This window comes from Streptomyces sp. NPDC107559 (genome assembly GCF_055657365.1).
In genome coordinates, this window is record NZ_JBVKBD010000007.1 from 405405 (window position 1) to 462535 (window position 57131).

The following is a 57131-nucleotide window of genomic DNA, read 5'->3' on the forward strand; positions in this document are numbered from 1 at the left end:
TGTGCATCCGGCTCACCCGGGCCAGGCCGGACGCGATCCTGCTCATCGACGACCGCGCGGTGATCCACCACCGGGTGCCCGAGGCGCGCGAGCACTTCGGGTACTTCCGCACGCGCGCCTACGCGGAGGGCCTGTCCAAGGCCCTGGTGTCCCGCAGCGTCGGCGCCGGCAAGGGCCTGGAGTCCGAACGCCGGTACGCCACACGGGTGTTGCCGGCCGGGGTGGCGCGCGGGCTGCGGGACGCGCTGCTGGCCCGGCCGGGCGGCGCGGGCCGGGCCGGCGCGATCGTCGCCGGCGTGCTCACGGCGGCCGGCGGGTATGTCGTGGGCCGGCTCCGGACCCGTGGGAGCGGTGCCGCCGTCTTCTCGGTACCGCGGACCGGGACGGCCGCGCGGGAGAACGGGTCGGTCCAGGAGGACGGGACCACCGCACGGGAGAACGGGTCGGTCCAGGAGGACGGGACCACCGCACGGCAGAACGGGTCGGTCCAGGAGGACGGGACCACCGCACGGCAGAACGGGTCGGTCCAGGAGGACGGGACCGCCGCGCGGCAGAGCGGGTCGGTCCAGGAGAGCGCGGAGGAAGCACATGGCTGAGCCGTCCGTGCCCATCCTGATGTACCACGCGGTCGCGGCCGACCCCAACGACGCCACCCGCACCCTGTCGGTCGCCCCGGAGGCGTTCGCCGAGCAGATGGCGCTCGTCGGCGATCTGGGCCTGACCCCGCTCGGCACGGCCGAGCTGGCCGCCCGCTGGCGCGACGGCCGGCCGCTGCCCGCGCGGCCGGTGCTGATCACCTTCGACGACGGCTACGAGGGCGTGCACCGGCACGCCCTGCCCGTGCTGGCCGAACACGGCTTCGCGGCCACCTTGTTCGTGTCCACCGGCTGGCTGCGGGGCGCGTACGACACCGGTGGCGGCCTGGACCGGATGCTGGACTGGGACCAGGTGCGCGAGCTGGCCGGCGCGGGCATCGAGATCGGCGGCCACACTCACAGCCATCCGCAGCTAGACCAGCTCGGCGAGGACTCGCTGCGGGACGAACTGACCCGCTGCCGGGACATCGTCGCCGACGAACTGGGCGCCCCGCCGGTGTCGTTCGCCTATCCGTACGGCTACTCCAGCCGCCGGGTGCGGCAGGCGGTGCGCGCCCACGGCTTCGCCCAGGCGCTCGCCGTCGGCAACGGCCTCGCCCGCCGCCGCCAGGGTCCCTACGCCCTGCAACGCGTCACGGTGCGCCGCAACACCGGCATCGAGGAGTTCGGGCGGCTCGTCGAGGGCCGCGCGATCGCCCGCGCCTTCGCCGGGGACCGCGCCCTCACCAAGGGGTACGCGATGGTCCGCAGAGCCCGCCGGATCCGCCGGAAGGCCGGCCGTTCCCGTGTCTGACACGACCACGGCCCAGGAGGCGTCACCCACGACCGAGCCGCCCGGACGGGCGCCCCGCCGACTGCGCCTGCCCGGCCTGGGCAGGTCCCCGGGCGGTGGCAGCCAACTCTTCCGCAACGCCTATGCGCTGATGCTCAACACCGGCATCAGCGCGGTGCTCGGGCTCGGCTTCTGGCTGGCCGCCGCCCGCTACTACTCCGAGTCCGCGGTCGGCCAGGGGTCCGCCGCGATCGCCGCGATGAAACTCCTCGCGGGTCTGACCGCGGTGACCCTGACCGGCGCGCTGGCCCGCTTCATCCCCATCGCCGGTCGGGCCGCCCGCCGTCTCGTCTCCGGCACCTACGCGGCCGGTTCAGCGGTGGTGGCGCTGGCCGCGGGGGGCTTCCTGCTGACCCTGAACGTGTGGGGGCCGTCGTACCGCTTCCTGCACGGGCCGCTCAACGGGCTCGGTTTCGTAGTGGCCGTCGTCGCCTGGAACCTGCTCACCCTCCAGGACGGGGTGCTGACCGGACTGCGCAGCGCCCTGTGGGTGCCGGTCGGCAACACCGTGTTCTCGGCCGTCAAGCTGGGGCTGCTGGTCGCGTTCGCGACGGCGCTGCCGACCACGGGCGTCTTCGTGTCCTGGGTCGCCGCGATCGCCACCTCCGTGGTGCCGCTGGGCTGGCTGGTGTTCCGCCGGCTGGTGCCCCGGCACGTCGGGGCGACCGAACGGCAGGCCGACCCGCCCACCCCGCGGGAGATCGGACGGTTCCTCTCCGGCGACTGCACCGGCTCGCTGTTCTCGCTCGCCGTGGTCTACCTCGTCCCGGTGATCATCGCCTCGCAGGTCAGCTCCGAGGACAACGCGTACTTCTACATCACCACGACCATCGGCGGCACGGTCAACCTGCTCGCCGTCAACATGGGCGCCTCGCTGACCGTCGAGGGCTCGCACGACCCGGCCCGGCTCGCCGCCGACACCCGGGCCGCGCTGAAGCGGATGGCGCGGATCATGCTGCCGGTGTGCGGTGTGCTGTTCGTCGGCGCGCCGTGGATCCTGGGCGTGTTCGGCGCGGGCTACGCGGACGCGGCCACCGGACTGCTGCGCTGGTTCGCCGTCGGCGCGGTGCTGCGGGTGGTCATGGAGACGTACTTCGCGGTGCTGCGCGCCCAGAGCCGCACCGGCGGACTCGCCTGGCTCCAGGGCCTGTTGTGCGTCCTGGTGCTCGGCCTGACACTGGTCCTGCTGCCGCGCATGGGACTGGTCGGCGCGGGTGTCGCCGAGATCTCCAGCCTCGCCGTGATCGTGGCGCTGGCCGCGCCACGGCTGTACCGGACGGTCAGGGCGACGCCCGTCGCGTCGCCCGGGACCGCCGCTCCCGACGGGGACCTCGCCGACCTGGGGGCGTGCGAGGTCCCCGCCGCGGGGGCACCGCACCGGCGCGGGCAGCCCGGGTCGCAGGCCCCGCCCGGACCGGCCGACGCCGTGCCGCGCGACGGTACGACGGCCGACGCACCGTTCGGGCCGCCCGGCAGCGCTGCGGGCGCCGGGCCCGGCGGTGCCGTCACGGACGGGCCGGTACGGGAGGACCCCGCCGTCCCGGGCGGGCAGCCCCCGGACGGACCCGCCGCGCCGCGGAGCCGGCCCGAGCGTCCGCGGCCCACCCGCCCCGGGCTGCTCCTCGGCTGTCTGCTGACCGCCGCGCTGCTGCTCTACTGGGCGCCCGTGCTGCGGCTGTCCGACGCCGACCTGGACGGGATGGGCGGGCTCGGGCTGGTCTCGGTCCTGCCGCCGGCGACGCTGACCGGCGCGGCGCTGCTGGTCGTGGTCTTCGCGGCACTGCTCGGGCGCGGCCGCGAGCACCGGGGGCTGCTGCTGGTCACGCTGCTCGCCACGGTCGTCTCGCTGCACGCGCTGCCCGCCGTGATCGAGACCGAGCCGCGGTTCGCGACCGCCTGGCAGCACCTCGGCTTCCTCGACTACATCGACCGGACCGGCACGGCCGTGCCGGACCTGGACGCCCGCTGGAGCTGGCCGGGCTTCTTCGCGGCGGCCGCGTTCGTGCTGCGGGCGTGCGGGGTCGGCGACCGCACCGAACTGATCCGCTGGTGGCCGACGGCCGTCCAACTCCTCTATCTGGCACCGATGTTCCTGCTGGTGCGCTCGATGCGGGCGAGCTGGCGGGCCAAGTGGACCGGCATCTGGATCTTCGTGCTCGGCGGCTGGGTCGGCCAGGACTACTTCTCCCCGCAGGGCTTCACCTTCCTGCTGTATCTCGCCTTCGTGGCGATCCTGCTGGTCTGGTTCCGTCCCCCGCGAGTGCTGCGCACCGGGTGGTGGCCCGGGGAGGCGGAGGCCGAACCGGCCGGCCGCCGTCAGAAGGCGGTGCTGCTCGCGGTGCTCATCGGTCTGTTCGCGGCGAGCGTGCCGGCCCACCAGCTGACCCCGTTCGTGATGCTGGGCGTGCCGGCGGTCCTCGTCCTGGTCGGGCGCTGCGAACTGCGCGGGCTGCCACTGCTGTTCGCCGTGATCGTGGCGGCCTGGGTGGGCTTCATGGCCGAGCCGTACTGGTCCGGTCACTTCGACGAGCTGTTCGGCGGGGTCGGCGGGGTCGGCAGCAATGTGTCGACGTCCGTCTCCGGCCGTATCCAGGGCGGCAGTTCCACCCACAAACTGGTGCTCTACACACGGGTGCTGCTGGCCGGCGGGGTCATGGCGTTCGCCTGCTGGGGCTGGTGGCGGCGGCGCGCGCACAAGTACCGCGAGCGGTCGCTGCTCGTGCTCACCTTCGTCCCGTTCCTCGGCTTCGGCATGCAGTCGTACGGCGGGGAGATGGCGCTGCGCGTCTTCATGTTCGCCCTGCCGGGCGCGGCCCTGCTGGCCGGGCTCGCGCTGTTCCCGCGCACCGGGACCGCCGTCGGGGAACGCGGCCGGGACCGGGTGGGCCTCGCCACGGGGGCGGCACTGCTGGCGGGTCTGGTCCTCATGGGCGGCTTCCTGGTGGCCCGTTGGGGCAACGAGTCGTTCGAGCGGGTCCGGCCGGGCGAGGTCGCCGCGATGGACTACGTCTACGCCCACGACGATCCGACCGTGCGGCTGCTGTGGCTGAGCAACGACACCGAGGACAACGTGACCCCGGCGATGCCATGGGGCACCAAGGACATGGAGAAGGTCCAGTACGTGCCGACCCTGGCACCCGGCGACCCGGTGCTGGTGTCGGGCCTGGTCGAGGCGCTCGAGGACGCGGGCCCGAACTCGTACCTCGTGGTCAACCGCAGCCAGGTCGTCTACCTCGAACTGGACGTGGGCTACTCGGCGTCCTGGGAGCCGCGCCTGCTGGCGAACCTGGACGGGCGGCGGGAGCTGAAGAAGGTCCTGGCCAACGACGACGTGACCATGTACGCACTGCGCGAGCGGCCCGCGGGCGAGGTGCCCGAGGCCGATCCGGGCCCGATCGGACCGCAGATCACCTGGACGCCCTGGTCGGTGGTCGGGGCGCTGGCGGCCGTCGTGCTGATCCTGCTGCTGACGGCGCGCGAGGTGTTGCGGGTCGCCGGCCGGCCGGGCGTGCGGCGGCTGCGCCGGTTGCGGAGCGGCTTCTGGTTCGCCCTGCCGCTGCTGGCGGTGCTGTCCGCGGCGCTGGTGCAGCGGTTCCTGACGATGAAGTGAGCGCGGCGGCCCACCGGGTGCTCGCCGGGTACTCCCCCGGTGCTCACCTGGTGAGCCACTTCACCTCGTACGCCCGCATCTCGAACCGCCGTCCGTCGACCTGCGCGCTGATCGGCCGGTCGCGGGTGTTCACCACCAGGACGGTCCTGCCGGTGGCCAGGACCCGGACGTTGGGCACGTCGTCCGCGGCGACGGACACGGTGTCGTACCGGGTGCCCGGCGGGAACTCCTGGCCGAACCGGGAGACCAGCCCGTACATGGGCAGCCGCGCGCCGCCGTCCGCGCGGTCGGTCGGCGTCCACAGGCAGCCGGGGCAGCTGGGGCCCTTCTCGTCCTCCGGGTTCCAGTAGAAGCCGGAGGAGGCACCGCCCTTGACCATGGCGATCATCCCGGCGGCCTGGACGGCGACACGGCGGCTCTCCGGCCAGGCCTTGCGGTCGTCGTCGCCGTCGGCGGGTTCGACGTAGTACTCCGCCCACCACAGGGGCAGCCCGGCGGTCTGCCGTCGTACCCAGGTGCCGACGGCGGTGAGCTTGTCGGTAGCGCCGAACTCGTCGGGCAGCAGTGCGTCGTCCTTGGTGTAGCTGGAGCCGTCGACGACGACGAAGTCCGCGCCGGCCTTGTACCGGTTCCAGTAGGCGAAGGCGTCGAGGACCCGCTGGTCCAGCGCGCCCCACGGGCCCGCCAGGGCCGTCGAGGCCGCTTCGGCGCGCGGGTCCACACTGTCCATCACCAGGTACGGGCCACCGACCATGATGTCCTTGTCGACCTTCTTCAGGGCCCGGTAGACGAGGTTGTACAGCCGGGTGTACCCCTCGTAGTCCCAGCGGCCCTCGGCGTCGTTCCAGAAGCCCTTGAACTCGTTCCAGACGATGAAGTGGCGTACGTCGGGGTAGCGCCGGGCGACGGTCGCGGCGAGCGCGGCGAAGTCCGCGTAGTGCTCGGGCCGGGGGGCGGTCTCCAGCGCGGACCGGCTCCAGTCGGTCCTGCCCACGCCCGCCCGGCCGCCCTTCATCCAGTCCGGCGCGCAGCACAGGGTGAGGACGGGGGTGCCGCCGGAGGCGCGCACGAAGTCGATCCGGCGGTCCAGCGCGGCGAAGTCGTAACGCCCCTTCACCGGCTCGGGGTTGTCGGCCCCCCAGCCCATGACGGCCTGGTTCTGCGGCAGGCCCCCGCTCCTCGACAGCAGGCCCTCGACCCGTCGGGGGGCGGCCCCGCTGCCCTCGTCGGCGCTGAACTGGGTGTGGGTGAAGCCCCAGCCGACCTCGGGCTTCGCCGCCCGCGCCGGGGTGGCGGGGGTGCCGTGCACCTCGGCGCCGTCGGACGTGGTGCCCGCGGTGCCGCCGCCCCCCGGCAATGTGTTGATCAAGGTCACGACCAGAGCGAGTGCGGCCACTGCCGCGCCGAGCAGCGCGGTGAGCCGCCACCGCCGTGCCCCCGAATTCCACTCATCACGTCCCATCAAGGACAACACTAACGGCGTGAACGGCTGTACGGGCAGGTGCAGTCGAGGCACGGCCCGGTGGCAGGACACGGGCGACGCGCACCGGGCGCGCGGTGCCGCGGGCGGGGACGCGAGGGGGACATGACGGGACTCGACCGGACGTGACGGGAGGCGGCGGACTCCCCCGGACGTGGGGAACACGCCCGACACTTCACGCGCACCGCGGAAACCGGGTGCACTCGGCGCCCATGTGCCGGATCATGGCGGCATGTCAGCGAACCCGCACGACGCGCTGCCGATCCGGCTCAACGTCGACGACTCCGACTCCCCGTCCGACGTCGTCGACGCACTGTTCCTCGGCCGCTTCGCGACGGGCGAGCAGCCGTTCTCGCACGCGTCGAACATCGAACGGGTGCGGTCCGGAGCGTCACTGCTGCCGCCGGACGCCCGGGTGCTGCGCATCGCCCGCGACGACGACCGCAGCGCGACCCTCGCCGAGGGCGACGGCTGGACGCTGCTCGTCTCCCGCTGGAACCGGGGTGCCGACGTCACGGTCACGGCGACCAGCGCCGAGCTCGCCCAGAAGGTCCTGGACCAGGCGACCGACGGCGCGACGGACGAACCGGAGCCGCAGCCGGAGAACGTCACGATGGGCTTCTGGTACGTGTCCCCGAGACGGGGCCCGCACCGCACCACCCGGCAGATCTCGGCGGGCACCTGGGAGGACGTGCGGGCCAACTACACCGCGCCGGTGGCCGGCGCGATGGACCGCCTGATGGGCACCACCCCCGAGGACATCGCCGGCCGGCTCCTCCTGCTGCACGGGCCGCCCGGCACCGGCAAGACCTCGGCGCTGCGCACGCTGGCCAGGTCCTGGCGGGACTGGTGCCAGGTGGACTGTGTGCTGGACCCGGAGCGGCTGTTCAGCGACGTCGGCTATCTCATGGACATCGCGATCGGCGAGGACGACTCCACGGGCAAGGGCCGCTGGCGGCTGCTGCTCCTGGAGGACTGCGACGAACTGATCCGCGGCGAGGCCAAGCACACGGCCGGGCAGGCGCTGTCCAGGCTGCTGAACCTGACCGACGGCCTGCTCGGCCAGGGCCGCAACGTCCTGGTCGGGGTCACCACCAACGAGGACCTGGAACGCCTGCACCCGGCCGTGGTCCGCCCCGGCCGCTGTCTGGCCCGGATCGAGGTCGGCCGGCTGACCCGCGCGGAGGCGGTGGACTGGCTGGGCACCGACGAGGGCGTCGGCCGGGACGGGGCGACCCTGGCCGAGCTGTACGCACTGCGGCGCGGGACGACACCGGCATCGGTCCCGGAACCACGGGACGGGGTGGACGCGGGGCTCTACCTCTAGGGCCCCGGCCGTCAGCCGCCGTACGCCGCCCGCAGGGCGTCCCGTACGGCGGCCAGCGCGTCCGCCTCGGTGAGCCCGAGCCGTCGGGCCCGCTCCACGTACGCCTGCGCGGCCGAGGCCAGTTCCCGTTCCGCGGCCGCCCCGGCCGCCGCGATATACGTCCCGTGCCGCCCGCGCGTCTCGATCACGCCGTCCGCCTCCAGCGCCCGGTAGGCCTTGGCCACCGTGTTCGCCGCGAGGCCCAGGGACTCGGCCAGCCCGCGCACGGTCGGCAGCCGATACCCCACCGGCAGCACCCCCGACCGCGCCTGCTCGGAGATCTGCGTCCGTACCTGCTCGTACGGCGGGGCGCCGTCATCGATGTCGATCTTCAAGGTCACGGGGTGATTGTCGCGCACCCGTCGGTGCCGCGCCCGAAAATCAGAGGCGTCCCGGTCGGTCCCCCACGTAGCGTGCGCCTCCATGACGATGATCGTGCGTGCTGTCCGAGCCGGGGTCCGGGCCGACGTCGAGGGCTTCGCCCGGGTCCGGCGGCTGGCGCTGCCCTTCATGGTGTCCACCCCGGAGTCACTGGTCCACGACCTCACCCGCACCCACCCCGCCGCGCGTTACCGGCCGTTGGTCGTCGAGGAGGACGGCGAGATCGTCGGCACGGCCCAGGTGGGTCTGGCGCACGAGAGCCCGGAGCCTGGGCAGGGTTACCTCAACGTGTACGTGCACCCCGGGCGGCTGCGGAGCGGTGCCGGTTCGCTGCTGACGCGGGCCGCCGAGAAGCACCTCACGGCCGAGGGCGCGACCAGGCTGTTCAGCTGGGTCCTGGACGGACCGGACAATCGCGCCTTCGCCGAACGGCGCGGCTACCGGGCGAGCCGTTCCGCGCACTTCCTGCGTCTCGACCTCGCCCACGGCACGCTGCCCGAGCTGCCGGACCTGCCGCCGGGCGTCGAGCTGCGCACGGCCGCCGACTTCGCGACCGATCCGCGCCCGCTGTTCGAGCTGGACGCGCAGGGGGCGTCGGACGAGCCGAGCGACATCGCCGTCGAGTTCACCGACTACGCGGCCTGGCTGGACGAGACCTGGAACCACCCGCTGCTCAGCCGTGAACTGACCTCGGTCGTGCTGGTCGACGGCCGCCCGGCCGCCCTCAGTGCGGCCCACACCGACGGCGCGACCCGGTACTCCAGCGCCATGACCAGCACGGCCCGCGCCTTCCGCGGCCGGGGCCTGGCCAAACTCGCCAAGACCGCCGCCCTGCACCGCGCCCGCGCGGCCGGCTGCACGGAGGCGTTCACGGGCAACGACGCCGGAAACGGCCCGATGCTCGCGATCAACACCTGGTTCGGCTACGAGATCTGTGCAACGGAGGTGCGGTATGTCCGCGAACTCGGCTGATACGGCCCGCATGGTGGAGGTCGTCCTGGTCAAGGGCGGCCGGACGAAGATCCGTTACCCGGCGGAGCTGCTCCAGGACGACGGGACCCGGGTCGTCGTCCGCGCGCCGTTCGCGAGCGGAGCCGTCCGCGACTTCGGCTTCGTGCGCTTCGAGCCGGGGGACGTCTTCACGGAGTACTACTGGCGGGACCGCTGGTACTCGGTGAAGGAGCTGCGTGATCCGGTGGGCACACTCAAGGGCTGGTACTGCGACATCGCCCGGCCCGCGGCCTTCGCCGGCGCCGAACTCGTCGTGGAGGACCTCGACCTGGACCTGTGGCGCTCCGCCGACGGCCGCGACGTACGGCGTCTGGACGAGGACGAGTTCGAGGAGAGCGGCCTCACGGAGCGGGACCCGGCGGCCGCGGCCGCCGCCGTGGCCGCTCTCGACCTGCTGGAGCGGCTGGCCCGCGAGGGCGGCTTCGACGAACTGCTCGTCTAGGGTCTGCCTCACCGGAGCGTCGCCACCACCGCGTACCGCTCGTCCGTCACCTGCTTGCCCCAGAGCAGCGCGTCGTCCGACAGGCGCTCCAGGCGTACCTCGTCGGCCCACGGCGTCACCAGGGACACGAGCCGCTCGGCGGGTATGCCGACCGGGTCGAGGGTGCCCCAGACGCCCTCGACCAGCACGAGCCGGCCTCCCCCGGCGCCGTCGGGGCTGCCCGCGGGACGCAGCAGGTCCCGCCAGTGCCGCAGGGCACGGTCCGGGTCGGGCAGGGCCCACAGCAGATGCCGGACGAGGACGGCGTCGAAGCGCCGCTCGCCCACCGGCGGGGCCGCCGCGTCGCCGACGAGGAACGCGGCGTCACGCCCGGTGAGCTTGTGGCGGGCGAGGTCCACCATGGCCGGGGACCGGTCGACGCCGGTGACCCGGTGTCCCTGCTCGGCCGCGAGGAGCGACAGGCTGCCGGTGCCGCAGCCGAGGTCCAGCACGTCCCCGGCCCGTGCGGGCAGCCAGTCGCGCAGCCGCCGCGCCCAGGCGTCCCGCACCATGGGGTCGCGCAGTCCGTGGTCGGGCTCGTCGTCGAAGGTGGCGGCCTGCGCGTCCCAGTCCACATCCGCCGAGGTCACGGCGGTGCGGGCGGTGCTCGGGCCCGTGGTGTCGTCGGTGATCCCATCCGTCATGCGGCAAGCGTGACACCCACCACTGACAATCGAATGGTGACCCCGGCCACTGACAGGCGGCCGCCGATGAGGAACTCTCCCCGAAAGCGTCTGCCCCCGTGAGAACACGGGCCACGGCAGGCACTCGAAGGAGGCAGCCATGCGCCGCATCACCGTGCAGAAGCCCCTGAGAAAGACGGACGGCCGACGAGTCCGCGAGGACGCCGAGGCGCGCCCCGACCGGCGGCCCGAGGTCCGCAAGGACATCGCCCGGACCTGGTGGCCGGACGGCTGACCGGACCGGCCCCGCGGGCCGTCAGCGCCGTCAGCGCCGTCAGCACGGTCCGTGCGGTCAGCACGGTCCGTGCGGTCAGCGCAGTCGCTTGCGGTAGTGGACACGGTCGTAGGGCCCGTCGACACGGCGTTCCACGACCTCGTACCCGTACTTCGGGTAGATCTGCCGGTTCTCCCACATCAGCGCGTTCGTGTAGAGCCTGACCTCGGGCAGGCCCAGCTCACGCGCGCGTGCGTCCACGAACTCCAGCAGCCGCCGCCCCACCCCGCCGCCCTGTGCGTCGGGGTGGACGGCGATGCTGTCGAGGAACAGATGGTCCTCGCTCGTCTCCAGCACGACTAGGCCGGCCACCCCCGCCGTCCCGGGTCCGCCCGTGACGAACACCCGGCCCGCGGCCACGTTCGCCGCGTGGTCCGCCTCCATCGGCTGCGGCACCACACCGATCCGCTCGATGTAGCGGTGGTAGGCCGCGTCGGTCACGGCCCGCACGGCCGGTACGTCGGCGGCCACGGCCTGCCTGATCCCCTCGTGCGTCATGCCGTGCACGGTACCTACCTGATCCCAGCCTGAGCACTCCCTTAAGACGATCCTAAGGATCACCGTCGACCGCCTCCGACCGGCGATTCCACGGTTTCCTGGGGCTAGCTTGCTGATCACCCCACGGGATCCAGCCCGCCCGAAGGACCGTTTCGAGGAGTTCCCCCATGCCTGCTCGCCGCAAGCTCGCCGTCGCCGCCGCGCTGGGCACGGCCCCGCTCGCCCTGACCGCCCTCGCCGCCGTCCCCGCGGCCGCGCACGGCTCGATGGGCGACCCGGTCAGCCGGGTCGCGCAGTGCTACGCGGAGGGCCCCGAGAGCCCGAGGTCGGACGCCTGCAGGGCGGCGGTCGCGGCCGGCGGCACCCAGGCGCTCTACGACTGGAACGGCATCCGGATCGGTGCCGCGAACGGGCAGCACCAGGCGCTCATCCCGGACGGCAGGCTGTGCAGCGCGAACAACGAGGAGTTCAAGGGCCTCGACCTGGCCCGCGCCGACTGGCCGGCGACCGCCGTGCACAGTGGCTCGTACACCTTCAAGTACCGCGTGACCGCCCCGCACAAGGGCACCTTCGAGGTGTACCTCACCAAGGCCGGCTACGACCCCACCGAGCCGCTGGCCTGGTCCGACCTGGACCTGGAGCATCCGGTGGCGACGGCCACGGACCCGGTCGCCACGGGCGGCTTCTACACGTTCTCCGGCACCCTGCCCGAGCGTGCGGGCAAGCAGTTGCTGTACGCGGTCTGGCAGCGCTCGGACAGCCCGGAGGCGTTCTACTCCTGCTCGGACGTCGTCTTCGGCGGCGCGTCCGGAAACGGCGGCTCGGCCGGGAAGAACGGCGGCTCGACGGGCGGCGGCTCGACGGGCGGCGGTTCCGCCGCGGCCCCGGCCGCCTCCGCGCCCTCCGAGCGGCAGATCGAGGCCGGTGCCGACAAGTCGACGGTCGAGCACCACGGCCACGGGGACGACGACGCCCGTACGTCCGCGGAGCCGGCCACCGGGGCGACCACGCAGGCCGCCGCTGCGGCGGCCGCGCAGACGGCCGTCGAGGCGGCGGCACCGGCCGCGTCGACGACGGCCGCCGACGACCCGAAGGCCGCCGTCGTCGGCGAGAACCTGGCCGAGACCGGCGGTGACCCCCGTACCCCGTACCTCGCGGTCGGCGGTGCGGCGGCGCTGGCGCTGGGCGCGGCCGCGCTGTTCGCCTCGGTGCGACGGCGTGCGGTGGGCGGTGGCCGGCCCGGCCGCTGAACAGGGCTCCGGGGCCTGACCGGCGGCTCAGGCCGGACAGGCCCCGGCAGAACGACCGGGCGTCAGCTGAGGATCGACGCGCAGGTGGTGGGGCTGGCGTGGGCCGGGTCGAGGGCGTTCGCCACCTCGTGGAAGGCGATCCGGTCGGTCACGCCGAGCAGCGCGTGTTCCGAGAGGTCGAGCGAACACAGGTCCTGGATCAGCACGTTCTTCACGTCGGACCCGCTCAGGAACTGGCTCTGGTACGGGGTGACGACCTCGTCGTACTTGCTGGCGATGACCGTGTAGTGGACGCCGGGCACGGTGTCGCCGCCCTGGTTGAGCCGGGTCATGAAGTCGGACCCGACGACCTGCTGGGCGAGCGCGGGGGTGGCCAGGTTGAGCACGTCCTCGGCACCGGGGAAGTACGGCAGCAGCTTGGTGAGTCCGCCGAGGGTGGTGCCGTGGCTGTTGGGCGCGATGCCGACGAGGGCGTTCACCTTGGCGGCGCCGCCGAGGAACTTCAGGTAGTAGCGGGGCATCATGCCGCCCTGCGAGTGGCCGACGAGGTCGGCCTTGGCGGTGCCGGTCGCGGAGAGCACCTTGTCGACGAAGGCGGACAGCTGCTCGGCCGACTTGTCGATGGGGCCGAGCCCGTAGATGAGGGGGACGCCGGCCAGCTGGCCGTAGTCGAAGGAGAAGACGCAGTAGTTGCGGCTCTCCAGGTAGGGGGCGAGGGAGAGCCAGTTGTCGACGGAGTTGGCGAAGGTGCCGTGGACCAGGATCACCGGACGGGGGTGGGCGGCGGACGGCTTGCAGGAGTAGTCGTTCCAGCCGTGGCTGGGTGCCGAACTCGCGGCGGCGGACACACGGGAGGTGGCCGCCTGAGGGGCGGACGCATGGGCGGCGGTGGCGGGGACGGCGGCGACCGCGGTGGTCATCAGCAGCGCGGCAAGCGGTCTGAGCACTCGCTTCCAGGGCAGCATCGGGTGATCTCCTTGCGGCTCATGGGGGGTAGACGGCCTTACGCCTTGTGATCCGGATCACGAGGATGCTGTTCATGCGTCAAGTTACGGGCGAGTAGCCCTCATGTGAAGTTACGCGTCAGTAAAAAGTTCCCAGCAGTCACTGGCAGAGTCCGGGCGCATCGGACGAAGCGTCACCAGGAAGGCCTGAGCGGGCCGTAGGGCGCGATCCGCACCAACTGATCGCACAGCACGCCCACTTCACGTTCGCCCAGCACCCCGGCCCACTCCTGCACGATCTCGGCGATCACCTCCTCCGCCGCCCGGGTGCAGGCCCAGCCGCGTTCGGTCAGCACGACGAGCCGGGCCCGCGCGTCCTCGGGATGCGGCCTCCGTTCGGCGTACCCCTTGCGCACGATCTCGTCGACGAGCTGACTGGCGGCCTGCTTCGTCACCCCGAGGTGGACGGCGAGATCGGTGACCGTCGCAGCACCCCGGGAGAGCCGGGTGAAGGCGAAACCGTATGCAGGCCGCCCCTCGAACCCGCGCGCGACGACACCGTCGTTGACGCGTCGGGTCAGGTCACCCGCGGCGGCGAGCAGGGCGGCGGCCAGGGCGAGGGCTTCGGAATTCTGCACGACCGCATTGAAACACCCTCGGCGAACCGGTCAATCCCCTTGACCGATCGGTCAAGCTCCTTGACTATATAGTCAAGCAGCTTGACCATTTGCCGAGGAGGCACCCCATGCCCATCGTCCGCTCGTCCGACGCCGTCACCCACGAACTGCACGGCGCCCGGTTCGTCTCGCACGCCGGCTCCCACACCGGCAGCAGGCAACTGTGCGCCTGGCGGGGCGAGATCCCGCCGGGGACCAGGGCGCCCGCGCACACCGTCGACCGGGAGGAGATCCTCCATCTGCTCGACGGCGAGCTCGTGGTCACACTGGACGGCCGCACCGACCGCGTCACCGCCGGCGACACCCTGATCATCAACCCCGGCGCGACGCTCACCGTCGAGAACCACTCCGACCGGACCGCGGTCTCCTGGGTCACCAGCTCCATCGGACTGGAGGCGGAGCTGGCCGACGGCACCCGGATCGCCCCGCCCTGGGCCCGCTGAGAGCCCGCGCCCAGGTCATCCCGCACTCCCCGGACTCTGGTGCCACAACTTCCTTCCGCCCGCCGGGCCCTCGCCCGCGGGACGCAGGTCGGCCCAGGGGTTCAGCTCGTACCCCGTGGGCATACGGATCGTCCGGCCCGTGCCCGGTTCCGCCGCCGTCCGCGGCTCCGCCGCCCGCCGCTCGTGCGGGGTGGCGGGCTCGGCCAGCCGGGCCGCCACCCGGTCGAGGCCGCCGTCGGCGCGCAGTTCCGCCAGTTCGGCGAGGTTCCAGGCGGCGGCGCCCACCACGCTGAGACTGCGCGGGCCGCGCCGCTGCACCACCCCGCGCACCAGCAGCAGCCAGGAGTGGAAGACCGTATGGGCGCAGGCGTCGTGGGAGTCGTCGAAGAAGGCGAGGTCGACCAGACCCGTGCCGTCGTCCAGGGTGGAGAAGATGACCCGCTTGCCGGACCGGATCGGCGGAGTCTGGGTCGCCGCCTTGGCACCGGCGACCAGGACCGTCTCCCCGTGCCGCGCCTCGCGCAGCCGGCGCGCCGACATCACGCCCAGCTCGGCGAGGAACGCGCGGTGGTCGTCCATCAGATTGCGTGAGACGTCCATGGACAGCACGCCCAGCTCGGCACTGAGCCGCTCGGCGTCGGAGAGGTCCGGCAGCCCGGCCGGAGCCGTCCTGCGCCCTCCGGCCGGGTCCACCTCGCCCATGTCCATGAGCGGGGCAGGGAGTCGGCCACCGCCCGCACCCCGTCCGCCGCGGTGCAGCTCGGTCAGATGCAGTTGCAGATCACGGCGATTGGCGCCGAACGCGTCCAACGCACCCACCTGGGCCAGCCGTTGAGCGGTCGGCCGACTGGGCCGGGCCCGCCCCCAGAAGTCCGGCAGCGAGGCGTACGGCTGCCCGTCCGCGATCCGGGCCGCCTCGGTCTCGCCCATGCCGTGCACGTCCGAGAGGGCCAGCCGGAGCCCCCATCCCCCGCTATCGGACACCAGTTCGATTCGATGAGTGACCGCCGACCTGTTCACGTCCAGCGGCAGGATCGGCACCCCGCGCCGGCGCGCGTCCGCCAGCAGCAGCCGCTTCGGATACATCCCGGGGTCGTGCGCGAGCAGCCCGGCGTAGAAGGCGGCCGGGTGGTGCGCCTTCAGCCACGCCGACTGGTACGTCGGTACGGCGAACGCGACGGCGTGCGCCTTGCAGAAGCCGTAGCTGCCGAAGGCCTCGACGATCTCCCAGGTCCGCCGAATCGTTTCCGCGTCGTATCCGTTCGCCGCCGCGTGCTGCGCGAACCAGAACCGGATCCGCCCCTGCGACTCCGGGTCGGACAGCCCGCGCCGCACCCGGTCCGCCTCACCGCGCCCGCACCCGGTCAGGATGTCCACGATGTCGATGATCTGCTCATGGAAGACGACGACCCCGTACGTCTCCTTCAGCGGCCCCTCCAGGTCCGGGTGCGGATACCGCGCCGGCGCCCGCCCGTGCCGCGCCTCGATGAACGGCCGCACCATGTCGGCGGCGACCGGGCCGGGACGGAAGAGCGAGATGTCGACGACCAGGTCGTGGAAAGTGGCCGGCTGGAGCCGCCCGACCAGGTCCCGCTGGCCCGGCGACTCGATCTGGAAGCAGCCCAGCGTCTCGGCGGAGCGGATGAGCCGGTACGTCGCCGGGTCGCCCGGCGGCACGGAGTCCAGGTCGAGCCGCTCCCCCGTGGCCCGCTCCACCTCCGCCACCGCGTGCGCCATCGCCGACTGCATCCGCACCCCGAGCACATCGAGCTTGAGCAGTCCGAGGTCCTCGACGTCGTCCTTGTCGAACTGGGACATGGGCAGCCCCTCGCCGCTGGTCGGCACGACCGGCGTACGGGCGAGCAGGGAGGCGTCGGACAGGAGCACGCCGCAGGGATGCATGGCGACCCCGCGCGGGAGGGCGTCGAGGGCCTCGACCAGCTCCCACAGCTTTCCGTACCTCTCCCCCTCCCCCGCCAGCTGTCTGAGCTCGGGCAGCTCGGCCAGCGCCGCACGGGCGTCGCGGGCCCGGATGTGCGGGAAGGACTTGGCGATGCGGTCGATCTCGGCGGGGTCCATGGCCAGGGCGGCCCCGACGTCCCGGACGGCGTGCCGCACCCGGTACGTCTCCGGCATGGCGACGGTCGCGACCCGCTCGGCGCCGAAGCGGCCGATGATCGCGCGGTAGACCTCCAGGCGGCGCGCGGACTCCACGTCGATGTCGATGTCGGGCAGCACCGACCTGCGGGTGGACAGGAAGCGTTCCATCAGCAGCCCGTGCTCGACCGGATCGGCGTGCGCGATGCCGAGGAGGTGGTTGACCAGGGAGCCCGCGCCGGAGCCGCGCGCGGCGACCCGGATGCCCATGTCCCGTACGTCGCCCACGACCTGAGCGACGGTCAGGAAGTAGGAGGCGAAGCCGTGGTGGGCGATGATGTCCAGCTCCTGGTGCATCCGCTCCCAGTAGGCCCGCCGGGTGTCGTAGCCGCGCAGCACCATCCCGGCCGCCGCCCGGGAGGCGAGCGCCCGCTGGGCGGTGCGCCGGCCGGCGCCGACGAGGTGCGCCTCGGGGAAGTGGACGGTGCCGATACCGAGGTCGTCCTCGGGGTCGACCAGGCATGCGGCGGCGGTGGCCCGGGTCTGCTCCAGCAGCCGGTGGGCGGTGTCGCGCCGGTAGCCCGCGGCCTCGACGATCCGCTCGGCCACCGCGAGCATGGCGTCGGCGTCCTTGAGCCAGGCCTCGCCCGAGTCCAGTTCCCTGGCGGGGTCGATCGGGACCAGTCTGCGGGCCGCGTCCAGGACGTCGGCGACCGGGCCCTGACCGGGGTCGGCGTACCGGACGGCGTTGCTGAGCACCGGGCGCACCCGCTGCTCGGCGGCGAAGCCGACCGTACGGGCGGCCAGCCGCAAAGAGCCCTCGCCGGTGCCCCGGCGACCGTGCCAGACGGCCTCCAGGCGCAGGTCGTCGCCGTAGATCTCGCGCCAGGGGGCGAGCAGCCGGGCCGCGCGGTCCGGGCGCCCCGCGGCGAGCGCGCGGCCGACGTCGGAGGCGGGGCCCAGCAGCACGGTCACACCGGCGGCGTGGCGGTCGGCCCGAGGCAGCAGCGGCGACCCCTCGCCGGCGTGTGCCGCGGTGACCAGCCGGCACAGGCCCGCCCAGCCGGTCGCGCCGTCCCGGGCCAGAAAAGTGACCCGGGGTGTCGACTCGTCGATGAAGGCACCACCGCGCACGGGGGTACGGCGCCGCTCGGGCCGTACGGACTCGTCCTGCCGCTCCGGCCCGGCCTCCTCGACCGCCAGGTTCACGCCGAACAGCGGGCGGATGCCCGCCTTCGCGCAGGCCTTGGCGAAGCGGACCGTACCGGCGAGGGTGTCACGGTCGGTGAGGGCGAGGGCGTCCATGCCCCGCTCGGAGGCGCGCTCGGCCAGTCGTTCCGGGTGCGCCGCGCCATGGCGCAGGGAGAACCCGGAGGCGGTGCGCAGATGCGTGAAATCCGGCATCCGCGCCTCCCGCACTCGTGAGCCCGACCAGCTCTCGAACATTAGTTCCCAACTGCCTCAGCACCACCATACCCTTATTTTCGAACGCGTGTGCGATGTCATCTGGAACCCCTCTCACCTGCGCAAACACCGCGCCCCGAGCGGCCGGTCAGCCGATCCGGGCACCGAAGGCCGACAGCGCCTCGGTGACCGGCTGGAAGAAGGTCACCCCGCCCGCGGTGCAGTCGCCACTGCCACCGGAGGTGAGGCCGATCGCCGCGTCGCCGTCGAAGAGCGGGCCGCCGCTGTCACCGGCCTCGGCACAGACGTCCGCCTGGATCAGACCGCTCACGATGTCGCCGTTGCCGTAGTTCACGGTGGCGTCCAGGCCGGTGACCCGGCCGGAGTGCACCCCGGTCGTCGCACCGCTGCGGGTCACCCGCTCGCCGACCGTGGCGTCGGCCGCCCGGGTGATGGCCCGCGCGGACCCGTCGTGGAGGTCGACCTCGCTCGGGTGGTCCACGTCCGCGGTGTACTTGACCAGGCCGAAGTCGTTGCCCGGGAAACCGGACCGCTCGCTGCGGCCGATCGTGACCCCACGACCGTCGGTCCAGGTGGAGACCGCCTCGGCGCAGTGCCCCGCGGTGATGAAGTACGGCTGTCCGCCCTTGACCACGTTGAAGCCGAGCGAGCAGCGGCCGCCGGTCCCGGCGATCGCGTCGCCACCGGCGATCAGGGGCTTGAACTCCCCCTTGCTGCGTCTGAGTTCCACGACGGGGCCGAGCCTGTCGACGACCTCGCCGAGCTCGGCCCAGTCGGCGTCGGAGACGCGTCGGTCGGCGGTGACGACGACCCGGCCGGCGCGCGGGTCGGTCACCCAGGAGGTGCCGGGCACGGTCACCTCGTCCGCGAGGACGGCACGGGCGCTCTCCAGCTCGGCGAGGTTCCCGACCAGCGTCGAGGCGAGGCTTCCGGCCGCCGCGGCCGGCGGGATCCCGGGCGTGGGCGCCTCGGCCGACTCGCCGGCGTTCGCATTCTGGAAGGTGAGCCCCGCGACGAGCAGCGCGGCGACACCCGCGCCCGCCACGGCCGCACGGCGTCCGGGTGTGCGTCGATACTCCAACTCATGTCCTCCTGCGGGGAGGCCGGCCCGACGGGCGATGGGGACCCGGCAGGCCGGAAGGCCGGTTGACGAGCGTCAACTCTTCCGAGTCGCCCAGGGAGCACACAAGGTCGACTTCAGGGTGCGCGCATGGCGGCTCTCGCACGCCCCCTCGCGCCGACACGCCTCACCACCCCGGCCGATTCGCCCTGCGAACAATGGACGTGGGTGACACATCGTCAATCGACGGGATCTACTCCTGACTTGAATTCGCCGCTTCGGGATCCGTGGTCAAGTCGGCTTCTGCCGGGTGAGGTTGCTCCAGCGCCGGCTGCGGGACCACCGGAGCCGACGGCGGGATCGGCTGCGGCTGCGGGACCGAGTGCGGCTGCGGGGCCGGCTGCTGGGCCCTCTCCAGGAAGCGCAGCAGCTCCACCGGGAAGGGCAGGACGAGCGTGGAGTTCTTCTCGGCGGCCACCGCCACCACCGTCTCCAACAGCCGCAGTTGCAACGCGGCAGGCGTGTCCGCCATCTGCTGCGCGGCCTCGGCGAGCTTCTTCGACGCCTGGAGCTCGGCATCGGCGTTGATGACCCGGGCCCGCCGCTCCCGGTCGGCCTCGGCCTGGCGGGCCATGGAACGCTTCATGGTCTCGGGCAGGGACACGTCCTTGATCTCGACCCGGTCGATGGAGACGCCCCACTCCACGGCCGGGCTGTCGATCATCAGCTCAAGACCCTGGTTGAGCTTCTCCCGGTTGGACAGCAGGTCGTCCAGCTCGCTCTTGCCGATGATGGACCGCAGCGAGGTCTGCGCCATCTGCGCGACCGCGAACCGGTAGTCCTCGACCCGTACGACGGCCTCGGCCGGGCCGATCACCTTGAAGTAGACGACGGCGTCCACGCGCACGGACACGTTGTCCCGGGTGATGCCCTCCTGGCCCGGCACCGGCATCGTGACGATCTGCATGTTGACCTTGCGGAGCTTGTCCACGAACGGCACGATCATCGTGAATCCGGGTCCGCGCACCTCGGGCAGGAGCCTGCCGAGCCGGAACACCACGCCCCGTTCGTACTGCTTGACGACCCGCGCCGCCGTCATCATGTACACCGCTCCGGCGGACACGAGCACCGCTCCCGCCGCCACCAGCTCCTCGACCATCACGACCCCCCGGGGTCCGACGTGGGTGCCGCCCGGGCCGGTACCGCCCGCGGCATTCGCCACGTCCGACGGTAACGCCGACGCCCGGACAAGGGCGAGCCCCCGCACGCCGGTTGCGTGCGGGGGCTCGCCGGGCCCGCTGTCCGCGGACCGGACGGAACGTCAGCCGACGCTCACGCCGTAGTAGTTCAGCGCCTCGACGACCGGCTGGAAGAAGGTCGTGCCGCCGGAGGTGCAGTTGCCGCTGCCGCCCGAGGTCAGACCGTAGGCCACGGAGCCCGAGTAGAGCGGGCCGCCGCTGTCACCGCCCTCGGCGCAGACCGTGGTCTGGATCATCTGGTACACGACGTCACCACTGCCGTAGTTGACCGTGGCGTTCAGCGCGGTGACGCGGCCGCTGTGCGTACCGGTGGTGGAGCCACGACGGTAGACGGTCGTGCCCACGCTCGGCGTGGCCGCGCTGCTGATGGTCTGGCTGCCGACGGCGCTCGGGTGCGAGGCCGAGCCGGTGTAGCGCACCAGCGCGAAGTCGTTGGTCGGGAAGCTGTAGCTCACGTTCGAGCCCAGCACGGTGCTCTGACCGGAGTTGGAGTACCAGGTGGAGGCGACCTCGCCGCAGTGGCCCGCGGTCAGGAAGTAGTAGGTGCTCCCGCTGTGCACGTTGAAGCCGAGCGAACAACGGTAGCCGCCACCGTAGATGGCGTCGCCACCGGTGATCAGCCGCTTGAACTGGCCCGGGGTGTGCTTGATGGTGAGGGCGCCGGCGTTGCCGCCCGCGTCCGCCTTGATCTGTGCGATCTCGGCGGCGGAGACCGTGTCGTCGACGGTGACGACCACACGGTTCGTCTTGGCGTCGACCGCCCAGGCGGTGCCCGCGATGTCGGACCTGAGCACGGACTGGTTGACGCTGCCGAGCTGGTTCGCGCTGAACGTCTGGACGTCGGTCGCGCTCGCGGTGGGGACAGCGAACGCGGCTGCGGCCACGAGTCCGGTCGCCACGGCGATCAGCCGGGTCCGTCTCGCGATGCCGCTTCCAAGGGTGGTGCGCTTGATCCTCACTTTTCGTTCCCTCCCAGGGGAATTCGGGGGCCCGCGTGGGGTCGAGGCCCGTGAGGCGCAGCCAGGGGCGGCCGCCCGGATTTCGAACGTGCCGTGTCCCTGACAAGCGCTGTGGGGGAGTATTCGGCCGCACGGCCGACGCGCGCAAGGGCGCCTTTCGGCCGTGCAGTCTTCAACTTAAGTACGTCCTGGGACAGTTGCCCACACCGTCAGGCCGAGTTCCGCTCCCCCGCCGCGATCACGACGCGCACCTCCCGCACCGGGCCGCCCGGCCGGCTCAGAGCCCGCAGTCGCAGCACTCACAGCACTCACAGACGTCACAACAGCCGCTGCAGTCGCCGCAGTCACCACAGCTGCCGCAACACCCCTCGCGCCGCTTGCCCGACCAGGGCCCCTCGTAGCTGTCGGCGCAGCACACCTTGCAGGTGCAGCAGAGCCCGATGGCGACCGCGCACCCGGCCCAGAAGCCCCGCTTGCCGGGGTTCGGCGGCAGCCCGCCGAAGGGGTCGCCCCCACCGGGACTCGCATAGGGGTTCCCCGGCCCCGGCGCCGCCTTGCCCTGCCCGGGCCCCTGCCCCGGCCCCTGTGGCGCGAAAGCGCCGTCCGGTGCGTGCCCGCAGGCCTCCGTCCCGAACGCCCGGTCCACCGACCGCCGCAACTCGTGCGCGAGGAGCAGATGGGCCAGCCGGCCGTCCGTGAACTCCACCTCGCGCAGGGCGAGCCGGATGCCGTGCAGCGCGTCGTCGGCGAGCCGCCGGGCCTCGCCGAGCGGGGTGCCGGTCGCAGTGAGCGGGTTCCAGGCCCCCGCCGCGGCGTCGGCCTCCCGGTCCTCGACGGCGTCCAGCAGATGTGCGAGCCGCCCGAACAGCCGTCCGGCCTCGGCGAGCGGGACGGCGTTGCCCGGCCGTCCGGCCAGCACCGCGGTGTGCGCGAAGGCCGCCGCGGTGGCGGTCTCGGTGGGTTCGGTGACCGTCAGGATCGGCGTCCCCGGCCCGGCGAGGGTCTCCAGGCCGGTCTGCCGGTCCACCGCCTCGACGAGCACGGCGGTGTCGAACCCGACGGCACTCCCGCCGCGCGCACCCGCCCGCTCCCAGCTCCGGGCCACCCGGCGGGCGGCCAGCGCCACCGGTCTGCGGGCCAGCAGTCCGTCCCCGTCGGCGACATGGTCGTGCACCTTGGCCGAGGCGAGCACCAGCGAGACGGCGGCGGCGAGCCGGGCGCCCTCGCCGTTCGCGACGGACGCGGTGCGCATACCGCGCAGTGGGCAGGGGCCCGCCGTACGCCGGCCGCCGTCCTCGGCCGCCGGGCGCTGAGCCTCCGTCAAAACCGATATGAGCAGCCCGTCATAATTCGTCACGATCCGCGCGAACTGTCCGTGATCGGCGCGAAGGGCGAGGCAGAGCCCGCACAGATGCGCCATCCACTGGGCGCGCAGCCCCTCACCCAGACGGTGGCTGCACGGCCTTACGATTCCGAACACGACGACCCCCCGTGGTCCGTACGGTGTCGAGCAGCCGCATCGTATCGGCTGCCGTATCGGCCCTCCGTTCACCCGTACGCACCGCTCGTCACCCGTCCGCCGCGAAGAATCATATTTCACTCATAGTCAGCAGCCGCATACAGCAGGACCCTTGGGGAACGCGGGCTCTCGACGGATCGACTGTGCACCAGTACCGTCACAAACCCCCCGTGCGGCGTCTATCCACTTGGCGCGACATCCGCATCATGGACGACCATAGAGGTGCGGATAGCAAGAAGGACCGCTGTGAGAGGAGGCGTCCATGGGATCGGTGCGCAAGGCGAGTGCCTGGCTTGGCCTCGTCGACGACAACGATGACGAGCGTTACTACGACGACGACTACTCCGAGGGGACCGACTCCGGGGACGCCTGGGTCACCGACCCGCGGGTCAAGGTGGCCACGGACACGGCCGAGGAGAAGGGCCGCCGGATCGGCACGGTCACCCCGGACAGCTTCCGGGACGCCCGCGCCATCGGCGAGATGTTCCGGGACGGCGTCCCGGTCATCATGAACCTCACCGCCATGGAGGCCGCCGACGCCAAGCGCGTCGTCGACTTCGCGGCCGGACTGATCTTCGGACTGCGCGGCTCGATCGAGCGTGTGTCCACCCGCGTGTTCCTGTTGACCCCCGCCGACACCGAGATCGTCAGCGGGGAACCGGCCGCACGCCGTTCCGACGGCTTCTTCAACCAGAGCTGAGGCAGGGCCGGTCACCGGCCCTGCCCCGGCGGGGGCCCACCGGCCCTGCCCGGCCGGGTCTCACCGGAAGGCGTCGAGCCCGGTGAGCGCCTTGCCCAGCACGAGCTGGTGCATCTCGACGGTGCCTTCGTACGTCAGCACCGACTCGAGGTTGGTCGCGTGCCGCATCACCGGATACTCCAGGGAGATCCCGTTGGCACCGAGGATCGTCCGCGCCGTACGGCAGATCTCGATGGCCTCCCGTACGTTGTTCAGCTTGCCGAAACTGACCTGCTCGGGACGCAGGCGGCCGGCATCCATACGCCGCCCGAGGTGATGGGCGAGCAGAATCCCCTTGTGCAGCTCGACCGCCATGTCGGCGAGCTTGGCCTGGGTGAGCTGGAACCCCCCGATGGGCCGCCCGAACTGCTCCCGCGTCCGCGCGTAGGAGACGGCGGCCTCGAACGAGGCGCGCGCCGCGCCCATCGCGCCCCAGACGATGCCGTAGCGGGCGTGGGAGAGACAGCTGAGGGGGCCGCGCAGCCCGACGGCCTCCGGGAGGACGGCGTCGGCCGGCAGTCGTACGTCGTCGAGCACGAGCTCGCTGGTGACGGAGGCACGCAGGGACCACTTGTGCTTGATCTCCGGGGCGGAGAACCCCGCGCTGCCGGTGGGCACGGCGAAGCCCCGGATCCCGTCCTCGGTCTGCGCCCACACGACCGCGACCCCGGCCACCGACCCGTTGGTGATCCACATCTTGCGGCCGTTGAGCACCCAGTCGGAGCCGTCGCGCTTGGCGTGGGTACGCATGGCTGCCGGGTCGGAGCCGATGTCGGGCTCGGTGAGCCCGAAGCATCCGATGACCTCGCCCGCGGCCATGGCGGGCAGCCAGCGCTGCCGCTGCTCCTCGCTGCCGAACCGGTGGATCGCGTACATGGCCAGCGACCCCTGTACGGAGACGAGGGAGCGGATGCCGGAGTCGGCGGCCTCCAGCTCCAGGCAGGCGAGCCCGTACTGCACGGCGGTGGCACCCGCGCAGCCGTATCCGTCGAGCGACATGCCGAGTGCGCCGATCCCGCCGAGCTCACGCGCGAGCTCCCGGATGCCGGGCAACTCCCCCCGCTCGTACCAGTCGGCGACGTACGGCAGCACACGGTCGGCGGCCCAGCTGCGCACGGTGTTCCGGACGGCCAGGTCCTCGGGGTCGAGCAGGTCGTCGATGCCGAGCGGGTCGGTCGGGTCGAACGGGGGCAGCTTCGGGGACACGGACACGGAACACCCTCCGGCAACTCAAAACTAGCGCCGCTAGTTACGGCTCGACCGCGGCCGACGTTACGACGCCCTGTGCCCCACGTCCAGCCTGACGCGGTGTGCCCCGCCTCCGGCACGGCGGTCCGCCCCGGCGCCCACCGCCCGGCGGCGGACCCGCGCGGTCGCCGCCCTCCCGGGCGACAGGACGCTCACGCCGAGACGCGTGACTGCGCGGCCTCCTCCGCCGGGACCGGGAGCCGGACCTCCGTGGCCTGCTCCGCGGGGACAGCGGGGACGGCGGGGACACGGGGCTGGGCGACCTCCCGCGGCGCCGGTACCGCGAGCGCCTGCGCGTCCTCCTCGCACTGCATGACCCTGGGCAGCCGCAGCGCCATCACGGCGCCCAGCAGCAGCAGGCCCGCGCTCACCAGCAGCGTCACATGCAGCCCGTGCACGAAACTGTCCCGGGCGGCCCGGCGCAGGGCGGCACCCGCCGGACCCCCGAGCCGTCCGGCCACGTCGTAGGCCTCGCCCAGGGAGTGCCCCGCCGCGGCCGACGCAGCCGCCGGGACACCCGGCACGGACGTGAGGCCGGGCGCGTACGCCGCGTTCATCACCGTGCCCAGCAGGGCGATCCCGATCCCGGCACCGAGCTGGTACGACGTCTCGCCGATCGCCGAGGCCCCGCCGGACTGCGCGGACGGCGCCTCGCTCAGCATGGACTCGTACGCCCCGAACAGCGTGGTCTCCAGCCCGAAGCCGAGCAGCACGAACCCGGCCAGCAGCAGCCCCGGGTTGTCCGAACCGCCCATCGCGGTCAGGGTCACCACCGCGGCCGCGGTGAGGCAGAACCCGGCGCACACCATCCGCCGCGGCCCGAAGCGCCGCAGCAGCCGCGCCCCGGCCAGTCCGGCGGCCATCGCCGCGACGGTCAGCGGCAGCAGCCGCAGCCCCGTGCGCAGCGGCGAGAGTCCCAGCACCAGCTGGAGGTACTGCGCGGCGATCAGCTCCAGGCCGACCAGCGCCAGCATCGCCAGCACGATGCACCCCACCGAGATGCTGAACGCCGGCCGGGCGAACATCCGCAGGTCCACCAGGGGATGCGGGCGGCGCCGCTGACGCCGTACGAACAAGGTGATCAGCACCGCGCCCAGCACGAGCGGCAGCACGGTGAACACGTCCGCCGCCGGTTCGCCGGCGCCGAGCCGCTTGACGCCCAGCACCACGCCGAACAGTCCGGCCGCGGCCATCAGCGCGCCGACGACGTCCCAGGGCCCCTCGCCGTTCCCGGTGGACTCGGGCAGCAGCAGCCGGCCGACCGGCAGGCTCACCAGCATCAGCGGGATGTTGACCAGGAAGACCGAGCCCCACCAGAAGTGCTCCAGCAGGAATCCGCCGAGCAGCGGCCCGACCGCCGCACCGACCGCGGCGACCGCGCTCCAGATGCCGATCGCCATCGCGCGCTCGCGCCGGTCGGGGAAGACCTGCCGCAGGATCGAGAGGGTCGCGGGCATGATCATCGCGCCGCCGACGCCCAGCAGAGCCCGCGCGACGATCAGTGTCTGCGCGTCCTGGGCCAGTGCGGCCAGGCCGGAGGCGACACCGAACAGCGCGTACCCGAGCAGAAGGATCCTCCGGCGGCCCACCCTGTCGCCCAGGGTGCCGAAGAGGATCAGCAGCGAGGCGCAGACGAGCGGGTAGGTGTCGACGATCCACAGCAGCTGCATCGCGTCCGGCCGGAGGTCCTCGGTGACGGCCGGCACCGCGACGTGCAGCACGGTCGCGTCGACGGCGACGAGGAGCAGGCTGACGCACAGGACGACGAGCACGACCCAGCGGTTGGCACCGGCCCCGGCCGCCCGGCGGCGCAGCGCGGCGGCCGTGGTCGTCCCGGCCATGTAGTACCTCCCAGAAGATCCCTCGGTGTGCGGCGGGCTCACAGGGTCGGGGACTTCCCCATGACTCGGCCGGAGAGGAGCGGTGGTCTCCGGCCCGCGCAGTTGGCACGCGAGTGGCTCGTCAGCGTACGCGAGTTCGTTCCCGCGCCCAGTGGCGGACCTCTCACACCCGTCGGGGAACCCGTGTGGCGTAGGCCACTGCCCCCGTCGCCCGCGCGCCCGGTCGGGCCGTGCGGTCGCGGACGCGGTCGATAATCGGACCCGTGACCCATCCAGCGACGCGTACGGCGTCCCCGCCCGCCGCCGCCCTGCGCCGGGCGGCTCCGGCTCTCCTGGGGTACGCGGCCGTGCGCGCCCTGGGCCTGCTCGCGCTGGCCCTGTTCGCCCAGGCGCGGGGCAAGAGCGCGTACACCCTGCTGACCGGGCGCTGGGACTCGCTCTGGTACACGAGGGTCGCGGAGCTGGGATACGGCTACGAGGTGCGCCTGCCGAACGGCGACGTCCACTCCAATCTGGCCTTCTTCCCGTTGCTGCCCTGGCTGGAGCGGCTGCTGCACGCGCTCACCCCGCTGTCGTACGCCGGTGCCGGACTGGCCGTCTCCCTGCTCGCCTCGCTCGCCGCGGCCTGGGGGATCTTCGCGGTGGCGGACCTGGTGTACGGGCGCCGGGCCGGTGTGTGCGCCGTGCTGCTGTGGGCCGTGCTGCCGGTGGGCATCGTGCAGTCGATGGCGTACAGCGAGTCGCTGTTCACCGCGCTCGCCGCCTGGTCCCTGTACGCGGTGCTGAGCGGCCGCTGGCTGACCGCCGGGCTGCTGGCCGCGCTGGCCGGGCTGACCCGGCCGGTCGGGCTCGCCGTGGTCGCCGCGGTGTGGACGGCGGCCATCGCCTCGTTCGGGCGAACAGGGAGCGAAACGCACCCAGGGGGCGCACATACAGAGGAGCGCGCCCCGTCCCGCACGCGTCGCGCCCTCGCCATGCTCATCGCACCCCTCGGTGCCGCCGGGTACGTGCTCTGGGTCGGCCGGCACACCGGCCGGGGCCCGCTCGGCTACCTCGACGTGCAGGCCGGCTGGCGCAACGGCTTCGACGGCGGCTACGCCTTCGCCCGCTTCGTCGCCGACAAGTTCACGTCATTTCCGTCGGCCCTGGCCGGCGCCGGGCTGGCCATCGGGGTCGGCCTGGTGATCTGGCTCTACGTCGTCGGGGTACGGCAGCGCCAGCCGCTGCCGCTGCTGGTGTACACGGGTGTCGTCACCGCGCTCGCGCTGTGCGCGTCGAGCTACTTCGGCTCGAAGCCGCGCCTGCTGCTGCCCGCGTTCCCGCTGCTGCTGCCGCTCGCCCTGGCCCTGGCCCGGCTGCGCACGTCCAGGTCCGCGCTGGTGACAGGCGGTGTCGCGGTGCTGTCGGCCGTGTACGGAGCGTTCTGGCTGAACGGCTCCGGTCCGCCGTGACCGGCCCCGGCCGACCGGTGAGCGTCCGGAGAATTCCACCCCAGGATTCGGTGAACGAATTCATAAGTGACATAAAACAGCGCCTTAGAATGATCAAAGGAATTGCAGGGACCGACATCCCGGCATTGACGATTCAGAGGAAATAAAGTCTCGCCTGAGAGGAATCCCACATCACATCGTCATCACAAACACGCTGAATCGACCGGGAACTGAGCTCACTCGCTGTAACGTCGATTGGGTGCGTACCGAACGAAAGCTCACCCGTCTGGATCGGGTGTTCGCGAGGCTGGACCGTGAGCCGGAACGACCGGCTCACATCGATGTGCCGAAGATGAGCCGGCACAGGATCGTGCTGCTCAGCGCGACCCTTGCCTTCTACCTGGCGATCGTGTGGGCCGTGGTGATCACCTCATGGCTGGTCCGGCTCGACTGGCAGGTCATGTTCTTCCGGCCGTACCAGCAGTGGCCGCAGATCCACGCCTTCCTCGACTACTACGTGGTCCTCGGCCAGCGCGGCCCGACGGCCGTGATGGTCGCGGCCTGGCTGGGCTGGCGCTCCTGGCGGCAGCACACGCTGCGCCCGCTGCTGAGCCTGGGCGCCTCGCTGCTGCTGCTGAACATCACGGTCGGTGCCGCCAAGCTGGGCATGGGCCGGCTCGGCCCGCACTACGCGATCACCATAGGCTCGAACGAGATGGGTCTGGGCGGCGATATATTCCCCAGCGGCCACACCGCCAACGCGGTGGTGACCTGGGGGATTCTGGCGTATCTGGCCTCCACGCCGAGAGCTCGCCGCTGGCTGTCCGCACTCTCCGCGGTGACCTCGCTCGGAGTCGGTCTGACCACCGTCTACCTCGGCACGCACTGGCTGAGCGATGTGGTCCTCGGCTGGGCCGCGGGCCTGCTGATCCTGCTGGCCCTGCCGTGGTTCGAGCCGCTGGTGGCCCGCGCCGAGACCGTGCTGTTCGACCTGCGCGACCGGCTGCGGGACCGTCTGCGCGACCGGCGCTCCGGTACGACGACCGCGCCGGTGCCCGCACCCGCGTCCCCGGTCGGCGCTCCGGTGCTGCTCAAGCCCCGTACCGCGGCTCAGGGCGAGGCCGCGGCGGCCCGCGAGGCGACCGTCCCGGTGCGCCCGCAGCGGACCCCCGTCCATCTGGCCCCGGGACCGCACACCGCCCGCTCGGAGCGCACCCCGGCCGCCCCGGCGGGCAGCCGCCGGCCGCCGTCGCACCCGGACCGCCTGCCCCGGGGCACGGCCGCCTCGACGGCCCGCCCGCTGGCCGGCGGCTGACCTCCGCGCACGGCGGGGCCGCCGGTACGCACCACCCGGCCCCGCGACGGTGAAGGCCCGGCTCCTGGACCACAGGAGCCGGGCCTTCGCCGTCGCCGCGCGCGTCAGCCCTTCCAGACCCGCGTCACCGTGCCGTCCCGCACCTCGAAGTTCAGCCGGCCCACCCGGTACTCCATGGTGATGACCGTGCCCGGCGGCAGCGAACGCACCGCCGTCCAGCCGCGCTCCCGCGCGAGCCGCTCGGCACGCCGGGCCTCCAGGCCCACATACGTCTCCGGACTGTCCTGGGGCTCCGCCGGCGGAGTGGGATTCGCTGACATGCCGCCACGCTAGGCCGTCGGCGGCTTCCCCGGAAGGCGGGACTGCGCCGTGGATCACTCCGGTCACACTTCTGTCACAGGATCACGACATGCGTTTCGATCGAACTGCGTCACACGATCGGGCGGTTGCATAGCCCTTACGCAGGTATTCGAACGTAATTACCGCGTGTCTGTCCTGCCCCAAGAAATGGCCGACGGAAAATACCCGGGGAACCGCTCCGGAGTGACCCTCCCCGGCGATTTCGCACGGGGGCGCGGCAGCTGACGCCACATAGGAAATTCACGGCTTCGCCACACGCCCCCCTTACGGCCCCGGCCGGGAGCAGGGCGGCGCGAGCGTCATGGCGCGGGCCCGTGAGCCCGTGGGCACAGGTGCGGCACGGGCGCCGGGGGACCCGGGACGCGACGAGCGAAGGGGCGAGCGAGCGATGGGGACGGAGACCGTCGGGACCGCGGCGCGACCCGACCACACGCCCCGGCCGGGCCGCGTGGTCGTCGACTGGCTGACCACCACCGACCACAAGAAGATCGGCCATCTCTACCTGATCACGTCGTTCGGGTTCTTCCTGGCCGCCGGGGTCATGGCGCTGCTGATGCGGGCCGAGCTCGCCCGGCCGGGACTCCAGATCGTCGACAACAACCAGTACAACCAGCTGTTCACGATGCACGGCACGATCATGCTGCTGCTCTTCGCGACGCCGAGCTTCGCGGGCTTCGCCAACGAGCTGATGCCGTTGCAGATCGGCGCCCCCGACGTCGCCTTCCCCCGGCTGAACATACTGTCGTACTGGCTGTTCCTGTTCGGCGGTCTGATCGTGCTCGGCTCGCTGACGGTGCACGGCGGTCCGGCCACGTTCGGCTGGTTCGCCTATGCCCCGCTCAACGACGCGCGGCACTCGCCCGGGGCCGGTCCCGACCTGTGGATCATGGGGCTGGCGCTGGCCGGCTTCGGGACGATCCTCGGCGCGGTCAACTTCGTGACCACCATCATCGGGATGCGCGCCCCCGGCATGACGATGTTCCGGATGTCGATCTTCACCTGGAACACGCTGTTCACGTCGATCCTGATCCTCATGGCGTTCCCGGTACTGGCGGCCACGCTGCTGGTGCTGGAGGCGGACCGGCGCCTCGGCGCCCGGGTGTTCGACGCGGCCAACGGCGGCGCGCTGCTGTGGCAGCACCTGTTCTGGTTCTTCGGGCACCCCGAGGTGTACATCATCGCGCTGCCGTTCTTCGGGATCATCACGGAGATCCTCCCGGTCTTCAGCCGCAAGCCGGTCTTCGGCTATCTGACGCTGGTCGGCGCGACGATGGCGATCACCGGTCTGTCGGTGGTGGTGTGGGCGCACCACATGTTCGCGACCGGCGCGGTGCTGCTGCCGTTCTTCTCGTTCATGTCGTTCCTGATCGCGGTGCCGACGGGCGTGAAGTTCTTCAACTGGACCGGGACGATGCTCAACGGCTCGCTGTCCTTCGAGACCCCGATGCTGTGGGCGACGGGCTTCCTGGTGACGTTCCTGCTCGGCGGTCTCACCGGGGTGATCCTGGCGTCGCCGCCGATGGACTTCCAGGTCACCGACTCGTACTTCGTCGTCGCGCACTTCCACTACGTCGTCTTCGGCACGGTCACCTTCGCGATCTTCGCCGGGTTCTACTTCTGGTGGCCCAAGTTCACCGGGAAGATGCTCGACGAGCGGCTCGGGAAGATCCACTTCTGGACGCTGTTCGTGGGCTTCCACACCACGTTCCTGGTCCAGCACTGGCTGGGCGCGGAGGGCATGCCCCGCCGGTACGCCGACTATCTCGCCGCCGACGGCTTCACCGCCCTGAACACCGTCTCCAGCATCGGCGCGTTCCTGCTGGGCCTGTCCACACTGCCGTTCCTGCACAACGTCTGGAAGACCGCCCGGTACGGCGCGAAGGTCGAGGTCGACGACCCCTGGGGGTTCGGCCGCTCACTGGAGTGGGCGACCTCGTGCCCGCCGCCCCGGCACAACTTCACCGCACTGCCCCGGATCCGCTCGGAGTCCCCGGCGTTCGACCTGCACCATCCCGAGTACGCGGGCCGGGACCGCCGGCAAGGGCCAGCGCCGCGTCCAGCCGGTCCCGGGCCGTCCTGATCGCCTCGACGAGTTCGGCCGGCTCCAGCACCTCGAACGGCAGGCCCATCATCATGACGTGGACGACCATCACGTCCAGGCTCGTGGCGCCGGTGCGCAGGACGCAGGCGTCGTCGCCGTCGGCCTCCAGCGTCCCGGCCGAGGGCGAGACCCGCTCGGCCGCCTCGTGCAGCGGCACCAGCAGCCGGACGGCGGCGTGTGCGGCGTACGCGCGCGTGGAGACCCCCCGGGAGACATAGGCGGCGAGGTCCTCGGCGGGCGGCTCCCGGGGCGTGAAGCGCGGTCCGTGCGGCGGCCTGGGCGTCATGCGGTCGACGCGGAAGGTACGCCAGTCCTGCCGGTCGAGGTCCCAGGCGACCAGGTACCAGCGGCGTTCGGTGCACACCAGGCGGTGCGGCTCGACGCTGCGGCGGGTGGCCGAGCGGTCGTGCCCGAGATAGTCGAAGCGCAGCCGTTCGGTGTCCCGGCAGAGGTGGGCGAGTTCGGTGAGCACCCCCGGGTCCACGGCCGACGGCCGCGGCCCGCGCAGCATGGGCACGGTGAAGGCGTTCAGCGCGGCCACCCGGCGGCGCAGCCGGTGCGGCAGCACCTGCTCCAGCTTGGCGAGGGCGCGCACGGAGGTCTCGTCGATGCCCTCGATGCCCTGCCCGGCGGCCGTGCGCAGTCCGACGGCGACGGCCACCGCCTCCTCGTCGTCGAGGAGCAGCGGCGGCAGTTCGGCGCCGACGCCCAGTTGGTAGCCGCCGCCCGTGCCGGGGCTGGCGTTGACCGGGTAGCCGAGTTCACGCAGCCGGTCCACGTCCCGGCGCACGGTGCGCGCGGTGACGCCGAGCCGGTCGGCGAGTTCGGCCCCGGACCACTCGCGGTGGGCCTGCAGGAGCGAGAGCAGGCGCAGCAGTCGTGCGGAGGTCTCCAGCATGGTCGAAGTCTGGCGCACGGAACGACCGGCGGCCGCCCCGTGCACACGGCGCGGGCCGCCCGGCGCGTCCACGCGTCCACGCCTCCGCCCGGTCACCCGTCCACCCGGCCCGCGCGGGACCGGGTGGGGCGGGTGCCGGGCGGGCGGCTCAGAGGGCGAGGCGCTGGCCGGGCAGGATCACGTCGGGATCGTCGCCGATGACGGCCCTGTTGGCGGCGTAGATCCGCTGCCAGTCGGTGCCGTGCCGGGCCGCGATGCCGCTGAGCGTGTCACCGGGACGGACGGTGTAGTCGCCGCGCGAGGCGCCGCGGGCCGGGTGCTCCGTCGGACGGGCCGACGACTTCGACTGCTCCGACGTCTTCGAGGAGCCCGTCGGCTTCGAGGAGTGCGCGGACTTCGAGGAGTGCGCGGACTCGGACGTCGACGACGATGTCGACCTCTGCTTCGACGGGGCCGCCCCGTAGTTGCCCGCGGGGGCGCTGCCGGACGCTCCGGCGCGCGCCGCGCAGGTGGGCCAGGCGCCCCAGCCCTGGGCGCCCTGGACCTTGGTCGCCACGGCGATCTGCTGGGTCCTGGTGGCCCGGTCGGCGGTCGGGGCGTAGGCGCCGCCGCCGTACGCGCGCCAGGTGCCGGCGGAGAACTGGAGCCCTCCGTAGTAGCCGTTGCCGGTGTTGATGTGCCAGTTGCCGCCGCTCTCGCACCGGGCGATGCGGTCCCACACCCCGCCGTCCGCCGCCGCCGCGTTGCCGGCCGTGGCGAGCAGTCCGAGGGGGGCGAGCAGTGCCGCCCCGGCGAGGACCGCCGTCGTACGGGTCTTACGGGTGATGCTGCCGCTGGTATCGGCACATTCGGACATGTGAGTCCCTCTCGAACAACTCGGGGCCCCCCGAGCGGACCGCTCCGACCGCGTACGGACGCGGTCGGCACGCTCCGCCCGTCCGCCGGACGGTGGTGCTGCGCCCTGATGCGGCGCGGCCGGCGGACTTCCCGAGCGGTGCTCTGTGCACACGGCGGAGGAATGTAGGGAGCGGACCGCGGCCACATCAACCAACTCCCTGTCATGCCAGGCCAGTTAATGGTTACCGCGGGTATCGGCGAAATCCAGACACCCACTTAATTCATTGATTTCCGCATTTGTCGACCAGGCGCCGAAGCGATTTGTGACTCACTTCACCGAATGAACTTCCTTGACTTTCTCCGTTCTTGACGGTGAGTGTCCGATTCCGCACCTGACGTGACCCTGTGCGGTGGATGGTTCGATTCCGTTCGCCCGGGAGCGTGACCCCCGCCACAGATCACCCGTTGTCTTCTGCATGAGCCCGGGACCACCCCGGACCACGGGCCGGGAGCCACCCGGTCCCGCCACGCACCGCATCCCGAGGGAGCCACCGTGCCGCGCATGCTCGACGTCAGCGACGAGGTACGCGCCGAGATCGGCGACGAAGAAGCCGACCGGCTGCTCGCCGGAGAGAACGCCCCGGGCAGTTACGACTGCACGTCCTGCCGCACCCCGGGCGACTCCGAGCACGAGCGCACCAGCACCGTCCTGTTCATCGGGGACGAGACCGCCGTACTCGCCTTCGCCCACGCGGGCTGCCTGCCCTCGCAGGTCGTCCAGGTCACCGAGGAGCAGTTGCAGGGCGCCGTCCGTTCCATCGGCGGCACCTCGGGCGGCGCCCCGCAGCAGACCATGCCCGAGCAGGCCGTGCTCGGCGTGACCAGCGGGCTCGTCCTGATCGCCGGGGAGCTGCACCCCGCGCTCGTGGTGGAGCCGACCGCGCCCATCGTGCGGCCCGGCTCCACGGACATCGGCGACGACTTCCTGCCACTGCTGATCGAGCAGGGCTTCATGCCGCTCATCGAACTGGCCGAGGTGCCGCCCGTCCTGCACGGCTGGTCGGTGCTGCTCGCCGCGGGCCAGCTGCACGCCGTGCTCCAGCCGGGCGTGAACGGGGGCCAGCCGGTCGCCTGGTGGCAGGCGCACCAGCCGCTCCAGGTCACCGACAGCTGGCGGGCGGCGGCCAACAAGCACCAGCAGGTGCTCATGTACGCGGCGCCGGTCGGCTCGATCGGGCGCCAGCCCCGTGAGGACCTGCTGCGCGACGCGCTCGACAAGGCGGCGGCCAACGGCAAGCTGGTCGGCTCCGCGCTGCCGCTCGCGGGCATCTGAGCGCCCCGCTCCCCGGGCGGCCGGCCTGCTGACCGCCGTCCGGCCGCATCCCCTGGGCGGCGGGGTCGTTTGGACATACGTGCACGCATACGACGTTCCCCGCCGCCCGGCCTTCCAGCCGGTCCCGCCCGCAGGCTCCCCGCTCCGTCCGGGACGGGAGGTGCCCGCGCCGCGACCGGCTCAGGAACCTCATGGCGCTCCATCGGCCACCCCGATCTACGACGCGCTCTACGCCGAGTACGTCAAGTCCTTCCGCACCCTGCCCGGCGACCGCAGCGGCGAGGACGGCCTGGGCTTCACCGCCTTCGCGAGCATCCCGCACCGCACGGGCTCGCCCGGCGGTCATCGCGCGGGCACCTTCAGCAGCTCGTACAGCGCCTACAGCGCGGGGGCGAGCAGCGCGCGGGGCGGCAGCGGGCAGCCGTCCCCGTGGCAGCGCGTCGGACAGCTCGGGCAGCTCGGTCAGGGCAGGCAGGCGGCCCAGCCGGTCCAGGGCGGCACACAGCACGGCGCGGGCGCCCAGCACGGCACGGGCATGCGGCACGTCCCGGCGGCGCTGCCGCCCACACCGCGCAGCGGCCTCTGAACCCCGGGCCCGAACAGGGCCTCGGGGCCCGACAGGAGCTGCGGGCCCGACAGCGACCTCGGGTCCGGCAAGGCCTTCGGACGCCCCACGTACGCACACGAGGGCGGCCCCGGGTTCAACCCGGGGCCGCCCTCGTGTGCCGGATGCGTCCTACTTCCGCTTCGCGCCGCGCTTCTCACGCACCCGCACGGAGATGTGGATCGGGGTGCCCTCGAACCCGAACTCCTCGCGCAGCCGGCGCTCGATGAAGCGGCGGTAACCCGCCTCGATGAAGCCGGAGGCGAAGAGCACGAACCGCGGCGGCTTGGTGCCCGCCTGGGTGCCGAAGAGGATGCGGGGCTGCTTGCCGCCCCGGATCGGGTGCGGGTGGGCGGCGACCAGCTCGCCGAGGAAAGCGTTCAGCCGGCCGGTGGGGACCCGGGTCTCCCAGCCCGCCAGCGCCGTCTCGATGCCCGGGACCAGCTTCTCCATGTGGCGTCCGGTGCGCGCGGAGACATTGACCCGCGGCGCCCAGGCGACCTGGCCGAGCTCGGTCTCGATCTCCCGCTCCAGGTAGTAGCGGCGCTCCTCGTCGAGCGTGTCCCACTTGTTGAAGGCGAGGACGATCGCCCGGCCGGCTTCGACGGCCATGGTGACGATGCGCTGGTCCTGGATGGAGATGTTCTCGGACGCGTCGATCAGGATGACGGCGACCTCGGCCTTCTCGACGGCCGCGGCCGTACGCAGCGAGGCGTAGTAGTCGGCGCCCTGCTGGAGGTGGACGCGCTTGCGGATGCCCGCCGTGTCGACGAACTTCCAGGTGACACCGCCGAGTTCGATCAGCTCGTCGACCGGGTCGCGGGTGGTGCCCGCGAGTTCGTTGACGACGACGCGCTCCTCGCCCGCCACCTTGTTCAGCAGCGAGGACTTGCCGACGTTCGGGCGGCCGATGAGGGCGATCCGGCGGGGGCCGCCGACAGCGGACCCGAAGGTCTGCGCGGGCGCCTCGGGCAGCGCCTCCAGCACGGCGTCCAGCATGTCGCCGGTGCCACGGCCGTGCAGGGCCGAGACCGGGTGCGGCTCGCCGAGACCCAGCGACCACAGGTACGAGGCGTCGGCCTCGCCGCTCGGGCCGTCGACCTTGTTGGCGCACAGCACGACCGGCTTGCCGGCCTTGCGCAGCAGCCGTACGACCGCCTCGTCGGTGTCGGTCGCGCCGACCTTGGCGTCGACGACGAAGACGACGGCGTCGGCCGCCTCGATCGCGTACTCGGCCTGGGCGGCCACGGAGGCGTCGATCCCGAGGACGTCCTGCTCCCAGCCGCCGGTGTCGACGACCTTGAAGCGGCGGCCCGCCCACTCGGCCTCGTAGGTGACCCGGTCGCGGGTGACGCCGGGCTTGTCCTCGACCACGGCCTCGCGACGGCCGATGATGCGGTTCACCAGTGTCGACTTGCCGACATTGGGGCGGCCGACGACGGCGAGCACGGGCAGCGGACCGTGGCCCGCCTCCTCGATGGCTCCCTCGACCTCTTCCAGGTCGAAGCCCTCCACCGCGGCGAGCTCCATGAACTCCGCGTACTCGGCGTCGCCAAGTGCTCCGTGGTCGTGCTCCTCGCCCGAGCCCTCGGAGTGGATCTGGTCGTTCATGAAGTCCGTACCTCGTTCATCGTGGTGATCGGTGGACCACCCGTATCGGGTGATCCACTACTCAAGTGTCTCTTAGCGCCCGGTCAGGCGCCTGGCGTGGTCCAGGTGCGCCGCCAGGTGCTTCTGGATGCGTTCGGTCGCCTCGTCCAGCGCCTTGCGCGTGCGCCGCCCGCTTCCGTCGCCCGCCTCGAACGGGTCGCCGAAGACGACGTCGACCCGGGAGCGCAACGGAGGCAGCGCCTTCGTCAGCCGGCTGCTGCGCCCGGAGCTTCCCAGGACCGCGACGGGGACGATCGGCGCCCCGCTGCGGACCGCGAAGTAGGCGAGCCCGGCGCGCAGCGACGCGAAGTCGCCCTCGCCCCGCGTGCCCTCCGGGAAGATCCCGAGCACCCCGCCGGCCGCGAGGATGTCGAGGGCCTGGGTGATCGCGGTGCGGTCGGCGCTCTGGCGGTCGACCTTCACCTGCCCGATGCCGAGCAGGAACGGGTCGAGCGGGCCGACGAACGCCTCCTTCTTGATCAGGAAGTGCGTCGGCCGGGGTGCCACGCCCATGACCATCGGGCCGTCGATGTTGTGGGAGTGGTTGACCGCGAGGATCACCGGGCCGGCCGCGGGGACCTTCCAGGCGCCCAGGACACGCGGCTTCCACAGCCCGTACATCAGGCCGACGCCGATGCGTCTGCCGACCTCGGCGCCCTTGACGGAGGGGACGGGGCGGGTGTTCACCGCGCGGCCCGCTTCTCCTCGACGAGGCCGACGACACACGCGATGACCTGCGGGAGCGTGAGGTCGGAGGTGTCCACCTCGACCGCGTCGTCCGCCTTGGCGAGCGGAGAGGTCTTACGGCTGGAGTCGGCCGCGTCCCGCTTCAGCAGGGCCTCACGGGTCGCCTGCACGTCGGCGCCCTTGAGCTCGCCGCTGCGGCGGGCGGCACGCGCCTCCGCGGAGGCGGTGAGGAAGACCTTCAGGTCGGCGTCGGGCAGCACGGTGGTGCCGATGTCACGGCCCTCGACGACGATCCCGCCGGCCGCCGAGGCGGCCAGGGAGCGCTGGAGCTCGGTGATCCGGGCCCGCACCTCGGGCACCGCGCTGACCGCGCTGACCCTGGAGGTGACCTCCTGGGTGCGGATCGGTCCGGACACGTCGGTGCCGTCGACCGTGATCGTCGGGGCGGCCGGGTCGGTGCCGGAGACGATGTCGGGCTTGCCGGCCGCGTCGGCGATCGCGGCCGGGTCGGCGATGTCGATCCCGTTGTTCACCATCCACCAGGTGATCGCCCGGTACTGGGCGCCGGTGTCCAGGTAGCTCAGCCCGAGCTGCGCGGCCACGGCCTTGGACGTGCTCGACTTGCCCGTGCCGGAGGGGCCGTCGATGGCGACAATCACTGCCGGGACGCTTTCCACAGTGGGGACCTTCCTGGAACCGGGGTGGTGGACGGGCGCGAGGGCGCCCCGCACAAGGTTACTGGCTCCCCGGCGGCCGTTTCACTGCCGGATGGCCCAGCCCCGCTCGCGCAGCGCCGCCGTCAGGACGGGCGCCGACTTCGGCTCCACCATCAGCTGCACCAGACCGGCCTGCTGACCGGTCGCGTGCTCGATGCGCACGTCCTCGACGTTGATGCCGACCCGGCCCGCGTCGGCGAAGATACGGGCCAGCTGACCCGGCTGGTCGTCGATGAGGACCGCCACCGTCTCGTACACCCGCGGCGCGGACCCGTGCTTGCCGGGGACGCGGACCTGGCCGGCGTTGCCGCGGCGCAGCACGTCCTCGATGCCGGTGGCGCCCGCACGGCGCTTGTCCTCGTCGGAGGACTGCAGGGCGCGCAGCGCCCGGACCGTCTCGTCCAGGTCGGCGGAGACGTCCGCGAGGAGGTCGGCGACCGGCCCCGGGTTCGCGGAGAGGATGTCGATCCACATCCGCGGGTCGGACGCGGCGATCCTGGTCACATCGCGGATGCCGCCGCCGCACAGTCGTACGGCCGCCTCCTCGGCGTTCTCCAGGCGCGCGGCGACCATGCTGGACACCAGGTGCGGCATGTGGGAGACGAGGGCCACCGCGCGGTCGTGCGCGTCCGCGTCCATCACCACCGGCACCGCACGGCAGTGCGAGACCAGCTCCAGGGCGAGGTTGAGCACCTCGGTGTCGGTGTCCCGGGTCGGGGTGAGCACCCAGGGGCGGCCCTCGAAGAGGTCGCCCGTCGCGGCCAGCGGTCCGGACTTCTCCCGGCCGGACATGGGGTGGGTGCCGATGTACGAGGTCAGGTCGAGGCCGAGCGCCTCCAGCTCGCGGCGCGGGCCGCCCTTGACGCTGGCGACGTCCAGGTAGCCGCGGGCCACGCCCCGGCGCATGGCGTCGGCGAGCACCCCGGCCACGTGGGCCGGCGGGGCGGCGACGATCGCGAGGTCGACGGGGCCCGCGGGCGCCTCGTCCGTGCCGGCCCCGAGCGCGGCCGCCGTACGGGCCTGCTCCGGGTCGTGGTCGGCGAGGTGGACGACGACGCCCCGCTGGACGAGGGCGAGGGCGGCGGAGGTGCCGATGAGCCCGGTGCCGATGACGAGTGCGGTCCTCACTGGGCGATGTCCTTGCGCAGGGCGGCCGCGGCACCGAGGTAGACATGCGCGATGTCTGCCCGGGTCCGGTCGGACTCGACGTGGGCGAGCAGGCGGACCACCCGGGGCATGGCGCCCGCGATGTCCAGTTCCTGGGCGCAGATCAGCGGCACGTCCACGATGCCCAGCTTGCGGGCGGCGGCCGCCGGGAAGTCGCTGTGCAGGTCGGGCGTGGCCGTGAACCAGATGCTGATCAGGTCGTCCGTGCCCAGGCCGTTCCGTTCCAGGACCGCGCTGAGCAGGGCACCGACCTGCTCGCTCATGTGGTCGGCTTCGTCCCGCTCCAGCTGGACGGCCCCCCGGACCGCTCGTACCGCCACGGCGCTGCTCCTCGCTGATGTACTGATATGCCGATGTCGTGATGCATGTGATCTACGTGACGTACGTGACGTACGGATCACTGTCCCGTCCGTCCAGCCTAGTCAGACCGCGCGCGACGGGTGCGCGGCGCCCGTCCGCTGAGACGGCGGACGCGCTGGGCTGTCGGGCGTATGCGCCGTACGTTTTATTGCGTTCCACCCCTGAATGCTTCGTCCTGGGTGTTTTCGGTGCCAAGATGCTGCTGCTCCGTTCGGAGCGACCGACCGGCCCCGCCTTCCGGTTTCTCCCCCATCTTCGGAGTGACGACATGACCCACGGCCCGACGCGGCGCACGGTACTCGCGACGGGCGCGGCCGCCTGTGTCGCGGGGTGCAGCAAGTCCGGCGGGAACGGCAGTTCCGGCTCCGCCTCCGCCACCTCGCCCACGGCCTCGTCCACCGCTTCGGCCGCCAGTCCCGCCGCCAGTCCCGCCGCCACCTCCACCGCCACGTCGGCCGCCGGGTCGGCCGCCGCCGGCAAGGAACTGGCGAAGACCGCGGACATCCCGGTCGGCGGCGGCACGATCTTCGCGGCCGAGGAGGTCGTCGTCACCCAGCCGGAGAAGGGCGAGTTCAAGGCCTTCTCCAACATCTGCACCCACCGGCAGTGCCCGGTCGCCAACGTCTCCGACGGCACGATCAACTGCACCTGCCACGGCAGCAGGTTCCGCATCACGGACGGCTCGGTCGCGCACCCTCCGGCGCCCCAGCCGCTGCCCGAGAAGAAGATCACGGTCGAGGGCGACACCATCCGTCTGGTCTGACCCGGTCAGGCGTCCCAGAGCGCCCCGAGCTCCAGCAGCTCGTCCCGGTACTCGATCCGGTCCGCCCAGGCGGCGGGCCAGGCGTCGGCGCCCAGGTGGGCGCCCGCGAAGGCGCCGGTCAGACAGGCGATCGAGTCGGAGTCGCCGGAGCTGCACGCGGCCCGGCGCAGCGCGGTCACCGGTTCGTCGACGAAGAGCAGGAAGCACAGCAGCCCGGTCGCCAGCGCCTCCTCGGCGATCCAGCCCTCCCCGGTGGCCAGGCACGGATCGGTCTCGCGGGAACCGGCCCGCACCGCGTCCTGGAGCCGGTCCAGGACGCCCAGGCAGTCGTCCCAGCCGCGCGCGATGAAGTGCAGCGCGCTGGGGTCCTGGCCCCGGGTCCACAGGTCGCCGAGCCAGCGCTCGTGGTAGCGGGTGCGGTTGTCGAGGGCGTACGAGCGCAGCAGCCCCACGAGTCCGGTCGGCTCGGCTCCCCGGGCGAGCAGGTGTACCGCGTGCGCGGTGAGGTCGGAGGCGGCCAGCGCCGTCGGATGTCCGTGGGTGAGGGCGGACTGCAACTGGGCCGCACCGGCGCGCTGTTCGTCGTCGAGTCCGGGGGCCAGGCCGATCGGTGCGACGCGCATGTTGGCGCCGCAGCCCTTGGAGCCGATCTGGCTGGCGTCCTGCCAGGGCCGGTCGTCCTGGAGCAGGGCACACGCCGTCAGACACGTACGTCCCGGCGCCCGGTTGTTCTCCGGCGAGCGGTACCACTCCACGAACTCCTCGCGCACCGGCCGCGCCAGCCGCTTCGGCCCGAGCAGTCCCCGGTCCAGCGCGGTGCGCAGCCCCCGGCCGAGGGCGAGGGTCATCTGGGTGTCGTCGCTGACGATCGCCGGCCTGATCAGTTCCATCTCCCGCCAGGGTCCGCACTTGGCGAGGATCGACGGCACATCGTTGAACTCGGTCGGGAAGCCCAGCGCGTCGCCGAGGGCGAGGCCCAGCAGCGCTCCGGTGGCGGCGCGCTTGCGGACAGTGGTCGTGGTGGTCATGCGGGGCGTCCTTCCCGTGCGGTGCGCAGCAGCGGCGGATGGAGGGTGGTGGCGGTGCCGGGCCGGTACAGCGCGGCGGGTTTGCCGCGGCCGCCGGTCAGCCGGGCGCCGCCGGGGACGGGTTCGACGAGGCCGGGGGTGGCGAGCACCTTGCGCCGGAAGTTGGGCCGGTCCAGGACCGCGCCCCAGACGGCCTCGTAGACCTGCTGCAACTCGCCGAGGGTGAACTCGGGCGGGCAGAAGGCGGTGGCGAGGCTCGTGGACTCCAGCAGGGTGCCGACGCGGTCGTGGGCGTCGGCGAGGATCCGGTCGTGGTCGAAGGCGAGCGGCTCGGCACGGTCGTAGGGCAGCCAGCGGGCCTGAGCGGCGTCGCCGCCGCCGCGTGGTTCGGGCGCGTCGGGCAGCAGGGCGGCGAAGGCGACCGACACGACCCGCATCCGGGGGTCGCGGTCGGGTTCGCTGTAGGTGCGCAGCTGCTCCAGGTGCAGCCCGGAGACGTCCGACAGGCCGGTCTCCTCGGCGAGCTCTCGCCGGGCCGCCGTCTCCGCGGACTCCTCGGGCAGCACGAAGCCGCCGGGCAGCGCCCAGCGTCCGGCGTACGGCTCCTGCCCGCGTTCGACGAGCAGGACGTGCAGAACGCCGGAGCGCAGGGTGAGGACGGCGAGGTCGACGGTGACGGCGAAGGGTTCGAAGGCGTACTTGTCGTAGCCCTGCATCCACCCACCTCCTTAATAGTCATCACGACTATAAATAACCCGGGCGCCCGAACACAAGACCCGGGCACATGACCCGGACACAAGAGGGTGGGCGCAAGAAGGCGGGCACACGAAAGCGGCCGGTCCGGAGATCCGGAACCGGCCGCCTCGGTGATCGGGAGATCAGGAGCTCGGACGGACGACCTACAGGTCGACTTCCTGCATCAGCATGCCGACCTCGGTGTTGGACAGCCGCCGCAGCCAGCCGGACTTCTGGTCGCCCAGGGTGATCGGGCCGAAGGCGACGCGCACCAGCTTGTCGACCGGGAAGCCGGCCTCGGCGAGCATGCGGCGCACGATGTGCTTGCGGCCCTCGTGCAGGGTGACCTCGACGAGGTAGTTCTTGCCGGTCTGCTCGACCACCCGGAAGTGGTCCGCGCGCGCGTAACCGTCCTCCAGCTGGATGCCGTCCTTGAGCTGCTTGCCCAGGTCGCGCGGGATCGGGCCCACGATGTGCGCGAGGTAGACCTTCTTCACGCCGTACTTGGGGTGGGTCAGCCGGTGCGCCAGTTCACCGTGGTTGGTGAGCAGGATGACGCCCTCGGTCTCGGTGTCCAGACGGCCGACGTGGAAGAGCCGCGTCTCGCGGTTGGTCACGTAGTCGCCGAGGCACTGCCGGCCCTCGTTGTCCTCCATGGTCGAGACGACACCGGCGGGCTTGTTCAGCGAGAAGAACTGGTACGACTGGGTCGCCACCGTCAGGCCGTCGACCTTGACCTCGTCCTTCTCCGGGTCGACCCGCTTGCCCTGCTCCAGCACGATCTCGCCGTTGACCTCGACGCGCGACTGCTCGATCAGCTCCTCGCAGGCCCGCCGGGAGCCGTAACCGGCGCGCGCGAGCACCTTCTGGAGGCGCTCGCCCTCCTGCTCGGCGCCCGGGAAGGTCTTGGGCAGCTTGACGTCCTTCTTGCCGGCGTACCGCTCCCGGTTGCGCTCCTCCGCGCGAGCGTCGTACTCCCGGGAGGTGGCGGGCGCCCAGCGCCCCCGTCCGGTGCCCGCGGACTGCTTCGGTCCGCCCTTGGCCCCGCCGCGCGCCGAGGCGCCGCGTCCGGCCTTGGGACCGTCCTTCGTCGCGCCGGGGCCCACGTCGTAGCGGCGCTCCTCGGGGCGGGGCTTGCTCGGCCGACCGCCCTGCTTGTCGTCGCGGTAGTTGCCGGCGCCACGGTTGCCGCCCCGGCCACCGCTGCTCCCGCCCCGGCCACCGCTGCTCCCGCCGCGGCCGCCGCTGTTGCCACCACGGCTCCCGCCGTTGTTTCCGCTGCTGTTCCTGCCGCTGCTGCTTCGCATCAAAGTTCCGTCTTGTCGTCTGCGTCCTCGGAATCCGGAGCGTCCGGATCGAACGACGGGACCCCTTCCAGCGTCTCGGCCTCGATCGCCGCCGCCTCCGGGAGGAAGGGCGCGAGTTCCGGGAGCTCGTCCAGGCCACGCAGGCCCATCCGCTCCAGGAAGTAGTTCGTCGTCACGTACAGGATCGCACCTGTTTCGGGTTCCGCGCCCGCCTCCTCCACGAGACCGCGCTGCAGCAGGGTCCGCATGACCCCGTCACAGTTCACTCCGCGGACCGCGGAGACCCTGCTGCGGCTGACCGGCTGGCGGTAGGCGACCACGGCGAGGGTCTCCAGCGCCGCCTGGGTGAGCCGGGCCTGCTGGCCGTCCAGGACGAAGCCCTCCACGGCCGCCGCGTACTCGGGCCGGGTGTAGAAACGCCAGCCGCCCGCGATCAGCCGCAGCTCGAAGCCGCGCCCCTGCACGGTGTACTCGTCGGCCAGCTCCCGCAGCGCGTCCCCGATCCGCCGCTTGGGCCGCTGGAGGATCTTCGCGAGGTGTTCCTCGGTCGCGGGCTCGTCCACGACCATCAGCACGGCCTCCAGGGCCGGCTTGAGATCGAGGTCGGCCACGGTGCCGGAACCGGCCGGGATGTCGGTGTTCTCCTCGCTCACGCCTTCTTCTCCTCGTTCGGCGCCTCGGGCGGCCGGTCGAACTCGTCGGTGACCTGTGGGACCTCTCCCCCGTCGCCGCCGGTCCAGCGCACCAGCAGATCGCCGAGGGCGTCCTCCTGCTCCAGGGCGACCGCCTTCTCCCGGTACAGCTCCAGCAGCGCCAGGAACCTCGCCACCACGGTGAGGGTGTCGTCGGTGTCCTCGACGAGGGTGCGGAAGCTGGCCTCGCCGAACTCCCGCAGCCGCGCGATCACGATGCCCGCCTGCTCCTGCACGCTGACCAGCGGCGCGTGGATGTGGTCGACGTAGACCTGCGGTTTGGGTCTGGGCTGCATCGCCTTGACGGCGAGCCGGGCGAACCCCTCCGGGCCGATGCTGATCACGACCTCGGGCAACAGCTCGGCGTGGTGGGGTTCGAGGCCGACGGTACGGGGCAGGCGGCGGGACTCCTGCGCCAGCCGGTGCTGGAAGATGTCGGCGATCTGCTTGTACGCCCGGTACTGGAGCAGCCGGGCGAACAGCAGGTCGCGGGCCTCCAGCAGGGCCAGGTCGGCCTCGTCCTCGACCTCGGCCGCGGGCAGCAGCCGGGCCGCCTTCAGGTCGAGCAGGGTGGCGGCCACGACCAGGAACTCGGTCGTCTGGTCCAGGTCCCAGTCCGGCCCCATCGCCCGGATGTGGGCCATGAACTCGTCGGTCACCTTCGACAGGGCCACTTCGGTGACGTCGAGCTTGTGCTTGGAGATCAGCTGGAGGAGCAGGTCGAACGGGCCCTCGAAGTTCGCCAGCCGGACCTTGAACACCCCGTCCGGGGACTCCTGGACCTCGCCGGACCGCGCCCGGACCGCCGACCCGGCCGCGGTCCCCGCCCCGGCGGCCGAGACGGCCTCGGATGCCGCGACCGCTTCGGGTTCGGGCGCCGGTTCGGACTCGGGTTCAGGCCCCGGCTCGCGTCCCGGAACCGAGACCTCGGGCCCCGGTTCGGGGCCGGAGCCGGGTGGTCCCGTCCGGGGGGCCGGCCCCGGTTCGGGCTCGCGCTCGACCGGGTGCGCACGCTCGGGTGCGACGGCCTCGGGTGCGACGGCCTCGGTCTCCGGCGGCGCGGCGGCCGGGCTCGTCGCCCCGGCCGTGCCCGGCCCACGCCCCAGCGCTCGCCGACGGCGAGCGGAGGCGCCGGGGCCGGAAGCGTCGTTCGAGGACTTCGAGGACATAGCCCCCGCAGGCTACCCCTACCGTCCGCGCAGGCGTCGAACGAGAATGCTCGCGTCCCCCCGGGACTCCAGGTCGGCCAGGACCACGGCGACCGCCTCGCGGACGATCCGCCCACGGTCGACGGCCAGCCCGTGCTCACCGCGGAGCACGAGACGCGCGTGCTCCAGGTCCATGAGCTCCTCGGCGGACACGTACACCGTGATCTTCTCGTCGTGCCGCTCGCGCCCGCTGGGGCGCCGTGCGGGCGAGCGCCCGCGCTTGCGCGGCTGTCCCTGCGGGTCGGCAGAACCTTCCTGCGCGGCCCCGCGCCGGGCGGTGCGCTCCGCGGCGGCGGCCCGGATCCGGGACTCCCCCGCGTCGGCCGCCTCCGGGTCGGCGGCCACGTGCTCGGCGCCCTCGCCGTCGCCGCCCTGTACGGGCACCGCCGGGGGCGCGTCCGCCGCGGGGGCGGCGGCCGTCTGGTCGCTCTCCCCCGCCGGGGCCGGCACCCGGGCCTCGCCGTTGGCCGGGCGCCGTGGAGTGGACGGCTGGAGTGCCATTCCCCCTGTCGTACGGAACAGTTCGTCGGCCCCCGGCAGACTCACTCGGCGTGACACCGGGCGAGCACCTCCCTGGCGAGCTGACGGTAGGCGGCTGCACCGACGGAGTTGGACGCGTACGTCGTGATCGGCTCACCGGCGACCGTGGTCTCCGGGAAGCGGACCGTGCGCCCGATGACCGTGTGGTAGACGTGGTCGTCGAAGGCCTCGACCACCCGCGCGAGCACCTCACGGCTGTGCACGGTGCGCGAGTCGTACATCGTGGCGAGGATCCCGTCGAGCTCCAGCTCCGGGTTCAGCCGCTCCTGGACCTTCTCGATGGTCTCCGTCAGCAGCGCCACACCGCGCAGGGCGAAGAACTCGCACTCGAGCGGCACGATCACCTTGTGCGCGGCCGTCAGGGCGTTCACCGTGAGCAGGCCGAGCGAGGGCTGACAGTCGATCACGATGTAGTCGTAGTCGGGCAGCAGCGGCTTCAGCGCCCGCTGGAGCGTCGACTCGCGCGCGACCTCGCTCACGAGCTGGACCTCGGCGGCCGACAGGTCGATGTTGCTGGGCAGCAGGTCCATGTTCGGGACCGCCGTCTTCAGGAGCACCTCGTCCGCCGACATGCCCCGCTCCATGAGCAGGTTGTAGACGGTGAGGTCCAGCTCCATCGGGTTGACACCGAGACCCACCGACAGCGCGCCCTGCGGGTCGAAGTCGACGAGCAGCACCCGGCGGCCGTACTCCGCGAGGGCGGCACCCAGGTTGATGGTCGACGTCGTCTTGCCGACGCCGCCCTTCTGGTTGCACATCGCGATGATCTTCGCGGGCCCGTGGTCGGTCAGCGGACCCGGGATCGGGAAGTACGGCAGCGGACGTCCGGTCGGGCCGATGCGCTCGCGACGCTGGCGTGCCGCGTCGGGCGCGAGCGTGGCCGCGTACTCGGGGTCGGGCTCGTACTCGGCGTCGGGGTCGTAGAAGTGCCCTTCGGGCAGTTCGTCGTAGTCGGCGAAGTGGTTGCGGGGCGCGCCACTTCCGTCGCCGGCCATGGCGTTCACGTGATGGCCATCCATGCTCTGGGGTGCTGTCCGAGTCGCCTGCGGACTCTGGTGGGCTGCGAAGGTGCGCACAGCGACGGAGCCGACAGCCTCGAACCCCTCGGGGCCCTGGCCTCGGACCGGCGTTCCTGGTTGACCACCCCCGGGAGAAAATGTCGACTCATTCACAAGTCGTCTTACCTCCTTGGTGACCAGGAAACTTCTAGACAGGTCAGCGTGACACCATGCCGACGGTTGGCGACTCTATGGCGTGTCGGGCGTCCGCAGCAACACAATCCGCCGGACCCGGCAGGATGTGTCGGCAATGAAACATCCCGCTGTCAAGGGCGTACGGCCGTCGCACAGCAGGTTTCACCGGTGTACGAATCGGTTCAAGGGTTACGTTCGAGGCGAGTTGACCCGGCGACGCAAAGTGACCATACACACACCATGCCGGACCTTGTCGGGCAAGGTCCGGCCTGGTGTGTGCGGTTGACGATCCTTGTTGACGTATCGCCTTTACTGTTTGGTGACTTAGCCGAGAAGCGCGTCGAGGGAGACGTGGTCGAGGCCGTGCGCCTCGGCGACCTCGCGGTAAACGACCTGGCCGTCATGGGTGTTGAGGCCCCGGGCCAGGGCGGCGTCGCGGCGCAGCGCCTCGGTCCAGCCGTTGTCGGCCAGCGACACGATGTAGGGCAGCGTGGCGTTGGTGAGGGCGTTGGTGGAGGTGCTGGGCACCGCGCCCGGCATGTTGGCGACGCAGTAGAAGACCGAGTTGTGGACCCGGAAGGTCGGCTCGGCGTGCGTCGTGGGACGCGAGTCCTCGAAGCAGCCGCCCTGGTCGATCGCGATGTCGACAAGGACACTTCCCGGCTTCATCCGGGAGACGAGCTCGTTGGTGACCAGCTTCGGGGCCTTGGCGCCCGGGATGAGCACCGCGCCGATGACGAGGTCGGCGTCGAGGACGGCCTTCTCCAGCTCGAAGGAGTTGGACATGACGGCCTTGACCTTCGTGCCGAAGATCTTGTCCGCCTCGCGCAGCTTGTTGATGTCGCGGTCCAGCAGGGTCACGTCGAAGCCCATGCCGACGGCGATCTGGACGGCGTTCCAGCCGGAGACGCCACCGCCGATGACGACGGCCTTGGCCGGCGTCACGCCCGGGACACCGCCCGGCAGCACGCCACGGCCGCCGGCCGCGCGCATCAGGTGGTAGGCGCCGACCTGCGGGGCCAGCCGGCCCGCGACCTCGGACATCGGGGCGAGCAGCGGCAGCCCGCGGCCCGGCAGCTCGACCGTCTCGTACGCGATGGCCGTGGTGCCGGACTCCAGGAGGGCGTCCGTGCACTCCTTGGACGCGGCCAGGTGCAGGTAGGTGAAGAGCGTCTGGTCCTTGCGGAGGCGGTGGTACTCCTCGGCGACCGGCTCCTTGACCTTCAGCAGCAGGTCGGCCGTGGCCCACACCTCGTCCGCCGAGTCCAGGATCTCGGCGCCCGCGGCGACGTACTCCTCGTTGGTGATCGACGAGCCGAGGCCGGCGTCGCGCTCGATGACGACCTGGTGGCCGTGGCGCACCAGCTCCAGCACACCGGCGGGGGTGATGGCCACCCGGAACTCGTTGTTCTTGACCTCGCGGGGGATGCCGACCTTCACGTCGATCACGGTCCTTGGCTCAGGGAATGGGGGCAGGACAAGACATACCCGTGCACATAGGACGCACAGGGATGCACCGCAGGAGAACGTGCGGCAGAGCCAGTCTAATGAAGGCGTTCTCGGTGTCTAGCCTTTCAATGCTTCAATCTTCCGTGGATGCACTACGGATTTCGCAGGCGTTAGCGCCGTGTTCCGGCTCTGGGTCGCTCTCCGGGAGCTCATCTCCCAGCATGCGCTCGGCGGCGCCGCGGTGCAGGCGGGCGGCCGCCGGGTCGCCCAGATGCTCCAGCGTGTCCGCCAGCCGCAGCTGGAGCGCGGCCTGAAGCCGTACGTCCTCGGCGCGGCGCGCCCACTCCACCGCCTCCTGGCAGGTGCGCAGCGACTCGGCCGGCCGCCCCGCGTACTCCTGGACCCGCGCCAGCTCGCTCAACGCCCTTGCCTGGGCGCCCACATCACCGTTCTTGCGGTGCCCCGCGACGGCCGCCCGCCAGTGGCGCAGCGCCTCGCCGTAGCGGCTCGCGTAGGTGTGCGCGGTGGCGATACGGCCGTACAGCCGGGCGGCGTCCGCGCGCTCGTCCCGGGCCAGCCGCTGGGCCAGCGCCCGGCCGAACCAGTCGGCGGCCCGGTCGAAGTCCCCGAGCTCCAGGTGCGCGCCGCCTACGGATTCCATCGCGCGGCCGGTCGCATACGGGTCGTTCGCCTCGCGTCCGGCGTCCAGCGCGGCCCGGTAGCGCACCAGCGCCTCGGCCGTGCGGCCGGTCTGCGCGTCCACGTCGGCGAGGTTCAGCAGCGCCGCGGCCTTCTCCCGGGGCAGGTTCCGGCGCTCGGCGACATCGAGCACGAGCCGGTGGATGCCGTACAGGTCGGCGGCCGCCGCCTGGGTGCCGAAGTGCGCGACCATCGCCCTGACCAGCTGGGACATCAGGCGGCGGGCCAGGGTGTCCAGCTCGCCGTCGGCGACCGCGAGGCGGGCCGCGGCCAGCAGCGCGGGTCTGCGCACGGTCAGCCACTCGGCGGCCGCCCGGGGGCTGGGGAAGCGCAGCGCGCGGGGCATGGCCTGGAGCTTCTCGCGCCCCTCGGGGTCGTCCGTCTCGGTGATCGCCCGGCAGGACTGCAACAGCCGTACGGTCCGCTCCAGCATCCGGGCGCGGGCCAGCTGGAGCTCCGCGGGCCGGTCCTCGGCCTCGCTGGCGGCCTGCAGCAGGGGGTGCAGGGCGCCCGGGACCTCGTACTGCGGCAGCGGCGACTCCACGGCCCGCAGCAGGCCCATGGCGACGAGGTCGTCGAGGACGGTGCGGGCGCCGTCCACCGAGCAGCCGGCCAGGGCGGAGGCGGTGTGCGGGTCGACGAGGCCGGCCGGTGCGAGGGAGAGCAGCCGCAGTATCCGGGCGGCGCTCGCGGGCAGGGAGGCGTGCACGAGCCGGAACAGCCGGGTGAGGGGTGTGCCGTCCGTGCCCTCCGTGTGCAGCTGCTTGGCCAGGTCGGCGACGGCGGCCTTGGGCCGGGCCGCGAGCCAGCCCCCGGCCAGCCGCAGCGCGGCGGGCTGGGCCCGGCACTCCTCGACCAGGCCCTCGGCGGCGCGCGGGTCGACCGTGATGCGGACGGAACCGGTGTGGCGGGTCAGCAGCTCCAGCGCGGACTTCGTGTCGAGACCGCCGATGGTGCACGGGCGGACGTCCGAGATCCCGGTCAGCGGGCCCCCGGCGACGGCCACGACCAGGCACTCGGGGGTGTCCGGCAGCAGGGCGTCGACCTGCTCGGCACCGGCCGCGTCGTCCAGCAGCAGCACCGCCCTGCGGTCGGCGAGGGCGGCCCGCAGGGCCTCGCTCAGCTCGTCCTCGGCGGCGCCGGGCGGGCTCGGCCGGTCCAGCGCGGCGAGCAGCTCGCGGGCGGTGCGCTCGACCGGTACGGGCGTGCCGTCGGGCTCGCTGAGCCGGGCGCGCAGCACCCCGCCGTCGTAACGGTCCGCGACCTCCCGCACGAGCTCCTCGGCGAGCGCCGTGCGGCCCGATCCGGGCTTGCCCGCGATCAGGAGCACCCGCGCGCGCGGCGCCTTGCGGCCGGCCAGGGTGTTCAGGCCCGCGCGCTCGATATCGGCGCGCAGCTCTTTCAACTCCCTTGTACGGCCCAGGAAATGGCGTTCCACCGGCGTGCGTCCCGACAGCTGAACGCCGTCCGTGTCCACCGCCTGATCCGTCACGGGCCACACTCCCGTCCCACCGCACGCGCAAGCCCGCCGGGTCTCCGGTCCGGGCGTCTCCAGAGCCTAGTTCACGCTCTGCGACCTCCCCGGCGGAGCACGGCGGGGACATCCCTCGATCGGATCAGGCGATCGTCACACCGGCGGCCGGAGGATCGGGCGCGCGGTCTCAGGCGTCGAAGGGGCGGGCCGGCCAGGGCGCCTCGGCCGGGCGCAGCGCGTCGAGGCCGCTCCCGGCGCGCGCGGCGACCAGCGACAGGACGCCGACGACGAGGCAGTTGTTGTGCAGTTCGCCCGCGAGCACCCCGCGCACGAGCTCCTCGACCGGCACCCGCGCGTACTCCATGTCGGCCTCCTCGTCCTCCACCTCGAAGCGCTGCCCCTCGGCCTCGGACAGATCGCGGGCGAGGAAGATCCGCACGGCCTCGTCGCAGCCGCCGGGCGTGGTGTAGACGTCGGTGAGGACCCGCCAGTCCTCGGCCTTGACGTGCGCCTCCTCGTACAGCTCGCGCTGGGCTGCGTGCAGCGGGTTCTCGCCGGGCACGTCGAGCAGGCCGGCCGGGATCTCCCACAGCTTGTGGCGCACGGGGTGGCGGTACTGCTTGATGACCAGGACCCGGTCCTCCTCGTCGAGGGCGAGGACGGCGACCGAGCCGGGGTGGACCTGGTAGTCGCGGCGGACCACCGCGCCGCCGGGCATGACCACGTCGTCGGTGCGGACGGAGGTCTTGTTCCCCACGAAGGGGGTCTGCGTCGCCCGGATCTCCCACCGCTCGGGAGTGTCCTTGATCGTCATGCCCTGTCCTTCCACACGTGCGGGACGGACCGGCGCACCACGCGGGAGACCGGCCGTCGGGAAAAGCCGGGGTGCCCACCCGTTGAGGGTTTGCACCCCGGCAACCGTACAACCGGTGTGTTACTCGGAATCCTGCCCTGCCGCGACCTTGCGCTGCACGGCCGCCTTCACCAGGCCCGCGAACAGCGGGTGCGGACGGGTCGGCCGCGAGCGCAGCTCGGGGTGCGCCTGGGTGGCGACCAGGTAGGGGTGGACGTCGCGCGGGTACTCGACGTACTCGACGAGCTTGCCGTCGGGCGAGGTGCCCGAGAAGAGGATGCCGGCCTTCTTCTCCAGCTCCGCGCGGTAGGCGTTGTTCACCTCGTAGCGGTGCCGGTGACGCTCCTCGACGTACTCCTTGCCGTCGTACACCTCGCGCACGATCGAGCCCTCGGCCAGCTTGGCCGGGTACATGCCCAGCCGCATGGTGCCGCCCATGTCGCCCTCGCCGGCGACGATGTCGAGCTGCTCGGCCATGGTGGAGATGACCGGGTGTCCGGTGCCCGAGTCGAACTCGGTGGAGTTGGCGTCGGGGATGTCGGCCAGGTTGCGGGCCGCCTCGATCACGATGCACTGCAGGCCCAGGCACAGGCCCAGCAGCGGGATCCGGTTCTCGCGGGCGTAGCGGATCGCGCCGACCTTGCCGAGCACACCGCGGTCGCCGAAGCCGCCGGGGATGCAGATGCCGTCGACGTCACCGAGCTGCGCCGCGGCACCGGCCGGGGTCTTGCAGTCGTCGGACGTGACCCACTTGATCTTCACCCGGGCCCGGTTGGCGAAGCCGCCGGCCCGCAGCGCCTCGGTGACCGAGAGGTAGGCGTCGGGCAGGTCGATGTACTTGCCGACCAGCGCCAGGGTGATCTCGTGGTCGGGGTTGTGGACGCGGTCGAGCAGGTCGTCCCAGGTCGTCCAGTCCACGTCGCGGAAGGGCAGGTCGAGCTTGCGGACGACATAGGCGTCCAGGCCCTCGCCGTGCACGGTCTTGGGGATGTCGTAGATGGAGCGCGCGTCGGGGCAGGCCACGACCGCGTCCTCGTCGACGTCGCACATCAGCGAGATCTTGCGCTTGATCGCGGTGGGCACCTCGCGGTCGCAGCGCAGGACGATGGCGTCCGGCTGGATACCGATGTTGCGCAGCGCCGCGACCGAGTGCTGGGTCGGCTTGGTCTTCAGCTCGCCCGAGGGGCCGATGTAGGGCAGGAGCGAGATGTGCACGACGAAGACGTTGTCCCGGCCGACCTCGTGGCGGACCTGGCGGACCGTCTCCAGGAACGGCAGCGACTCGATGTCGCCGACCGTGCCGCCGACCTCGGTGATGACGACGTCGACCGCGTCGGTCGCCATCCGGCGGATGCGGTGCTTGATCTCGTTGGTGATGTGCGGGATCACCTGGACCGTGTCGCCCAGGTACTCGCCGCGCCGCTCCTTGGCGATGACCGTCGAGTAGACCTGACCGGTGGTGACGTTCGCGGAGCCGTCCAGGTCGCGGTCGAGGAAACGCTCGTAGTGGCCGATGTCCAGGTCGGTCTCGGCGCCGTCGTTGGTGACGAACACCTCGCCGTGCTGGAAGGGGTTCATCGTGCCGGGGTCGACGTTCAGGTACGGGTCGAGCTTCTGCATCACCACGCGCAGGCCCCGTGCCTTCAGCAGCATGCCGAGGCTGGACGCCGTCAGGCCCTTGCCGAGCGAGGAGGCGACACCCCCGGTGACGAAGATGTGCTTGGTCGTCGTGGATTTGGGCGTCATGGCCAAGAGGGGGCTCCCGTGGTCGCGTTCTGGGGGTGCGGTGCGGCTGCTGTCCGGACCGGAGATTTCCGGTTTCCGGGGTGGCGCCGTCGCTGCGGTTCGGGGGTTTCTCGCCCACCGGTCCACGGGCTACCAGCGTATCAGCGCCTGGGGGAGATGGCTTCCGGCGACGCTTCGCGCACGCGCCGACACGGAGCCGGACCCGGCGCCCGGCACAGGGCCGGACACAGCGCCCGATACGGGCGCGGACCAGGACGCGGACCTGGACACGTACCCGGACGCGGACCTGATCGCGACCCCGGACACGGGCCGGTCACCTGCTCATCGTCGACTGCTCACCCGTTCGGCTCAGGCGCGTTGTCCGGAGCAGCACGCAGATCATCTACGTGCGTCGTATCCTGCTCGGACACTCGCTGCCGAGCCCGGCCCGACACCAGGGCACCACCCCTCGCCCCCTCATCATCGGAACAACGAGAGCTCGTCAGTTCGTTGAACAGAGATCGGCGTTTTGCCTCACGGCTGAGCGGCTGCTTTGCTTCACCGCTCAACGACGCACGACAAACGACCCTTTGACCGCACTAGCGACCGCCCCATTCGCGTGGGGTGACGTGGCCGTTCGACTGGAGTTGCACGTGGCCGGGCGCATCGAAGACTACGCACTCATCGGAGACATGCAGACGGCGGCGCTGGTCTGCCGCGACGGCACCGTCGACTGGCTGTGCCTGCCGCGCTTCGACTCGCACGCCATCTTCGCCGGTCTGCTCGGCACCGAGGAACACGGGTTCTGGCGGCTGGGCCCGGCCGGTTCCACCGACACCACGCCGCCCCCGGCGGACCGGCGGACCTACCGCGGCGACTCGCTGATCCTGGAGTCCGAGTGGGACACCCCGCGCGGCACGGTCCGCGTGATCGACTTCATGCCCCCACGGGAGAACGCCGCCCCGCAGCTGATCCGGATCGTGGAAGGCGTCTCGGGCCGCGTCCCGGTGCAGTCCACCCTGCGGATGCGCTTCTCCTACGGCCGTGTGGTGCCGTGGGTGCACCGGCACGACGGGCGCACCGTGGCCGTCGCGGGCCCCGACTCGGTGTGGTTCGACACCTCCGCCGAGACCTACGGCGAGTCGCTGACGACGTACACGGACTTCACCGTCTCCCCGGGCGAGCGAATCACCTTCACCCTGTCGTGGCAGCCCTCGCACCACGCTCCGCCCGGGCTGCCGGAGCCCGAGCAGCAGCTGGAGGCGACCGAGGAGTTCTGGCGCGAATGGGTGGATCACTGCACGTACCACGGCCCCTACCGTGAGGCCGTGGTCCGCTCGCTGATCACGCTCAAGGCCCTCACCTACGCGCCCACCGGCGGCATCGTCGCGGCCCCCACCACCTCGCTGCCGGAGGAGATCGGCGGGGTACGCAACTGGGACTACCGCTACACCTGGCTGCGCGACGCGGCCATCACCCTCTCCTCGCTGCTGCGCACCGGCTACCGCGAGGAAGCCCGCGCCTGGCGCGAGTGGCTGCTGCGGGCCGTCGCGGGCGACCCGGAGAACCTCCAGATCATGTACGGCATCGCGGGCGAGCGCGAGCTCGGCGAGGCCGAGCTGGACTGGCTGCCGGGGTACGAGAACTCCAGCCCGGTCCGGGTCGGCAACGGCGCCGCGCACCAGCTCCAGCTGGACGTGTACGGCGAGGTCACCGAGGCCCTGCACCTGGCCCACATGACGGGCCTGGCCCGCAACGACTACGCCTCCCTGCTCCAGCTGAAGCTGATCCGCTACCTGGAGGACCACTGGGACGAGCCGGACGAGGGCATCTGGGAGGTGCGCGGCCCGCGCCGCCACTTCGTGCACTCCAAGGTGATGGCCTGGGTCGCCGTCGACCGCACGATCAAGCTGATCGAGTCGGGGGACGCCAACGGCCCGCTGGAGAAGTGGCGCCAGCTGCGCGAGGACATCCACCGGGACGTCTGCGAGCGGGGCTACGACAAGGAGCGCAACACCTTCACCCAGTCGTACGGCTCGAAGGAGCTGGACGCCGCGCTGCTGCTGATTCCGCAGATGGGCTTCCTGCCGCCGGACGACAAGCGGGTCATCGGCACGATCGAGGCGATCCAGCGCGAGCTGTCCACCTCGGACGGCTTCATCCTGCGCTACCCGACCGACGGCAGCAACGAGGGCGTCGACGGGCTCCCGGGCGACGAGGGCGCCTTCCTCGCCTGCTCGTTCTGGATGGCGGACGACCTCGCGATGATCGGCCGTGTCGACGAGGCCCGGAAGCTGTTCGAAAAGCTGCTGGGTCTGCGCAACGACCTGGGCCTGCTCGCCGAGGAGTGGGACTCGCGCCTCCAGCGCCAGGTCGGCAACTTCCCGCAGGCCTTCAGCCACGTCCCGCTGATCGACACGGCACTGCGCCTGACGGCGTCCGGGGCCTACGCGGGCTGAACCGGACCGCACGGCCGCCTCCCTCCTACGCTGGATGGGGACAGACACCCCTATCGGGAAGGGGGCGGCCATGGCTCCCCCATCGAAGGCGGCCACTGCCCTCGCGGCGCTGCGCACGGACCTCTCGGGCGAGGTGTTCGCCCCGGGGGACGAGGGTTACGACTCGGCCCGGACCGTTTTCAACGCCATGATCGACCGGCGCCCGGCCGTCATCGCGCAGTGCGCCGACGAGGCCGATGTCGTCCGGTCGGTGCGCTTCGCGAGGGACCTGGACCTGCATGTCGCGGTGCGCGGCGGCGGGCACAGCGTGGCGGGCATGGCGCTCGGCGACAACGCGCTCGTCGTCGATCTGCGCCGGATGCACGAGGTGACCGTCGATCCGGCGGCCGAGGCCGTACGGATCGGCGGCGGCGCCACCATGAGCCATCTGGACCGCGCCACCCAGCCCCACGCGCTGGCCACCACCGGCGGCCGGGTCTCGACCACCGGGGTCGGCGGCTTCGTGCTGGGCGGCGGCACCGGCTGGCTGGACCGCTGGTGCGGCCTGGCCGTCGACAATCTGCTGGGCGTCGAGCTGGTCACCGCCGACGGCTCCCGCGTCCACGCCAACGACGACGAGAACCCCGAGCTGTTCTGGGCCCTGCACGGCGGCGGCGGCAACTTCGGCGTCGCCACCGCGCTCACCCTGAAGGTCCATGAACTGCCCCGCTTCTCGGCCGCGGTGCTGCTGTACCTCCCCGAGTTCGGCCCGGAGGTGGTGCGCACCTACCGCGACATCATCGAGTCCGCTCCGCACGAGGCGGGCGGCGTTGTGATGTACCTGACCGGCCCGCCCGAGGAGTTCGTGCCGCCGCCCCTGGTCGGACAACTCGTGT

Annotated in this window: 48 protein-coding genes and 3 pseudogenes (2 of these 51 cut by a window edge); 19 read left to right on the plus strand and 32 right to left on the minus strand. The window is 72.3% G+C overall.

Annotation, left to right across the window (positions count from 1 at the left end):
• The 3 genes and pseudogenes from ACZ7OY_RS23105 to ACZ7OY_RS23115 form a co-directional block, all read left to right on the plus strand.
• Window positions 1–371, plus strand: a pseudogene (locus ACZ7OY_RS23105) (glycosyltransferase family 2 protein); its annotated part reaches 592 nt to the left of the window's first position; the annotation flags it as partial.
• 217 nt (window positions 372–588) lie between these two features.
• Entirely contained in the window at window positions 589–1389 is an 801-nt protein-coding gene (locus ACZ7OY_RS23110) for a polysaccharide deacetylase family protein (RefSeq protein ID WP_471913077.1), read from the plus strand.
• The gene (locus ACZ7OY_RS23115) at window positions 1382–5038 is read left to right on the plus strand and encodes a lipopolysaccharide biosynthesis protein (protein WP_471913078.1); all 3657 of its coding nucleotides are present in this window, start codon (window positions 1382–1384) and stop codon (window positions 5036–5038) included. The genes ACZ7OY_RS23110 and ACZ7OY_RS23115 overlap by 8 nt, the downstream gene beginning before the upstream one ends.
• Window positions 5039–5081: 43 nt before the next feature.
• Here ACZ7OY_RS23115 and ACZ7OY_RS23120 read toward each other — a convergent pair whose 3' ends face one another.
• The gene (locus ACZ7OY_RS23120; RefSeq protein WP_471913079.1) at window positions 5082–6500 is read right to left on the minus strand and encodes a GH39 family glycosyl hydrolase; all 1419 of its coding nucleotides are present in this window, start codon (window positions 6498–6500) and stop codon (window positions 5082–5084) included.
• Window positions 6501–6750: 250 nt separating this feature from the next.
• On the opposite strand from ACZ7OY_RS23120, the gene ACZ7OY_RS23125 reads away from it, so the two are divergent.
• The gene (locus ACZ7OY_RS23125) at window positions 6751–7845 is read left to right on the plus strand and encodes a DUF5925 domain-containing protein (RefSeq protein WP_471913080.1); all 1095 of its coding nucleotides are present in this window, start codon (window positions 6751–6753) and stop codon (window positions 7843–7845) included.
• Between the two features lie 11 nt (window positions 7846–7856).
• Here the strand turns inward: ACZ7OY_RS23125 and ACZ7OY_RS23130 are convergent, their stop codons facing one another.
• Complete coding sequence (locus ACZ7OY_RS23130; protein ID WP_471913081.1) at window positions 7857–8225, minus strand: GntR family transcriptional regulator; 369 nt, start codon at window positions 8223–8225, stop codon at window positions 7857–7859.
• A gap of 82 nt (window positions 8226–8307) precedes the next feature.
• Between ACZ7OY_RS23130 and ACZ7OY_RS23135 the strand changes: the two genes are divergently transcribed.
• Together ACZ7OY_RS23135 and ACZ7OY_RS23140 are read left to right on the plus strand one after the other, a co-directional pair.
• Window positions 8308–9237 carry a GNAT family N-acetyltransferase gene (locus ACZ7OY_RS23135; RefSeq protein ID WP_471913082.1) on the plus strand — a complete coding sequence of 310 codons (930 nt, stop codon included), beginning with the start codon at window positions 8308–8310 and terminating at the stop codon, window positions 9235–9237.
• The gene (locus ACZ7OY_RS23140) at window positions 9218–9718 is read left to right on the plus strand and encodes a ribonuclease FAU-1 family protein (RefSeq protein WP_471913083.1); all 501 of its coding nucleotides are present in this window, start codon (window positions 9218–9220) and stop codon (window positions 9716–9718) included. The genes ACZ7OY_RS23135 and ACZ7OY_RS23140 overlap by 20 nt, the downstream gene beginning before the upstream one ends.
• Before the next feature lie 8 nt (window positions 9719–9726).
• Here the strand turns inward: ACZ7OY_RS23140 and ACZ7OY_RS23145 are convergent, their stop codons facing one another.
• Window positions 9727–10401 (minus strand): class I SAM-dependent methyltransferase, encoded by a 675-nt coding sequence (locus ACZ7OY_RS23145; RefSeq protein ID WP_471913084.1) that lies wholly within the window; start codon window positions 10399–10401, stop codon window positions 9727–9729.
• Window positions 10402–10540: 139 nt separating this feature from the next.
• Between ACZ7OY_RS23145 and ACZ7OY_RS23150 the strand changes: the two genes are divergently transcribed.
• The gene (locus ACZ7OY_RS23150) at window positions 10541–10675 is read left to right on the plus strand and encodes a hypothetical protein (protein ID WP_471913085.1); all 135 of its coding nucleotides are present in this window, start codon (window positions 10541–10543) and stop codon (window positions 10673–10675) included.
• A 75-nt stretch (window positions 10676–10750) separates the two neighbouring features.
• On the opposite strand, the gene ACZ7OY_RS23155 is transcribed toward ACZ7OY_RS23150, so the two are convergent.
• Window positions 10751–11212 (minus strand): GNAT family N-acetyltransferase, encoded by a 462-nt coding sequence (locus tag ACZ7OY_RS23155; RefSeq protein ID WP_471913086.1) that lies wholly within the window; start codon window positions 11210–11212, stop codon window positions 10751–10753.
• A 167-nt stretch (window positions 11213–11379) separates the two neighbouring features.
• On the opposite strand from ACZ7OY_RS23155, the gene ACZ7OY_RS23160 reads away from it, so the two are divergent.
• Window positions 11380–12462, plus strand: coding sequence for a lytic polysaccharide monooxygenase auxiliary activity family 9 protein (locus ACZ7OY_RS23160; RefSeq protein ID WP_471913087.1), 1083 nt, complete (start codon window positions 11380–11382; stop codon window positions 12460–12462).
• 62 nt (window positions 12463–12524) lie between these two features.
• Here ACZ7OY_RS23160 and ACZ7OY_RS23165 read toward each other — a convergent pair whose 3' ends face one another.
• Both ACZ7OY_RS23165 and ACZ7OY_RS23170 read right to left on the minus strand, forming a co-directional pair.
• Complete coding sequence (locus tag ACZ7OY_RS23165) at window positions 12525–13427, minus strand: esterase/lipase family protein (RefSeq protein WP_471913088.1); 903 nt, start codon at window positions 13425–13427, stop codon at window positions 12525–12527.
• 173 nt (window positions 13428–13600) lie between these two features.
• The gene (locus ACZ7OY_RS23170) at window positions 13601–14044 is read right to left on the minus strand and encodes a MarR family winged helix-turn-helix transcriptional regulator (RefSeq protein ID WP_471913089.1); all 444 of its coding nucleotides are present in this window, start codon (window positions 14042–14044) and stop codon (window positions 13601–13603) included.
• A gap of 107 nt (window positions 14045–14151) precedes the next feature.
• Here ACZ7OY_RS23170 and ACZ7OY_RS23175 point away from each other — a divergent pair, with 107 nt between their 5' ends.
• Window positions 14152–14526: a cupin domain-containing protein gene (locus tag ACZ7OY_RS23175; protein WP_471913090.1), complete on the plus strand. Its 375-nt coding sequence runs from the start codon at window positions 14152–14154 to the stop codon at window positions 14524–14526.
• A 15-nt stretch (window positions 14527–14541) separates the two neighbouring features.
• On the opposite strand, the gene ACZ7OY_RS23180 is transcribed toward ACZ7OY_RS23175, so the two are convergent.
• The 5 genes from ACZ7OY_RS23180 to ACZ7OY_RS23200 all read right to left on the minus strand — a co-directional run bounded on the left by ACZ7OY_RS23180 (window position 14542) and on the right by ACZ7OY_RS23200 (window position 22806).
• The gene (locus ACZ7OY_RS23180) at window positions 14542–18027 is read right to left on the minus strand and encodes a DNA polymerase III subunit alpha (RefSeq protein WP_471913091.1); all 3486 of its coding nucleotides are present in this window, start codon (window positions 18025–18027) and stop codon (window positions 14542–14544) included.
• A 148-nt stretch (window positions 18028–18175) separates the two neighbouring features.
• Entirely contained in the window at window positions 18176–19129 is a 954-nt protein-coding gene (locus tag ACZ7OY_RS23185; protein WP_471913092.1) for a S1 family peptidase, read from the minus strand.
• 232 nt (window positions 19130–19361) lie between these two features.
• Entirely contained in the window at window positions 19362–20267 is a 906-nt protein-coding gene (locus tag ACZ7OY_RS23190; RefSeq protein WP_471913142.1) for a slipin family protein, read from the minus strand.
• Between the two features lie 162 nt (window positions 20268–20429).
• A complete protein-coding gene (locus tag ACZ7OY_RS23195; RefSeq protein ID WP_471913093.1) occupies window positions 20430–21326 on the minus strand; it encodes a S1 family peptidase in 897 nt (298 codons plus the stop codon).
• A gap of 277 nt (window positions 21327–21603) precedes the next feature.
• Window positions 21604–22806, minus strand: coding sequence for a DUF5685 family protein (locus tag ACZ7OY_RS23200; protein WP_471913094.1), 1203 nt, complete (start codon window positions 22804–22806; stop codon window positions 21604–21606).
• A gap of 301 nt (window positions 22807–23107) precedes the next feature.
• On the opposite strand from ACZ7OY_RS23200, the gene ACZ7OY_RS23205 reads away from it, so the two are divergent.
• The gene (locus tag ACZ7OY_RS23205) at window positions 23108–23545 is read left to right on the plus strand and encodes a cell division protein SepF (protein ID WP_351608661.1); all 438 of its coding nucleotides are present in this window, start codon (window positions 23108–23110) and stop codon (window positions 23543–23545) included.
• Window positions 23546–23605: 60 nt separating this feature from the next.
• Here the strand turns inward: ACZ7OY_RS23205 and ACZ7OY_RS23210 are convergent, their stop codons facing one another.
• On the minus strand, window positions 23606–24796 hold the full coding sequence (locus ACZ7OY_RS23210; RefSeq protein ID WP_471913095.1) for an acyl-CoA dehydrogenase family protein: 1191 nt from the start codon (window positions 24794–24796) through the stop codon (window positions 23606–23608).
• 188 nt (window positions 24797–24984) lie between these two features.
• Window positions 24985–26673, minus strand: a complete 1689-nt coding sequence (locus ACZ7OY_RS23215; protein WP_471913096.1) for an MFS transporter — start codon at window positions 26671–26673, stop codon at window positions 24985–24987.
• Between the two features lie 263 nt (window positions 26674–26936).
• On the opposite strand from ACZ7OY_RS23215, the gene ACZ7OY_RS23220 reads away from it, so the two are divergent.
• Together ACZ7OY_RS23220 and ACZ7OY_RS23225 are read left to right on the plus strand one after the other, a co-directional pair.
• Entirely contained in the window at window positions 26937–28124 is a 1188-nt protein-coding gene (locus tag ACZ7OY_RS23220; protein WP_471913097.1) for a mannosyltransferase family protein, read from the plus strand.
• Between the two features lie 238 nt (window positions 28125–28362).
• Window positions 28363–29418: a phosphatase PAP2 family protein gene (locus ACZ7OY_RS23225; RefSeq protein WP_471913098.1), complete on the plus strand. Its 1056-nt coding sequence runs from the start codon at window positions 28363–28365 to the stop codon at window positions 29416–29418.
• Between the two features lie 104 nt (window positions 29419–29522).
• On the opposite strand, the gene ACZ7OY_RS23230 is transcribed toward ACZ7OY_RS23225, so the two are convergent.
• Complete coding sequence (locus ACZ7OY_RS23230; RefSeq protein WP_471913099.1) at window positions 29523–29738, minus strand: I78 family peptidase inhibitor; 216 nt, start codon at window positions 29736–29738, stop codon at window positions 29523–29525.
• 428 nt (window positions 29739–30166) lie between these two features.
• Here ACZ7OY_RS23230 and ctaD point away from each other — a divergent pair.
• Window positions 30167–31852: pseudogene (gene ctaD, locus ACZ7OY_RS23235) on the plus strand (aa3-type cytochrome oxidase subunit I); the annotation flags it as partial.
• Here ctaD and ACZ7OY_RS23240 read toward each other — a convergent pair.
• Together ACZ7OY_RS23240 and ACZ7OY_RS23245 are read right to left on the minus strand one after the other, a co-directional pair.
• The gene (locus ACZ7OY_RS23240; protein WP_471913100.1) at window positions 31737–32777 is read right to left on the minus strand and encodes a helix-turn-helix transcriptional regulator; all 1041 of its coding nucleotides are present in this window, start codon (window positions 32775–32777) and stop codon (window positions 31737–31739) included. The pseudogene ctaD and the gene ACZ7OY_RS23240 overlap by 116 nt on opposite strands.
• A gap of 148 nt (window positions 32778–32925) precedes the next feature.
• Window positions 32926–33633 carry a transglycosylase family protein gene (locus ACZ7OY_RS23245; protein ID WP_471913101.1) on the minus strand — a complete coding sequence of 236 codons (708 nt, stop codon included), beginning with the start codon at window positions 33631–33633 and terminating at the stop codon, window positions 32926–32928.
• 534 nt (window positions 33634–34167) lie between these two features.
• On the opposite strand from ACZ7OY_RS23245, the gene ACZ7OY_RS23250 reads away from it, so the two are divergent.
• Together ACZ7OY_RS23250 and ACZ7OY_RS23255 are read left to right on the plus strand one after the other, a co-directional pair.
• Complete coding sequence (locus ACZ7OY_RS23250; protein ID WP_471913102.1) at window positions 34168–34947, plus strand: hypothetical protein; 780 nt, start codon at window positions 34168–34170, stop codon at window positions 34945–34947.
• A gap of 79 nt (window positions 34948–35026) precedes the next feature.
• The gene (locus ACZ7OY_RS23255; RefSeq protein ID WP_471913103.1) at window positions 35027–35533 is read left to right on the plus strand and encodes a hypothetical protein; all 507 of its coding nucleotides are present in this window, start codon (window positions 35027–35029) and stop codon (window positions 35531–35533) included.
• A gap of 150 nt (window positions 35534–35683) precedes the next feature.
• On the opposite strand, the gene der is transcribed toward ACZ7OY_RS23255, so the two are convergent.
• From der to aroH, 5 genes are all read right to left on the minus strand, one after another.
• On the minus strand, window positions 35684–37162 hold the full coding sequence (gene der / locus ACZ7OY_RS23260) for a ribosome biogenesis GTPase Der (RefSeq protein WP_471913104.1): 1479 nt from the start codon (window positions 37160–37162) through the stop codon (window positions 35684–35686).
• Between the two features lie 72 nt (window positions 37163–37234).
• Window positions 37235–37822, minus strand: coding sequence for a lysophospholipid acyltransferase family protein (locus tag ACZ7OY_RS23265; protein ID WP_471913143.1), 588 nt, complete (start codon window positions 37820–37822; stop codon window positions 37235–37237).
• Window positions 37823–37884: 62 nt separating this feature from the next.
• Window positions 37885–38547, minus strand: a complete 663-nt coding sequence (gene cmk / locus ACZ7OY_RS23270) for a (d)CMP kinase (protein WP_471913105.1) — start codon at window positions 38545–38547, stop codon at window positions 37885–37887.
• Between the two features lie 99 nt (window positions 38548–38646).
• On the minus strand, window positions 38647–39732 hold the full coding sequence (locus tag ACZ7OY_RS23275) for a prephenate dehydrogenase (protein WP_471913106.1): 1086 nt from the start codon (window positions 39730–39732) through the stop codon (window positions 38647–38649).
• The gene (gene aroH, locus ACZ7OY_RS23280) at window positions 39729–40091 is read right to left on the minus strand and encodes a chorismate mutase (RefSeq protein WP_471913107.1); all 363 of its coding nucleotides are present in this window, start codon (window positions 40089–40091) and stop codon (window positions 39729–39731) included. The genes ACZ7OY_RS23275 and aroH overlap by 4 nt, the downstream gene beginning before the upstream one ends.
• Before the next feature lie 41 nt (window positions 40092–40132).
• On the opposite strand from aroH, the pseudogene ACZ7OY_RS23285 reads away from it, so the two are divergent.
• Together ACZ7OY_RS23285 and ACZ7OY_RS23290 are read left to right on the plus strand one after the other, a co-directional pair.
• Window positions 40133–40306, plus strand: a pseudogene (locus ACZ7OY_RS23285) (hypothetical protein); the annotation flags it as partial.
• A 93-nt stretch (window positions 40307–40399) separates the two neighbouring features.
• Complete coding sequence (locus tag ACZ7OY_RS23290) at window positions 40400–40894, plus strand: Rieske (2Fe-2S) protein (protein ID WP_471913144.1); 495 nt, start codon at window positions 40400–40402, stop codon at window positions 40892–40894.
• A 5-nt stretch (window positions 40895–40899) separates the two neighbouring features.
• On the opposite strand, the gene ACZ7OY_RS23295 is transcribed toward ACZ7OY_RS23290, so the two are convergent.
• From ACZ7OY_RS23295 to ACZ7OY_RS23345, 11 genes are all read right to left on the minus strand, one after another.
• A complete protein-coding gene (locus tag ACZ7OY_RS23295) occupies window positions 40900–41922 on the minus strand; it encodes an ADP-ribosylglycohydrolase family protein (RefSeq protein ID WP_471913108.1) in 1023 nt (340 codons plus the stop codon).
• Window positions 41919–42638: an NUDIX hydrolase gene (locus tag ACZ7OY_RS23300; protein WP_471913109.1), complete on the minus strand. Its 720-nt coding sequence runs from the start codon at window positions 42636–42638 to the stop codon at window positions 41919–41921. The genes ACZ7OY_RS23295 and ACZ7OY_RS23300 overlap by 4 nt, the downstream gene beginning before the upstream one ends.
• A 183-nt stretch (window positions 42639–42821) precedes the next feature.
• On the minus strand, window positions 42822–43964 hold the full coding sequence (locus ACZ7OY_RS23305) for a pseudouridine synthase (RefSeq protein ID WP_471913110.1): 1143 nt from the start codon (window positions 43962–43964) through the stop codon (window positions 42822–42824).
• A complete protein-coding gene (scpB, locus tag ACZ7OY_RS23310) occupies window positions 43964–44617 on the minus strand; it encodes an SMC-Scp complex subunit ScpB (protein ID WP_471913111.1) in 654 nt (217 codons plus the stop codon). Before scpB ends, ACZ7OY_RS23305 begins: the two co-directional genes overlap by 1 nt.
• Window positions 44614–45825, minus strand: coding sequence for a segregation and condensation protein A (locus ACZ7OY_RS23315; protein ID WP_471913112.1), 1212 nt, complete (start codon window positions 45823–45825; stop codon window positions 44614–44616). The genes scpB and ACZ7OY_RS23315 overlap by 4 nt, the downstream gene beginning before the upstream one ends.
• 18 nt (window positions 45826–45843) lie before the next feature.
• Window positions 45844–46422 carry a hypothetical protein gene (locus tag ACZ7OY_RS23320; protein WP_471913113.1) on the minus strand — a complete coding sequence of 193 codons (579 nt, stop codon included), beginning with the start codon at window positions 46420–46422 and terminating at the stop codon, window positions 45844–45846.
• Window positions 46407–47576: a ParA family protein gene (locus tag ACZ7OY_RS23325; protein WP_384725050.1), complete on the minus strand. Its 1170-nt coding sequence runs from the start codon at window positions 47574–47576 to the stop codon at window positions 46407–46409. Before ACZ7OY_RS23325 ends, ACZ7OY_RS23320 begins: the two co-directional genes overlap by 16 nt.
• A gap of 345 nt (window positions 47577–47921) precedes the next feature.
• Window positions 47922–49037 carry an alanine dehydrogenase gene (gene ald, locus ACZ7OY_RS23330; RefSeq protein ID WP_471913145.1) on the minus strand — a complete coding sequence of 372 codons (1116 nt, stop codon included), beginning with the start codon at window positions 49035–49037 and terminating at the stop codon, window positions 47922–47924.
• A 142-nt stretch (window positions 49038–49179) separates the two neighbouring features.
• A complete protein-coding gene (locus ACZ7OY_RS23335) occupies window positions 49180–51237 on the minus strand; it encodes a tetratricopeptide repeat protein (RefSeq protein WP_471913114.1) in 2058 nt (685 codons plus the stop codon).
• 169 nt (window positions 51238–51406) lie between these two features.
• On the minus strand, window positions 51407–52033 hold the full coding sequence (locus tag ACZ7OY_RS23340) for an NUDIX domain-containing protein (RefSeq protein ID WP_471913115.1): 627 nt from the start codon (window positions 52031–52033) through the stop codon (window positions 51407–51409).
• A gap of 120 nt (window positions 52034–52153) precedes the next feature.
• Window positions 52154–53818 carry a CTP synthase gene (locus ACZ7OY_RS23345; protein WP_351608358.1) on the minus strand — a complete coding sequence of 555 codons (1665 nt, stop codon included), beginning with the start codon at window positions 53816–53818 and terminating at the stop codon, window positions 52154–52156.
• A 632-nt stretch (window positions 53819–54450) separates the two neighbouring features.
• Between ACZ7OY_RS23345 and ACZ7OY_RS23350 the strand changes: the two genes are divergently transcribed.
• Both ACZ7OY_RS23350 and ACZ7OY_RS23355 read left to right on the plus strand, forming a co-directional pair.
• Window positions 54451–56256 (plus strand): glycoside hydrolase family 15 protein, encoded by a 1806-nt coding sequence (locus ACZ7OY_RS23350; RefSeq protein WP_471913146.1) that lies wholly within the window; start codon window positions 54451–54453, stop codon window positions 56254–56256.
• A 70-nt stretch (window positions 56257–56326) separates the two neighbouring features.
• A protein-coding gene (locus tag ACZ7OY_RS23355) for an FAD-binding oxidoreductase (protein ID WP_471913116.1) crosses the window boundary here: on the plus strand, window positions 56327–57131 show its 5' portion. The gene runs 578 nt beyond the window's last position; 805 of the gene's 1383 nt are visible here — the first part of the coding sequence; the start codon lies at window positions 56327–56329; its stop codon lies off the right edge, out of view.

Excerpts from the sequence above, each read along its gene's own strand:
- ACZ7OY_RS23110 (WP_471913077.1), top strand. The coding sequence starts at position 589 with ATGGCTGAGCCGTCCGTGCCCATCCTGATGTACCACGCGGTCGCGGCC.
- ACZ7OY_RS23120 (WP_471913079.1), bottom strand. The coding sequence starts at position 6,500 with ATGGGACGTGATGAGTGGAATTCGGGGGCACGGCGGTGGCGGCTCACC.
- ACZ7OY_RS23125 (WP_471913080.1), top strand. The coding sequence starts at position 6,751 with ATGTCAGCGAACCCGCACGACGCGCTGCCGATCCGGCTCAACGTCGAC.
- ACZ7OY_RS23135 (WP_471913082.1), top strand. The coding sequence starts at position 8,308 with ATGACGATGATCGTGCGTGCTGTCCGAGCCGGGGTCCGGGCCGACGTC.
- ACZ7OY_RS23140 (WP_471913083.1), top strand. The coding sequence starts at position 9,218 with ATGTCCGCGAACTCGGCTGATACGGCCCGCATGGTGGAGGTCGTCCTG.
- ACZ7OY_RS23145 (WP_471913084.1), bottom strand. The coding sequence starts at position 10,401 with ATGACGGATGGGATCACCGACGACACCACGGGCCCGAGCACCGCCCGC.
- ACZ7OY_RS23150 (WP_471913085.1), top strand. The coding sequence starts at position 10,541 with ATGCGCCGCATCACCGTGCAGAAGCCCCTGAGAAAGACGGACGGCCGA.
- ACZ7OY_RS23155 (WP_471913086.1), bottom strand. The coding sequence starts at position 11,212 with ATGACGCACGAGGGGATCAGGCAGGCCGTGGCCGCCGACGTACCGGCC.
- ACZ7OY_RS23160 (WP_471913087.1), top strand. The coding sequence starts at position 11,380 with ATGCCTGCTCGCCGCAAGCTCGCCGTCGCCGCCGCGCTGGGCACGGCC.
- ACZ7OY_RS23165 (WP_471913088.1), bottom strand. The coding sequence starts at position 13,427 with ATGCTGCCCTGGAAGCGAGTGCTCAGACCGCTTGCCGCGCTGCTGATG.
- ACZ7OY_RS23175 (WP_471913090.1), top strand. The coding sequence starts at position 14,152 with ATGCCCATCGTCCGCTCGTCCGACGCCGTCACCCACGAACTGCACGGC.
- ACZ7OY_RS23180 (WP_471913091.1), bottom strand. The coding sequence starts at position 18,027 with ATGCCGGATTTCACGCATCTGCGCACCGCCTCCGGGTTCTCCCTGCGC.
- ACZ7OY_RS23190 (WP_471913142.1), bottom strand. The coding sequence starts at position 20,267 with ATGGTCGAGGAGCTGGTGGCGGCGGGAGCGGTGCTCGTGTCCGCCGGA.
- ACZ7OY_RS23205 (WP_351608661.1), top strand. The coding sequence starts at position 23,108 with ATGGGATCGGTGCGCAAGGCGAGTGCCTGGCTTGGCCTCGTCGACGAC.
- ACZ7OY_RS23215 (WP_471913096.1), bottom strand. The coding sequence starts at position 26,673 with ATGGCCGGGACGACCACGGCCGCCGCGCTGCGCCGCCGGGCGGCCGGG.
- ACZ7OY_RS23230 (WP_471913099.1), bottom strand. The coding sequence starts at position 29,738 with ATGTCAGCGAATCCCACTCCGCCGGCGGAGCCCCAGGACAGTCCGGAG.
- ACZ7OY_RS23240 (WP_471913100.1), bottom strand. The coding sequence starts at position 32,777 with ATGCTGGAGACCTCCGCACGACTGCTGCGCCTGCTCTCGCTCCTGCAG.
- ACZ7OY_RS23245 (WP_471913101.1), bottom strand. The coding sequence starts at position 33,633 with ATGTCCGAATGTGCCGATACCAGCGGCAGCATCACCCGTAAGACCCGT.
- der (WP_471913104.1), bottom strand. The coding sequence starts at position 37,162 with ATGAACGACCAGATCCACTCCGAGGGCTCGGGCGAGGAGCACGACCAC.
- ACZ7OY_RS23265 (WP_471913143.1), bottom strand. The coding sequence starts at position 37,822 with ATGTACGGGCTGTGGAAGCCGCGTGTCCTGGGCGCCTGGAAGGTCCCC.
- ACZ7OY_RS23290 (WP_471913144.1), top strand. The coding sequence starts at position 40,400 with ATGACCCACGGCCCGACGCGGCGCACGGTACTCGCGACGGGCGCGGCC.
- ACZ7OY_RS23295 (WP_471913108.1), bottom strand. The coding sequence starts at position 41,922 with ATGACCACCACGACCACTGTCCGCAAGCGCGCCGCCACCGGAGCGCTG.
- ACZ7OY_RS23300 (WP_471913109.1), bottom strand. The coding sequence starts at position 42,638 with ATGCAGGGCTACGACAAGTACGCCTTCGAACCCTTCGCCGTCACCGTC.
- ACZ7OY_RS23305 (WP_471913110.1), bottom strand. The coding sequence starts at position 43,964 with ATGCGAAGCAGCAGCGGCAGGAACAGCAGCGGAAACAACGGCGGGAGC.
- ACZ7OY_RS23315 (WP_471913112.1), bottom strand. The coding sequence starts at position 45,825 with ATGTCCTCGAAGTCCTCGAACGACGCTTCCGGCCCCGGCGCCTCCGCT.
- ACZ7OY_RS23340 (WP_471913115.1), bottom strand. The coding sequence starts at position 52,033 with ATGACGATCAAGGACACTCCCGAGCGGTGGGAGATCCGGGCGACGCAG.
- ACZ7OY_RS23345 (WP_351608358.1), bottom strand. The coding sequence starts at position 53,818 with ATGACGCCCAAATCCACGACGACCAAGCACATCTTCGTCACCGGGGGT.